The organism is Terrimonas ginsenosidimutans, from assembly GCF_022012415.1.
Lineage (GTDB): Bacteria > Bacteroidota > Bacteroidia > Chitinophagales > Chitinophagaceae > Terrimonas_A > Terrimonas_A ginsenosidimutans.
In genome coordinates this window covers 1-57,671 of record NZ_JAKLTR010000010.1, presented here as the reverse complement: position 1 = coordinate 57,671, position 57,671 = coordinate 1, and the positions used below count along the sequence as shown (strand labels likewise).

Here is a 57,671-nt window from a genome sequence, read left to right as displayed (position 1 = left end):
TTAAAGGTTGAATCCATATCCTGCACCAACTGGTAAAGCCATCTCTTCGCAATACACTGTATTTTTTTCAATACGGCTGATGTGCTGTTTCCCCGCTATATATTGCCGGTGTATCCTCACAAAATCTTCTGGTGGTAACATGGCCATGGTTTCCGCCATTGTTGAGCGGGACAGAAGTTTTTTTTGTCCCTGTAGTACGAACTGCACATAGTTACCAGCGCTTTGAATATAAATGATCTCGTTCAATTGCACTTTTACCTGTTCATACCCTGTTTTGATAAAAAGAAAGGCGTCTCTTTTTGCAGCGGAGCGAAGTTCGAGCCAGTCTTTCGCCTTCAGGCAGGCTTTCAAAAACCGCTCGGTGGAAAAGGGCTTCAACAGGTAGTCGAGTGCATCAAGTTCAAAACTTTGAACGGCATGTTCACTATGCGCTGTAGTGAATATGGTTGGTGGTGCGGGATTTAACTGTTTCAGAAAATCGATCCCTGAAATGTCCGGCATCCGGATGTCAAGAAATAGAAGGTCAACTTTATTGTCATTTAACCAGCTCATTGCTGCATCCGGATCTGTAAAGCACTGTTCCAATTGAATGAACGGAATGGAACGGCAATGCTGCCGGATCACTTCCAGTGCAATGGGTTCATCATCTATTGCGATCGCTTTTATCATTGCAACAAATCTATAAAGCCTTTTCGAGTTGTGTGTATAATTTTTCACGGGAGCTGGGTCGTTCAGCTTCAGGACTGATGATCTTTCCCGCACGGTCAAACAGAACATAGGTAGGATAGCCGGATGCAGACCCACCCGCTTTTTTGATCTCTTCCCAGATCGGCTGGATCTCTTCCCTGCTCATCCGGTAGTGCTCTCCTTCAATATTGAAATAGGCGATATATTCTTTCCATGAGTTTTCCTTTAGTGGGTCATCCATATCAAGATAAATGAATACCACATCTTTTCCCGCAAACTTTTTCTTCAGATCTTTTACATATCCCATTTCAACGCGGCAGGGGCCACACCACGTTCCCCATACATCCAGATAAATCAATTTACCGGTATATGGTTTTACAAGATCACTCAAATTGCTGACGCTTCCGGGCTTGATATAGCGGATCTTGTCGTTACTGTTGTTTTGTGCGAGCTTCCTGGAGATCTTTGACATCTCATCGCGTGCACCTGGAAGATAGGGGCTATTCGGATAATAGAACTGCATCGTATCAAGAAGGTAATATCCGGCCGAGAAACTTGCATCGTTTGCGGCGTCCATGATCTTATTATAGAGGATCTTGTCTCTGATTTGAGCAGGGGAGTAAATGCGCGCATACAGCCAGTCCACAATATATCGTTCTCCATATTTTTTCACCAGGCTGTCTGCTACTCTGAATGGAACATGCAGGAATTTCTCAAACTCTTCAGGCAGCGTTGCTTTGTTTTGTTTTGCTTTTCTTGCCATACTATTGACAGCATATTGAGATTGCCTGCTCATAGACATGTTTGCATAAAAGCCGCTGATCAGCGTGAGACTGTCTGGTTTTTCCTGCCACTCCATGGCGAGTTTAAGAAGTGTGTCCTCATCCGGATTTTTCGCCCATCTGAGCGTATTGTTGGTAAAATCATTTAAGTAGCATTGATAGGCATATTTTGTTTCGCTGATCAACAATGCTTTCAGATCTTCAGGAATGGAACTTTTGGTAATTGTCTTTTCAACTTCACTGATCTCTTTATTAATAGGTGTAATGATCTTTTCATTCCATTCTTTAAGAGTTATTTTTCCGTAAGGATGATCTTCGATATTGCCTTCGGCAAAAAATGGTCTTTCAGTGAGAATGCTTTTTTGTATTAACTGGTTTTCTATCGCGGCTGTTGATTTGAAATTGATATGTGCAGTACTGTCGACCTTAATATCTGCATGCAGGTTGCGGCCGGGACTTAACAGGATGCGTTTTTGCCATTCGTCTGTTTTGAGCAAAGCAAAGGTCGGATGCGATACCGGCACCGTTTCTTTGAATGATCCTGTACCCGATGCGGAAAGTATCATTGATGGAAGCCGGTAATGACCATCAGCCGTCAGCAGGATCAGCTGAACAGGCAATTGTCTTGTTGTTTGAATTGACCCTGTGATCACACACTGGGCTCCGGAGACTTTGAACAGCAAATTGATAAGCAGGGCGAGGCAGGACTTTTTCATGTCTATAAGAGTTTGTTGGTAAAAGGATAAGCTAATGGTTAATGGCAACGGAGGCATCAGGTAAGTTGAATAAACAGCCTGATCTGGAAGGCGGCATCATCTTCATGTACCTGCAGTGTGTATTTTTCCGGATAGATCAGCTGCAATCGTTGTTTTACATTTTCCAATCCAACACCTGAATGTTCTTCCTCTCCCGGGCCGGCAGTTTTTGGATGACGGCTGTTTACAACATCAAGGTAGATGCCTTTCGTATCACAGTGGAATTTGATAATTATATAAGACGGTTTTGTCAGCCTGATCCCATGTTTGAACGCATTTTCAATAAATGGGATCAGCAGCATTGGCGCAACAGAGTAGTCGCATTGCGATTCACTGATCGACGTTTCTATTCTTACCCCGGGTGTATTCACGATCCTCAGACTTTGCAAGGCAATATAGTTTTGCACATATTCTATCTCTCTTGTCAATGGAATACTGTCGCGGTGATTTTCATGCAGCATAAATCTCATCATATCTCCAAGCCGCTGGATCCCGTTTGAAGTTCTTTCTGCATTTTCCTGTAGTGCTGTTCCATACAGCGTGTTAAGCGTATTGAACAGAAAGTGTGGATTGATCTGTGAACGAAGGAAGGCAAGATCAGCAGTCGTTTGTCCCAGTTTCTGCTGTAATTGTAGCAACGTGGTGATCTTTTCCCTTTGTTGCAGATAGAACAGCCAGGAGATCGATGTTGCGATCAGCGTCATAAACACGAACGTGGCCAGGAATATGGATGGAGGAGCGAATTGGCCGGAGCCAAGCATCAGGCAGAACCATGCAATCAAAGTCAGTATAAATGGCGCGATCGAAAGCTCCATCACCTTTTTTAAAGATGAAAGACCCTTTTTGTGATGCCGGGGGAAGATGACATACAGGTTGATGAAGCATACCACGATCACCGGCAGAACGAAGAATACGTAAAATATTGCCGGCCCATCTGCTTTAAAAATTCCGAATACACCGGCGAATATCGCTACTAATATATACAGGAAGGCGGTGAACGTGATCCGGTTACAAACCATGATCCGAAACTCATTGTTTTCCTTCCCGCTTTCCAGCCAATTGATCAACGACTCTCTGAACCCGAGATAAGCGATATAGACAAGACTAACAGTGGAGCTTGCATAGATGCCGGATTTACGGGCATCAAATCTCGCTTGCAACTCGGTCACGTTTGTTGGTATGAGATAGTGATATTGCACGTAATAGTGAAGCGAGAAGGAGATCATCAGCAATATCCAACTGCCGAAGAATGAGCCTGCGAAGATCCAGCCACGTCGCCGGTCTTTAATGTAGCGCGGGATCAGGAATCCGTTGATGACCAACAGCAGGAGAAAGGGCAAGGTATAAAGCAGCAGGAATGGGACCGTATAACTCGATTTGATGATATGCCCCTGTCCATTCATGATCGTTCTTACATATTCCCTGTCAGGTGACATTAAATTATCGATCACCAAAAGAAGAAAAGTAAAAATCGCGAAAAACATTTCCTGCTGTCTCCACCTTATTTTCATGGCTGTAATTCTTTCTGCAAGAATAATCCAACCGTTTTTATCCTCAGAAAACATGTGATGAACAGGTAAGAAGCTGTGACGGATACCTGCCTGCTGGCATACCATAAGAGGTAACGCACAATCAGATCCCGGGCTGCCATAATTGGGTACACTGCACTCAAAACGGCTTATTCCCGTTCCCTCCGCATCCGGGTCAGGTTTCCGGTATGGTGAACGCTGCCAGCACGCCACCCTGGTCTGCAGCTTTCTTTTTTCTTCCGCAAGGACGTTGGCAGACAGTGTTCCTGTTCTTAATTCATTTCCTATATTTGGCAATAGCCTGACGTCTGCCTGCCGCAAAACACACACTATGAGATCTTTTATCGCCATTACCTTCCTGTTCGCTTCATTGAACGCCTTTTCGCAGGCCGATTCATCCGGGAGCTTTGTTTGTAACAACGCTTCCGTGCTGGACACAAGTAATATCGCCAACAAACTGTTTGATGCAGATTTCTATAAAAACCAATATTTCCTGTTTGGCGAAAATCATGGAGTCGCAGCACCGCTGGCGGTAGATCTTGCACTGTTCAAAAATCTGTATCAGCAAGCCGGCGTGCGATTTTATGTTGCAGAGATGGACGCTACTAAAGCATGGTTGATTAATAAATACCTGCAAACGGGTGATACGAGCTCACTCTCCAAGGTGTTTCGTAGCTGGAAGGCCGATACGGCGCAATGGGCAAGCCAGGAGAACTACCGGAAGTTTCAGGGCTTGCAAAAGTTCTATCGTGAACTACCCGCTGGTCAGAAATTCCAGGTGATCGGACTGGATGTTTTCCAGGATTACTCTCTCGTTCATGAACATGCAGTATATCTTACCGAAGGTCTTAAAGACGTGTCGCTTCGGAAGTCGGTCGATTCTTTATTGAAGATCACGCAAGGGGCTACAAACGATGACCGGGCCGGGTTGAATGAATACGCAAGAAGATTATTACCCCGGTTGATCGCCCAGGAATCCAAAGCAAAAGCAGAGATGAAGGATCGCTACCCGGCTTTTAAGCATTTCGTGACAAGCCTGGGTTTCATCGGAGCCGGGATGACAAGGGATAGCATCTTTTACCGGAACCTCGAGAGTCTTCTTGCGATCAATAATTGGGAAGATAAAAAAATGTATGGCTTTATCGGGTATTTTCATACGCTTCAAACGGGGTATAATAACATAGAGCCATTTGCATCCTTACTGGTTAAGCATAAAAAAGCAACCGGTAAGGTTGCTTCTATGCAAATGATGGTGTTTGAATCAAAAATGATGATGCCAATTGTCGCGCCGATCAAAACAATGATGCCAAAGCCGGTGATCGAGAAATTCATCAGCGAAACACCTGGGTTTCCGACAGATCAGCGTTACGTCCCTTATACTCTTTCCAATGACAACTCCATGATGCTGATCAAAGGAATTCAGGAGTTGAAAGCCTGCTCAAAGCCCAATGCGATCACACTATTCAGGCTGACTGGCGAAAACAGTCCGTTTAACCGGTCAGACGATCTTGCAATTATCAGCGGCTTTCAATCCCTGAAGCCAACAAATCAGGCCGTTGTTACATCAAAAATTTTCCAGTACGTTATCCTTTTCAGAGGGAGCGGACCGGCGACCCCGCTTTAAAGCAGGGTTATAAAATAGATCACCAGAGATATATTAACGATAAGGCTGGCTAACATCATAGCCATGATCCAGCGCATAGGAGACTGAGCCAGTACAAGGGCGTCCGCCATAAAAGCGAAAAGGATCCCGGCGCCAAATGCAAAAGGAGAAGCGCCGGCCATACCTGCCACGCAGATCATGATCGCGGCAAAAGTTACCTGTAAAAAAATTGCAGTAGCGGTGATCCCGATCCTGTTCTCTTCCCAAACAGGAGATTTTGCTTTGATCCAGGTATTGAGCCCGCTGAATACAGAAACTCTGTCAGCATGAAGAGAATGATTGTGGTTCAGTGCAGGAGCAGTATTATGTTTCATGATTGATAAGTTTTATGACACAAAGCTATACCCTTGACCAGCGGAGGGAAATGAGGAACGTTATCCGGTGACATGATCTTGATCATGTGTTCAAAAAAGTTATGAAATTCAAGAACTTAATAGGTTACCAACAGGAGAGTTGAGCCTGCTGTTGAGGATTAGACTGTAAGAATAATGAACAGCTGAATGTTGTGAATCTGCCACCTGCCACATCCCGTCCTATACACTTCTTCTCTCAATTCATTCAGATACAATTGTACCTACGAAAAAATTCCTACGATTTTCGGGTTGTTGTTGATCAAATTATTTAACCAAACAACCTTATAATGAAAAAAACATCCGTAGCTCTGTTTGTCTCACTGTTAGCGCTGACCTTCCTTGCATGCAAAAAAGACGGTTCAACTGATCCGGATCAGCCTGGTCCAAATCCGTCAGGAGAGGTTACGTCTGTTGGTACTCCCGACTCAGATCCGATCGTCAGGAAGATCGTTGGTAGTGCAGGAGGATCGGTTACAAGCTTTGACGGGCGTATGAAACTGGTGATTCCGCAGGGCGCACTCAGTAGCGACAAAGAGATCAGCATCAAAACGATCAGCAATCAAAACCCGCTTGGGTTGCAGCAAGCCTATCGCATAGAACCGCATGGCGTTCAGTTTGCAAAACCCGTAAGCATTCAGGTCAGCTATGATGATGATGATCTAAAAAGGACCATACCCGAAGCGCTTGGTATTGCTTACCAGGATTCAAAAGGTGTGTGGCAGGCGCGGGGAGGTACGGAACTCGATAAGGTAAATCACCGCATCACTACCATAACAGATCACTTCAGTGACTGGAGCCTGTTTGAAAGTGTTTATCTGATGGTGGAGCAACCCGTCATACCGGTAAGTGCTGCTACTAAGCTGGAAGTATTTTCAACAGAAGACCTTCTCATCCCTCTTGATTCCGGAAAAGATATTGCCATAGGGAAAAAGCAAACGATGGCTGCAAAGTATGTAAAAGAATGGACCCTTGCCGGTGCCGGTAACCTTACTTCCAATGGGTCTAATGCCATGTACAAGGCACCTGCGGCTATTCCGGCCAGAAACCCCGTTGCAGTAAGTGTCCGGCTTGACCTGAAACAGCGTGGTGTATTTCTTCTAGTCAAAAACATCACCATTCAGCCTGACGATGGCGAGATAGAAGTTAGGGTAAATGGTGGAGAATGGTTCAGGCAAGCAACTTCAGCCGCTACAAAACTGGCCGCAAATTATTATAGCATTGCCGACAGTGATGGGGATGATGTTGGCCGGTTTGTACTCTTGACCTGGCAGGGTGGAGTTGGCACGCATGCATATAAATCTCCTTTTTCGACTGCAGGAACGCATGCACAATATCATATTACGGGAGTCGACAACTACACGTGTATTCTGGCCCAGCCCGATGGACCTGTCGCCAGTGGAGGAGGTGTGACAATTACCAGTATGGGCGAAACTGATGGCTTTGTTAAGGGAAGTTTCAGTATCAATCCGGCGGGATGTGGCCCCAATCTGTTGGGCAGAGCGGTTGTCGAAGGGAAATTCAGGGTGCGGAAAAATTTCTGACCATCCTGCTAAAAGAGATCCGGGTCCTTCCTGGTGCTTCGTACTAACGAATGTGCCAGGAAGGATTTTTTGTTATTTTCATGCCTGACTTTGCTGAACTCTGACATGACTACAGAAAAAATATCCGTCCAGCGTCTCAAAGCCATTATCGGCGGTTCCATCGGAAACCTTGTTGAGTGGTACGATTGGTATGCCTATTCCGCATTCGCACTTTATTTTTCATCCTCCTTTTTTCCAAAAGGAGATGCAACGGCGCAACTGCTGAATACAGCCGGAGTCTTTGCTCTTGGGTTTCTAATGCGCCCGATTGGAGGTTGGATATTTGGTCATGTTGCAGACAGGCTTGGCAGAAAGAAAGCAATGACATGGTCAGTATTACTGATGTCATTCGGTTCACTGCTGATCGCGTTAACACCAACCTATGCTACGATCGGGCTGGCTGCGCCTGTTATTTTACTGATGGCAAGATTACTGCAGGGGCTGAGTGTTGGAGGAGAATATGGTGTGTCTGCTACTTATCTGAGTGAAATGGCTACGCGTAGCAGGAGAGGCTTCTATTCGAGCTTCCAGTATGTGACATTGATCGGAGGGCAGTTGATCGCGTTGGGCATACAGTTGATATTGCAAAAACTCCTGCTGACCGAACAGCAATTACACGACTGGGGCTGGCGGATCCCGTTTGTGATCGGAGCGATCCTTTCCGTGATCGCGCTATACCTGCGCAGTAACCTGCATGAAACTCCATCATTCGAATCAAATGCCAATAAGAAGCTGCAAAAGAAGGGAACGATCAGCGAATTGATGAAACATCCGAAAGCCGTACTGACAGTGGCCGGATTGACGCTGGGAGGGACACTTGCATTTTACACCTACACGACTTATATGCAGAAGTTTCTCGTGAACACCGTTCACCTGTCAAAAGAACAATCGACGCTGCTTTCTTTTGTTACGCTTTTATTATTCGCCGCGCTGCAACCCGTCTTTGGTTCTTTATCAGATAGGATCGGAAGAAAACCTTTGTTGATCGGTTTCGGAGTACTCGGCGTCCTGTTCACCGTTCCGTTATTAACCACACTGAGTAATACACAATCGATGATTACAGCTTTCTTTTTACTGATGGCTGCACTCATTATCGTAAGCGGGTATACCAGCATCAACGCAGTTGTTAAAGCAGAGCTCTTCCCTGCAGAGGTAAGGGCTTTAGGAGTGGGATTACCTTATGCATTGACTGTTGCCATCTTTGGCGGAACTGCGGAATATATAGCACTCTGGCTAAAGGAGATCGGCCATGAAAGCTGGTTTTATTGGTATGTGACGGTTTGTGTCGCGATCTCCCTGACTATTTATCTTTTTATGAGAGACACGAAGAAGACTTCAAAATTGAACCTCGAGGAGAGGCAGGATTGATGAGTTCCGTGTTTTAAGATTGGCCATAACTGATACAGTCCGGCGTGGTAGCAATGCAATGAACGCAGCGGTAAAACACATGGAACTGTTTTCGCTGCGCCCATTGCTGTTCTTTGCGCTCTTCGTTGCTACTACGCAGATCTGTTCTATTTCTTCTTCAACACCAGCATTTCTACCTCTCGCTCTGCCGTTTCCAAATACAGGCCTGACTTTGCGAGTTCATCTTTGAAACTGTCTTTCTTCTCCGGTTGAAATTGTATAAACAGATCAAAGCGTCCAGCGATCCCGGTTTCATTCACCACCTTCCCGTTATATAATCCAAAGCTTTCTATGTAGTCCGCCAGTGCGTCCAGCTTCACGCCATTTCCTTCAAAATGTGCCCCGCCTCCGCCGTAAAGATCATTGTTTTCCTTTGAAGGCTTCAGAAAGCTGATCGCATCTTTCTTTGCTTTTAATACGAGAACTTTTCTCTTTCTCTTTTCCAGGGAAACTTCAACATCTATGAAATTTCTTTTCAGTTCTTCCTGGATGAAAGCCATCAGTTTTTTTTGATCAGGTTCTTCTATCCAGGCATCGAGGCAGTATTTTTCTTCATCTGCATATTTTCTTTTTACAGTGTCATACTCATTGATCACCGATGAATAGTTCTTATTATAAGCAAGCCTGAACAAACCCTCAATCGGCATATTCACGATAGTAAAGCGTCTGTTTTTATAGGAGCCGTCCATATAGTTTTTGGACATTGTGCCGGTTCCTTCCACTGCTGGCAGCAAAGAGAACTGGCGGGGCCTGGTGGAGTCTGCTGTGAAATAAGTATTGATGTCAAATCCGATCTTATCTTTTTTATATGGCAGGTTTACATTCACTCCTTTTAATGCAACTTTTAAAACATCCAGCGTGATGTTGGAGGCGTTTGTGATTGCATAGACCTTCCCTTCAGGGCCTATCAGCACGGTGTGGGGGATCGTGTGGTGCGGAAAATATTTGCGGAAATCGCCCGCCGTGTCACTGGCAAGGGTCAGCGTTGTCGGCCTTGCTTTCATGAACTTGCGTAACCTTTCTTCAGGCTCGTCTGAGATGGCAATCACTTCGATTTTATCGCCCAGCGCTTTTTTGTAATCCTCCAGTTCTTTCATGGCTGTGATACACGGGCTGCACCAGGTTGCCCAGAAATCGATCACCAGCAGCTTCCCCTTATAGGAACTTGTTTTGCTGATAGTGCCATCCAGTGTGCGCGGTAGCGCGATATCCGGCATTTGATCCTGCGGGACCAGTTCCTGTGTGTTACCGGCCAGGCTGCAGATCAGCAAAAGGGAGAGAAATTGTTTTTTCATGGTTTTACTTTTTTAGAACACAAACATACCGGCCCGGGCCCGGGAAAACAGTTAAGCGGTTCGAATCATTGTTAATGTTTGTTAACCGGGTTTCCGGTTTATAGTCAAAGCGGATATTTTTGTTGGTATGAACAATCGCCTCCGGCAGCTTTTTCTTTTGGCAGTAGTATCGGCTGCAGGCTTGCTTTGCCTGCAGGTGTACTGGATCTATAAAGAATGGATCCGGTCAGGAGATCTTCTGCAGCGGGAGGTAGATTATTCTTTCCAGCAAGCCGTAGACAAGGAATGGGAACGGCGAAAAGATACGTTAACATCTTACCTCAGCGATTTTTTACATGACACCAACTTCGTAAAATTCGGCACACGGTTCAATGAAAGAGAAAAGGTCTGGATGACCACTCTGTATGATCCGGCGAACCCCAAAGATTATTTTACCTGGTCAAATAAACTATACCCTGTGTCGGAGCATTTGTCCAATGAAGAACGTGAGGGAGTGATCAATCGCTTTATACAGGAAAACCTAAGAAAGAGCATTGCGACGGATGTTATCTTTTTTTATACGCAGCGTTTTGGGAAGATCTGGACGAAAAAACATGATGACCTTGCACTGGATACTTCTCTGCTGAACAGACTATTCCAGGAAGAACTCGGGCAGAATAAAATCGACGCAGGGTTTTCTATTGTCTATATAGACACGATCCGTAACGAACTGTATGACAGGAAAGGAAAATCGTTGCACAGTAAACCGGTTCTTGTCCATTTAAAGCAAATCAATGATCCGGAGAGAAGGTACGTTTCTCAGGCGAACGTTTACGATCCCGGCATTGTTATTCTAAAACGCCTGTGGCTCATAGGAGCGGGGTCTCTGGCATTGCTGGGGCTGACCTTCTGGTGTCTGTATCGTATGTTCAAAACAATCATCCGGCAGAAACAACTGGATGAGTTAAAAGATGATTTTATCAGCAATATGACGCATGAACTCAAAACACCGATCGCGACCGTTGGCGCGGCAATCGATGGGTTGCAGTTCTATGACGCGTTGAATGATAAAGAACGAACCAAACGTTACCTGGAGATATCCCGGAAGGAGTTGAACCGCCTCGACGGAATGGTTTCGAAAGCATTGGAGTTATCCATCGAGCAGAATATTTCCGGAGTTCTTATGAAAGAGAAGTTCTTACTCAGGCCATTTGTTGAACAGTTACTTTCTTCATTTGACGTGCAATCAGGTTTCAGTTGGCAGCTCTCGATCGATGAAGATCTGAAGGTCTATGCTGATAAAGAAAAGCTTTCTTCTTTGTTCCAGAACCTGATAGAGAATGCCATCAAATATGGTGGAAAAAATACGCTGATGCATTTTGAAGCTGAAAGAGAAGGAGACCTGCTCAGGATCGTAATTCGTGATAACGGCCCGGGAATAGACAAAGCTTATCTTCCTTATATATTCAATAAGTTCTATCGTGTGCCCGGAGCAGGTGAGGTGAAAGGGTTTGGCCTGGGATTGTACAGGGTCGCCGGCATTGTCAAAGCACATAACGGAACGGTGATGGTTGAAAGCAAAGAAGGACTTAGTTTCGTGATCAGTTTACCGATATCATAATTTGGCCAACAGCATTTCCATATTATTAGTGGAGGACGAGCAGTCGCTCGGTTCTATCATTGCAGAAAACCTCGGGGCCGCCGGATTTCAGGTTACCCATGTCATGAGCGGGGAGCAGGCGCTTGAACTATTGAAAAAGAACGAATTTACTCTTCTTATTTTTGATGTGATGATGCCGGGGATCGATGGGTTTGAACTTGCCCGGACCGTCCGGCAAAGTGATCAAACTGTGCCGATCATTTTTCTCACCAGCAAAACAATGCCGCAGGATGTCGTGGAAGGGTTCGAAAGCGGAGGTAACGACTATCTCAGGAAGCCATTTGCCATGCAGGAGCTGGTGATCCGCATCAAGGTGCTGGTAAGTGAGGGGCGCTTACTGAAAAAAGATACAACGCCCGCGAAAGTTTCCATTGGTCAGTATCAATTTGACTCGGTTAAGCAGCAACTCATCTTCAATCTTCGCGTTCAGACATTAACTGCCAGGGAAGCCGAATTACTTTGGCTACTGTACAAGAATCATCAACAACTTAGCAGTAAGAAAACGATCCTGGAGGCCATCTGGGGTGATGATAATTTTTTCAATTCACGCACGCTGGATGTATTCATCACGAAGCTCCGTAAACTTCTCCAGGAAGACCCGGGGGTACAGATCATTAATGTACGCGGAATGGGATACAAACTGGTTTGGTAAGACATTCGCAGGACATGGAGGAAGAAGATTCAAAAGCATCTCATTATCTGAGAGGGGTTTCCGGCATGTCGCGCCATGGTTCAACGTTTTTTTACCTCTGTCCGGTTATCATTTTGCCCAGTTCATACACTAAGGTCTTTGCTCCATAGATGTCATTCGTACTTTACGGAAATTTCCGCTGTATGAGATTGCATTCCGTTCTGGCCATAATATATTGCTACTTCAGTGTTTCCGTTTCTGCTCAGCAAAATTGGAGCAGTATTCAACAGCCTGTCCCGGTAAAAGATTATGCCGGAAAAAAATTTAAGTTCTCCCTGACTGCCAGAACGGATGGTTCTTCCGACGTGGTTACCCTGGTAGGTGCACAGGTCACCAGGAAAAATGGCGAATGGGGATATTTCAACAGCGGTGTAGAAATGCCGGTAACCGATAGCAGTTGGACAAGCCGCTCTATTGAAGGAGTGATCGATGCCGATGCGGAAACCCTGAACCTGGTAATTGTTTGTATGGGAAACGGGGCGGGTTATTATGACAATGCGAAACTACAGATTGAAGAAACTCCCGGGTTGTGGAAACAAATCCTGTTAACCAATGCAGGTTTTGAAGAATCTCCTTCACCGGGCAAACTTCCCGCCGGATGGATTGTTGGTCGCGCTTCTTCACAATTCACCTTCCACACGGTCAGTGGGAATGCACCGGAAGGGAAATCTATATTAAGTATAACGGGAATAGGAAATGTTGATCTTGCTGGTGTCACCTTTATGCGTAAATCTGCCTATGCAAAGCAGCATTACGTCAAAAAGGAGTTTTATGTGCCTATGCGGGATGGGGTAAAATTGTTTACAGCCGTCTATATTCCTAAGGCAGCTTCTTCTGATCAGAAGTTTCCTTTTATGCTACACCGGACACCCTACGGCATCGGACCTTACGGAACTGATATGTATCCCTTTAATATGGCGCCCGGAAATGCAATGATGGAAGAAGGATACATTTTTGTGCACCAGGATGTTCGTGGCAGATTCAAGAGTGAAGGTATCTGGCAGAACATGACGCCCCATATCCCGGTCAAAAGTTCTCAAAACGATGTGGATGAAAGCACAGATACCTGGGATACGATCGACTGGCTATTGAAAAATATCCAGCATAATAACGGAAAAGCGGGACAGTGGGGCATTTCCTATCCCGGATTTTACGCAGCTGCCGGATCAATTGATGCTCATCCTGCACTGAAAGCGGTCTCTCCCCAGGCTCCTGTTGCCGACTTTTTCTTTGATGATTTTCATCATAATGGAGCCTTCGTTCAGGCTTATTTCCCGTTCTTTCCCCTGGTTGGGTCAACAAGAAAAGAACCGACAGATCATCCCTGGTTCCAGGACCTGCAAAGAAATACAGATGACAGTTATGACTTTTTCAAAAGGATGGGAACTGTCAAACAAGCTGCGGACAGTTTACTCAAAGAAAATATTCTTTGGAAGCAGATGACCTCGCATCCTGACTATGATACATTCTGGAAAAAAAGGAGGATCACTGATCATTATAAAAACCTGAAGCCGGCTTATCTGATCGTTGGCGGATGGTATGACGCGGAAGACCTGTATGGAACGCTGGCTACCTACAAAGGGATAGAGCAAAACAATAAGGGAATTTTCAATTCGATCGTCATGGGACCGTTTGGTCATGGAGATTGGGCGAAAGACGAACAGCATACTATGCAGCATCAGATCTATTATGGAGATAGCATATCTGGATTTTATCAACGGAATATCGAAGCGAAATTCTTTCATCACTATTTAAAAACAGGTGAGCAAAAAGCCGTTGATCTTCCCGAAGCTTACATGTTTGATACGGGAGTAAAAGAATGGAAAACTTTTTCATCCTGGCCTGCTGTTCAGGTGACGAAGAAGAAGTTGCATTTAGGTAAAGACGGATTGATATCGCTGAATCCTTCTACTGCAAACGGATTTTCGGAATACATAAGTGATCCGGCGAAACCGGTTCCGTATACAATGGATGTGCCTGGTTCATTTGGGATAACGCCACGCAATTACATGAACGAAGATCAGCGATTTGCAGCCAGCCGTCCTGATGTGATCGTATTTGAAACACCTGTTCTGGAAAATGATCTCACACTGGGTGGTGAAATAACCGTAAACCTGCAGGCAAGTACGACGGGAACGGATGCTGATTGGGTAGTTAAACTCATCGATGTTTATCCGCCGGGTGAACAGAATACGCCGTATACGCCCAGGAATGTTTCCCTCGGTGGCTATCAGCAATTGGTGCGGGGTGATGTAATGCGTAGCCGCTGGCGTAACTCGTTTGAAAGACCGGAGCCTGTGATCGCGGGTAAGCCAACAAAGGTTACATTCAAACTGCAGGATGTCTTACATACATTTAAAAAAGGACATCGCGTGATGGTGCAGGTACAAAGCACCTGGTTCCCGCTGATAGATATTAACCCGCAGAAATTTGTTCCAAATATTTACAAAGCGGAAAAGAAAGATTTTATCAAAGCGGTACAGCGGGTTCATTATGGATCTCAGGGAAGTTTTATAGAGGTGGACGTGTTGCAATAATATTCAAAGGCACCGGTGCGTGTCTCGAGTACCAGTGCCTTTGAAATGTTATTCGTCAGACATGTCTAAGAATGTGCACTACACAGTCATCCCGATCTCGATCCCTTTTATTTTCCTGTAAAGATCCGTTGCATAGTTATCCGTCATTCCAGACACATAATCCAACACACCCATTACCTTTTCGTAATTGGTTCCCTCATTATAACGGAACTGTTCCGGTATCAGCTTTACCGCCTTGTCCTGTGATTTCGTTATCGCCTCCGGGGAAGCGAGCACCGGTGGGATAAAATGCGATAACAATTCAGACATTACGTTATAACCGGCATTTTCTATCTCCACCACGGAACGGTGATTATAGATGAACCGGATAGAGAACTCGACAATATCTTTCAGTGCCTTGCATTCGTCTCCGATCATATCCATAATGGAACGGTCATGTTCGCCGGTAAGGATCTTTTCAAAGTTCTCTTTGTAGAGCTCAGTTGACCTCATCGTTAATGCATGGATCGATTTGGCTCTGAGAAAACCGATCTTTTCGTTCTTATCACCAATCTTTGTCAGCTGATCTTTTGTTCTGTTGATATCGCCCTTTCCCACGCATGCGATCAGATTTACAAGGAGGTCAATACACGCAGTATGCTCGATGATCGACAATCGATGGGCATCTTCCAGATCGATGATCGTATAACAGATGTCGTCAGCGGCTTCTACCAGCCATACAAAAGGATGACGTTTATAAATGACCGGTGATTGACTCTCACGGATCATACATGTATTTCGTGCGATTTCTTCGAAGGCTGCTGTTTCAGAACGGAAGAACCCAAACTTCTTACGGTGAAGAACTCCTTTTTTCTTTGCAGAGGATTCACATGGATATTTTGCAATGGCTGCAAGTGTTGAAGTGGTCAGGTTGAAACTGCCGCCACTTTTACCGGTCTGCTGCTGAGTCAGGATCCTGATCGCATTTGCGTTTCCTTCAAAATTCAGAAAATCATCCCATTCCCCCGGTTCAAATTGAGCGCTCAGGAAAGTACTGTTTTTTACAAAATAAGACGCGATCGCATCTTCCCCGGAATGACCAAATGCCGGATTGCCAATATCATGACAAAGCGCTGCCGCCGCCACAACATTGTACAGATTGTATTTATAAAACTCAATGCTTTCGGGTGTGAGCGAAGGCTTGTATGCTTCTGCGATAAATTCTCCGGCCAGTGTGCCGAGGGAGCGGCCAACAGAGGCCACCTCCAGCGAATGTGTCAGCCGGTTGTGAACGAATACACTGCCCGGCAGCGGAAATACCTGTGTTTTGTTTTGCAGCCTTCTGAATGACGACGAAAAGATGATCCGGTCAAAATCACGTTGAAATACAGTGCGGTGATCCTGGTTGGGAGCGTTGTAGCCAAGGCGGCTGGCTGAGTAAATTTTATTGAGATCCATTTGTATTAATACGAATAGCTGCAAAGGTAGCAGATTTCAGTAGGAGAACCTCTTTGCTGCACGCGGAAGCCCGGGCGTAGGGGCAGGAGACGGGATGGTCCATCATGATCCTTACTCCCCCTTCTCCCTCCTGAGCACGATCTCCTTCGAGATCCCCAGTTTCTTTATCCTCGAATTCAGTGTACTTACGTTCACATCAAGGATTTCAGCAGCCCCGCCGCGACCGGCAATTTTCCAGTTGCAGCTCTCCAGCACTGAAATGATATGACTCCGCTCATTCTCTGTCATCGTTTTTATTTTCGTTTGGGCGGCCGACACAGATGTTTTTGCTTTTTGCGCCACCTGCCAGTGCAGGCTTTCGATCTGAGATCCCTCTGCCAGTAAAACGGCTCGCTCGATCAGGTTTTGCAACTCACGTACATTCCCCGGCCAGTTATGTTGGACCAGCGCATCCTCTACCCTTGGAGCGAACCTGCTGATCAGTTTTCCCTGGGCAGCAGCATGAAGCTTCAGAAAATGATGCGCCAGCGGGAGAATGTCTTCCTTCCTTTCGCGTAAAGGCGGCAACTCAAGCGGAAAAACATTCAGCCTGTAATAAAGATCAACACGGAAATTATTGGACGCTACTTCTTCCTCCAGATTACGATTTGTTGCCGCAACCACACGCACATTTACTTTCCTTGTTTCCCCGCCAACACTTTCAATCTCCTTTTCCTGTAATACGCGCAGAAACTTTGCCTGTACATCCATCGGCAACTCTCCGATCTCATCTAAAAAGATAGTGCCTTCATTTGCCTGTTCAAACTTGCCGATCCGTTTGGATGTAGCGCCGGTGAAAGCGCCTTTTTCATGTCCGAATAATTCCGACTCGATCAGGTTAGCCGGTAATGCGGCACAATTCACAACGACCAGCGGCTTGTGTTTACGCGCGGAATTTTCGTGGATAGCTTTTGCAACAAGCTCCTTGCCTGTACCATTTTCACCAAGTATCAACACAGAAGTATTCGATTGACTAACGATCCTGATATTCTTTAATAGTTCCTTTATTCCTGCACTGTCTCCAATGATCGTGGTGATCTCTTCCTGTTTTGGGATCTGCTTTAACACCATATCAGGCTCCGCAGAATCCATTCTTTTCTTTTCCTGTCTTTGCTGGTACAGATACCAGGCAACATCCAGCATTACCAGCACATCTTTTTTTCGGAAAGGTTTTACCAGGAAGCCGTAAGGCTGCGTTGCTTTGGCGGCATCCAGCACCTCTTTATTGGAATTGGCGGAGATGTATACAAAGGGAATATTCCGGTTTTCGAGTGTTTTGGCAAGATCAATGCCTGTCAGATCACCCTGAAGAAAAATATCAAGTAGAACCAGGTCCGGCCGTTCTTTTTCGACAATTGATATTGCGATCGGCACTGACCTGGCAATAGAGCAAACTTCATAGCCTGCGCTTTTCAGAATAAGCTTGAGGTTGTTAGCCTCAATGAACTGATCTTCTACGATAAGTAATCTGGTGCTCATAGCAATGTGTGTGATTCTTTGAGTTGATAGCGACGATTTGCCGGGCCTTCCGGCGAATCAAATCTGAAGGTAAGCGTGATTTTTGTACCATCCGCATTTTCAAATTCAATTTTTCCGTTGAGATCCTCACTTAGCCCTTTAATAAGCTCTACTCCAAGAGAGTTTAATTTTCTTTCCTTTATATCATTCGGAATGCCAATTCCATTATCTGAAACCACCAATTCAACTTCCTCCTGATTTAACCGCAGGCTGATCCGGATCTTTCCCTTCCGGCTGCCTGGAAAAGCATATTTAATGGAATTGGTAACAGCTTCATTCAGGATCAGCGCAACAGGAATGGCCTTCGATGGTTCAAGCTCAACCGGATCGATATTGAGTTCGAAAACAATTCCCTGTGAAAGGTCAAAACTATCTTTAAGATAACAGATGAACTCGGGCAGATACTGGTGCATCGCAATACTCTGCAAATTATCAGTCTGATAAAGTTTCTGATGTATGAGCGACATTGCATAAACACGGTGCTGACTGTTCTCGATCGCTTTCAGCGCATCGTTCTGAAGAAATGTAGCCTGAGATTCAAGCAGGCAGATGATAGTATGCAGATTGTTTTTTACGCGGTGATGTACTTCTTTCAGCAACCACTCTTTTTCCTTCAGTACATGATGCAGCTGATCATTTTTAGATACGATCAGCGTATTTGCCTTTCGCTTTTGTCTGTATTGCCGGTAAGCTAACGCTCCAAGCATCAGGAAGATGAATGCGGCACCAAGCGTAATATTACGGATGAATTTTTCCTGTTGCAGGTTGGCCTGGCGGAGTTTTTCATTCTGCTCGAATGCTCTTATCTGTGCATCTTTTGCTTCAATGTCCAATTCCTTTTTTTTGGTTTCGAACGACACCTGCAAATTCAGCACCTGTTTTGTTTTATTAACATCAAAGATGGAATCTTTCAATTGAACAAATCGCTGGTAGCTATGAAGAGCAGTAGCATAATCCCCATTTGCCGAATCCACTTTGTATTGCAAGCGCCACAGATTTCTGATCAGCCCTTGTGTGTAGAATTGATTTGCCGAAAAGGAAGCAGTGTTCAGCGCTTTGGGAATATAATTCGACGCCGCTTTGAACCGGCCGCGCGATACATAAAAATCAGCTATCTTATGATAGGCTTCCGCCCCGGTGATATATACGGGTAGTACGATGACTTCGCGGCTTTTCAACTTCTGTGCCTCATCATCCAGCTTCATCATTTCGAGATAATAACGTTCTGCCTTCAGATCGTCTCTCATCGCCGCGTAACAGTCTCCTTTCGCTGCGGCTATCGATTCCCTGTCGGCCGGGCTTACCGGCGGATATTTTTTTTCGAACCCGTTTATGAAGTTTATTCCTTCAGCTGGCTTTTTCAGATGAACATATTGCTCGGCGATTTTTCTGGCAACATAGAATCGCCAGAGTTTGGTGCCTTCGGTCTTTTGAAGATGCATGAGGCTTTTTTGATGATCTCCATTCTCGCTGTAAATGGTGCCAAGGATGACATTGACAACAACATCTTCTTTGCCACCCATCTCACGGAAGTTCTTTTCTGCATCGAGTGTGTACTCGAGTGATTCATCAAAATTTCCCTGTGCGTAGGCGATCCAGGCGAGCGACCGTGTATCATTGAATGTCTTTTTGATCTTTGCAAACTTGCGGAGCTGCAATGATTCAAGATGTATCTTTTTTGCTGTATCAAAGGCTGCGTGATAAATATAGACGCCTCCCATATTGCCTAAGGTTTCAATCACCTTGACCGTATCTTTTAATGCTCTGTATATTTTATTGGCATTGCCGTGAGCTTCTATCTGATCCGCAAGTGTGCTGTCTGTGTCGGGCATGTATAATCCAAGTTCCGACCAGATATTCGCTTCAGCCGCGCTGTCTTTGTTTCGCTGATGGTCAGCAATGATCTGATGAAAAGAGTTTTTTGCTTTAGCAAATTCGCCGGCCGAGAAATAATATTTTCCCATTGCGATCAGGCTTTCATGTTTCCATCTATCAGATCTGACGGAATTGGCCAGGGTCAATGCACGTGTAAAGTATTTATAAGCCGAGTCAAGATCATGCTTTTCCAATGCAGGGCGGAAAAGGAAATTTTCTCCGATGACAATATGCAGGCGGGACTGTTGATCTGTTGAAAGATTCGAAAGGAGCCCTCTGGCTTTATCGAACATTTTATTACGCACATATATGCGGCATAAATTGTATGTGCCTTCATTATAACCCTTGTCAAATTTCAACCGCCGGGCGAGTTGCCTCGCGTTTTCTGCGTAGAAGATGATACTGTCATTAGCTCGTGCGGTACGCCAGTAATAATCGGCTAACTCTACCAGCAGGTATACTTTGTTGGTATCATCTTTCGATTCTCCCAGCTCTTTCATTAACACCGCAAATCGTGTCTCTGCATTTTGTTCCGGTCGCTTCTTTTGCGCTTGCGCTGATAAGACGTACAGGAGTAAGAACAGCGACAGGCATATTTTCTTTTTCATGTGCGTAGCATTTTTCTCACACAACACAAATGATCCAGGAAAAACAGGTGATTGAACTTTTGAACACGGGGTGATGGTTGCAGTTCCTGTTATTGACTGTGCTGTTTTGTTTGATAAGTTGGCGTGGCTAAATGTACGACCCGTTTGACCATATTCTCTAAAGAAATATGATTTCATGTGCTGCTCACGAAATAGCAACAGGTTTTTCGCGGATCCATTAAATATCGTTACCTCCATAAGCGATGTTCTTGTGTAATTGTATGAAAAATAGATGATTATAACGTGGCATGCTACTTGGCTGGGCTTGACTACCAAAAGACAAGGCATGAAGAATTACGGATCAGTGCAAGACGCCATCAGCGACCTGGAGAACAGGGGATACACAGAAAGCTTTGAAGAAGATGAGCATTGTCTTTATTGCCAGGATCTCCGTTTGAGACTCGCTCCGGAAGAATTTAAAGTGGATGAAGTATACCATTTTGGTACAAAGGCGGGAGAAGAAGCTGGCTGCCTGTTGTATGCCATCTCATCTTCTGAAGGCTTGAAGGGAGTCCTGCTTGCTGAACCGGGGAGGGAGCAAGGGTGAACAGAGAATGTTTATAAGAAACTAAGACGATCATTTATCAATAAAACCAAAAACAATGACACAATCGACAGGAGATGTAAAGCCGGAGGATGATCCGCGGATCTACAGGAATATCAGAACATTTTTGAAAGCGCTTAATTCTGCAGGAGGAACGCCCATCGAAGAGCTGAGCCCGGAGGATGCACGGGAGGTGCTGGCCGGGGCGCAGCGTTCCGTGGAAGTGAATCTTTCCGGTGTTGAAGAATCTGAGCGCACTATCACGCAAGATGGACAAACGGTCAACATTCACATCGTTAAGCCCGTTGATGCAAAACCGTCAAGCCCGGTTTTTATATTTATTCATGGAGGAGGATGGGTGCTTGGCGACTATCCTACACATCGCCGGCTTGTAAGAGACCTGGTGTTTGCAAGCGGGGCTGTCGCTGTATTTCCTGATTATACGCCTTCTCCTGAAGCGCAATATCCTGTTGCGATCAACCAGATCTATGCTGCAACGAAATGGGTAGCCGAGCATGGCGAAGAGATAGGCGTCAATCCGAAAAAGCTGGCGGTGGTAGGTAATAGTGTTGGCGGGAACATGACCGCTGCCGTGGGACTTATGGCGAAGGATAAAGGCGGCCCTGAGATCAAATTACTCGTAATGCTCTGGCCGGTTACCAATGCAGATTTTGAAACAGGTTCTTACCATCAGTTTGGAGAAGGAAGATTCCTTTCAAAAAAAATGATGATCTGGTTTTGGGATAACTATCTCCCTGATCTCAGTAAAAGAAAAGAGATCTATGCCTCGCCGCTGGAGGCATCGCTTGAGCAATTGAAAGGGCTTCCTCCCGTAATTATTCAAACAGCAGAGAATGATGTATTGCGGGATGAAGGTGAAGCCTTCGCTCACAAACTGGATGAAGCAGGGGTGGCTGTATCACTGACCCGCCACGGAGGGATGATCCACGATTATGGCCTACTCAACCCGATCACGATGATGCCTGCCATCAGAGTGGCGATCTTCCAGGCGGCAGCTTCTATTAAAAGAGTCATGCAGGATTAAGTACAGGAATAACCCAACACTCAACATCGAAAAAAATATATATGAAAATAGTTGTGATAGGCGGCACAGGCCTTATTGGGGCCCGGCTTGTAAAATTATTGCGTAGCCAGGGTCATGATGTTATTGCAGCTTCCCCGATCTCAGGCGTGAATACGATCACAGGGGAAGGACTTGCAAAAAGCTTTGAAGGCGCTTATTCAGTCGTAGATGTTTCCAACTCACCGTCGCTTGAACCGGATGCTGCGGTCCATTTCTTTGAAACCTCCGGTAAAAATCTTGTAGATGCCGGAAAGAAAGCCGGAATAAAACATCACGTAGTATTATCGATCGTGGGAACAGACAGGTTGCAGGAGAGCGGCTATTTCCGGGGAAAGCTTGCGCAGGAAAATATGCTGAAAGCGTCCGGTATTCCATACACGATTCTGCGCTCAACCCAGTTTCATGAATTTGCCGGCACGATCGCAAACGGATCTTCCATTGGAAAATATGTACATCTACCCCACACTTCCGTGCAAACTATTGCCGCAGATGATGTGGCGGCAATGCTGGCAGAGATCGCTGTAGCAGGGCCCCTTGATGAAACCATTGAAATCGCCGGTCCTGAAAAAATGGGAATGGATGAGTTTATCCGGAAATATCTGAAAGGGATAAATGATGAGCGCCAGGTGATCACCGACGAGCGGGCCACATACCTCGGGATCAGCGTTGATGATCGTTCTTTGGTGCCGGGTGAACATCCGACACTTGGAAAGATACTTTTCGAAGACTGGCTGAAAACGCAATGAGCTCCCAATGAATGATCACCAGGATCAGTGAGCAAAAATCAACTTAAACTTTTAAACTCAAACCGATGTCAAAAATTAAACAATTCACTCTTGGCGCCATGTTCGCGTCTTTATCGCTTTTTTCAATCGACAGTGTAAATGCCCAAAAGATCAGCAAAGGTGTCAGGAATATATTGCTTGTGCATGGCGCATTTGCTGATGGATCTAGCTATGCAAAACTCATTCCGATCCTTCAGGGGAAAGGATACAATGTGATCGCTGTTCAGAATCCTCTTACATCTCTTGAAGCAGATGTGGCAGCAACCAAACGGGCCATCGCTTTGGCTGACGGCCCCGTGTTGCTTGTAGGGCACTCTTATGGCGGAGTGGTGGTGACTGAATCTGGTAATGATCCCAAAGTGGCCGGATTATTATATATCGCCGCAGTGATCCCTGATGAAGGACAATCGCTTGTTGATGCAGCTGGCAAATATCCTGCAGCTCCGGGTAATATTGAAATGAGAAAAGATGCTTCCGGTTTTATTTCACTGACTGAAACCGGTATACACAAATTCTTTGCGCAGGATCTTCCGGCTGCAGAACGGAAAGTTGTGTATGCTACTCAAATTCCCTGGTATGAGGGCGCTACCACAACAAAAGTTACCAAAGCAGCGTGGAAATCAAAACCCTCCTGGTGCATTGTTGCCATCAATGATCATATGGTAAATCTCGAACTCGCAAGAGCACAGGTAAAAAGATTGAACGCCACGGCTCTTGAACTACAATCCAGCCACGTACCAATGGTGTCACAACCAGGGAAAGTGGCTGCGTTCATCGTGAGTGCGGCAGAGAAACTGTAAGAGAAACGATGACGATGGAAGGCCTGCTGTATTCAATTGCACAACTACGTACTGTTTCGGCTAAACCTTGAAATAATCGGATGGAAGAGCGGCCATCAGTTATCGTCTCTCTCCTCCCGCGGGGCAGCTCCGCTGATCTCACTCGTTGCGTTCGGTTTAAGGGGTCTACGCAAGGTGTGCCTGAAAGGAATGATCAGCGGCTATCCCGCGAGAGTGGCAAACTACCCACGGGCTAAGGGTAGAACCGGATCATTAATGTGCATAATGATCCACAAAGACGCCGGGTGCGGCGCTTCATAACCGGGATCCTTGCTTGGTGTTAGTTCCCGGTGCAGCTATGATGGCGCCAGCCTGGTGTTCTTTTGATTGTGTGAGTTTAAGGAGAATGTATCATTGATGAATATAACAATAGCACTTATGGTAGATCATCGTCACACACGCCGCCGGTTCATCGCTCAGGCTGCGATGGGGATTGCTGCGTCACAACTGGGAGCTTTATCCGGCCCGTTGTTTGCCCGATCTGACAATGGATCTCAAAAAATATCATTGATGGATTCTCCGATAAAAAAACTTGAGCCGCTGAAATTCATAAACGCAGGTGTTCTGAACATTGCTTATTATGAAACAGGACCGGCCGATGGGCCTGTTACATTGCTCCTGCATGGATTTCCTTATGATATTCATAGTTACGTTGATGTTGCCCCGATTCTCGCAGAAAAAGGCATGCGGGTAATAGTTCCGTATCTGCGCGGCTTCGGGCCAACACGATTCCTGGATAAGCAAACGATGCGGTCCGGTGAGCAGGCCGCGGTAGGCATGGATCTGATGGCACTGATGGTCGCATTGAAAATCGACAAGGCAGTTCTGGCCGGATATGATTGGGGCGGACGCGCTGCATGTGTGGCGGCGGCATTGTTTCCACAACATTGTACAGGACTCGTATGTGTAAACAGTTACCTGATCCAGGATATCGCCAACGCGCAAAAACCTGTTCATCCGGATCATGAAGTGCCGCTTTGGTATCAATATTATTTTCACCAGGAACGGGGACGTCAGGGCCTGGAGAAATATCGCTCAGAGATTGCAAATACTTTATGGAAGCAGTGGTCGCCAAACTGGAATTTTGACCAAACAACATTTGAACGTGCGGCTACAGCATTTCAGAATCCGGATTATGTAGACGTCGTGATCCATTCCTATCGGCACCGCTTCGGTTTGGTAAAAGGAGATAAGCAATATGAGGCAATACAGCAAAAGCTGGCAACGTTGCCAAAGATCACCGTACCCAGCATAACGCTTGACGGAGATGGAGATGGAGTAGTGGCTGCTACAAATGGGGAGTCAACAGCTAAGTTCTTTACGGCTTCAAGACAGCATATGATCATTCCGCGGGTGGGACACAATCTTCCGCAGGAAGCACCCGAAGCATTTGCGAACGCAGTGGCAGAACTGGCGAACCGGTAGTCCTGGATCGTCCCAGTTCTGAAAACAGATAGACATTCTTAAAAAGACAATTCTTCTCGTATGATTCGCATAGCAGGTTGAAGCAAAAGAGCGCCTTTCCAGGCGCTCTTCATTTTACTGTTGGTGTTCTTCAGGAAGATTTCAGAATTTACAGGCAATGCTGGCAACAAAGTTTAATTTCTTTTGGGATTTGCAGAACAGCAGTTGCTATCGTATTGTTCGCTCAGCAGGTTGTTGCCTTCAGTGTCACTCTGAAGCTCAGAAATGAGTACAATGACACTTTCAATGCGGTTGTTGAGCTCGTTGAATACTGGTATGCCTAAAACTACGGAGTAGCACTATTTTTCCATCCACCTCCCAGTGCCCGATATAAATGCACTGCTGCAGAATAGATGTCTTTCTTCTTTCTCACCATTTCTAACTCTGCATCCAACCTGTTCTTCTGCGCGGTGATCACTTCAAGATAACTCGCATATCCCGATTGATATAACTCGTGAGATGTAGTGACAGCTTCCTGCAATTGCTTTACCTCCTTCTTTTTCAAATTGTAAGTAAGCTGATGATTTTTTACGGCTGACATATTCGTCGTCACTTCACTGTAAGCATCCAGCAATATTTGCTGGTACCTGAATACAGTTTCGCGGTTCTCCGCATTGGCAATTGTATAATCAGCCCGCAATTTTTTTTGCTGAAGTAAAGGAGTTGAGAGTCCGCCCAGTAATCCGAATGCACTTGAACCGCCTCTGAACAGAAGCGCCGGAGTAAAGGCATTAAATGCCAGGTACGGACTTATTACCAAAGACGGTAAGAAAGATTTCCGCGCGGCTTTTACATTTTCGCTGGCGGCCAGGAGCTCAAGTTCAATCTGACGGATATCCGGGCGGTTGGATAACAGCGCTACCGGCACGCCTGTAAATAATGGAATATTATCGGGTACCTCAAACAGGCTCGTATCCCGTTTAATGTATTGCGGATAATGACCAGCCAGCGCATTCATCTCATTTTCCGTTTCAACCCTGTCCTGTTGCAGAGTGTAAGCGATACTTCTTGTATTGAGCAACTGCGCTGCGAATTGCTGAACGGCGAGTTCATTGGCACGGCCACCTTCCTTCTGCGCTTTTACGATATCAAGGGCCTGTTCCTGGAGACGGATATTTTTCTGAACGATGCCGAGCTCTGTATCGAGTGAGAGGAGCTGATAGTACTTCTCTGTTAATTCCGCGATCAGATTTGTGACGATGAATTGTCTTGCTTCGCGTGTTGCCAACGCTTCAGCAAGTGCCGCTTTTCGGAGGCTCTTGAGTTTTCCCCAGATATCGATCTCCCAATCGCTTCGCAGGCCGACAAACATATCAGTGGTCGGGCTTACCGGGATCTTTTGGTCTTTGCTGATATTGGGTGAAAGATTTGTATCAAAATTGCCCACGCCATTCAATGTGTAGTCGCCATACTTATCAGCGCTGCCGGAGATCACCGCGGATACGTTTGGCCCGAGTGCTCCTTTTCTTGCCATTAATCTTGCTTCTGCTTTAATGATCCGTTGCAGGGCAATCTGAAGATCGGTGTTATTTCTCATGGCAGAATCTATGAATGCCTGCAGGTTCCTGTCTTTAAAAAACTGATCGAACGAAAGCTGTAAGGTGTCAGCTTGTGTTAATGTGTCCGCCCCGGGATATTGAGCAGGTAATGGCTTTACGGCTGGCATGGTTTGCGGAGCCATTGTCTTGCAGGATGTGGCGGCTATAGTTGTCACCAGTAAGCCGATCGCGATAGCTGTCGGGTGCATCCGGAAAAAAGATATATGCTTATTGTTCATTTTTGTCTTGATTTGGTGAATGAGCGATGTCATCATTTTGCACGGTAACAGTTGCCAGCTCTTTATTTTTGTTTCCGCGCTTTTTGCCTGCGAACAGAACATACAGACCGGGTACGATGAAGATGCCAAACAATGTTCCCACCAGCATTCCACCGGCGGCTGCAGTGCCGATGGAACGATTGCCCATGGCGCCGGCACCGGTTGCAATGCAGAGTGGGATCAATCCTGCGATGAAGGCAAATGATGTCATTAGTATCGGCCGCAGTCTTGATACAGCTCCGGCTTTAGCCGCCTCAAGCACCGGATATCCCTGTTGTTGTTTCTGCAGCGCCACTTCAACGATCAGGATCGCATTCTTACCCAGCAAGCCGATCAACATGATCAGCGCAACCTGGGCGTAGATGTTGTTTTCCAATCCCGCTATCAGTAGCACGCCGAATGCGCCGGCTATCCCAACCGGTAATGAAAGGATAACCGCGAGAGGAAGCCCAAAACTTTCATACTGCGCAGCGAGCAGGAGGTAGACAAACAATAAGCAGATGATAAAAATATATACGGCCTGGTTACCGGAGATGATCTGTTCACGTGTCATGCCACTCCATTCAAATGTATATCCTCCCGGGAGTGTACTGTCTGCAACTTCCTGTATCGCCGTGATCGCTTCGCCGCTTGTAAATCCTGGCGCTGCATCTCCATTGATCATCGCTGCTGTATACATGTTGTAGCGGGTGATCTGTTCCGGGCCGAACACTTTTTCCATGCGGATAAAATTGGAGAAAGGAACCATTTCGCCGGAACTGTTTTTGACATACAGCTTCAATACGTCTTCAGGAGTTGCCCTGTATTCCGGCAAAGCCTGCAGCATGACCTTATACATTTGTCCGAAACGGATGAAGTTTGTAGCGTAGTAACTTCCAAGCAGTGTCTGTAAAGTACTCATTGCATTGTCGATCGTTACACCTTGCTTTGCCGCCATTTCCTGATCAATGTGGATCATATATTGAGGAAAGTTCGGGTCAAAGCTGCTGAATGCGCCCTCGATCACCGGGTGTTTATTCAGCGCTGAAAGGAATGCCTCTGATACTTTCGCTGTTTCATTCAGGTCGTCACCGCGTTTCTTATTGAGCAGGCGAAGCTCGAATCCCCCGGCATTGCCAAACCCCGGAACCGTAGGAGGGAGGAAGAACTCGACATTCGCATCTGAAATATGCCGTGTTTTCTTTTTTAAACTATCGATGATGGAATTGAGTGATCCCGACCTTTCATCCCAGCTTTTCAGGTTGATCATTGCCATGCCATAAGAGGCGCCTGAGATATCGCTTAAAAGACTGTATCCGGCGAGAGTGCTCGTGTTCTCAATGTCTTCTTCCTGCAAAAGCACCCGCTGCACTTCGTCCAGTACTGCTTCAGTTCTTTCAACAGTAGATCCCGGCGGGGTTGTTACGTTCACGTAGACCATGCTTTGGTCTTCTGCTGGAATAAATCCAGTGGGGAGCAGGCTTGAGGTGCCCCAGGTTAAAACAAGAAATAACCCGAGCATCAACAGCGTTACGATCTTTCTGCTGGCCAGCCATTGCACGGCACTCCCGTACCTGTTCTCCGTTTTATCATACACGCGGTTGAAGGAGCCATAGAAGCGCTGGAGCCAGTTCTTTTTCTTCTTTGGATCCTGCGGCTTATGCTTCATCAATAATGCACAAAGTGCCGGCGTTAATGTTAATGCATTGATCCCTGAGATCACGATCGCCATTGCCAGTGTTAAGGAGAATTGCCGGTAGAACACGCCGACCGGGCCGGACAGAAATGCAACAGGGACGAACACTGCGGACATTACCAGCGTGATTGCCACAATAGCGCTGCCGATCTCTTTCATTGCTGCAATCGTTGCTTCAAGGGGCGGCAGATGATCCTGGGTCATTTTTACGTGTACCGCTTCTACCACAACGATCGCATTGTCCACCACGATACCGATTGCCAGTACGAGTGCAAAAAGGGTGAGCATGTTGATAGAAAAGCCAAGCCATTGCATAAAGGCGAGTGTCCCGATCAATGCCACCGGTACGGCAAGTGCAGGGATCAGGGTTGACCGGAAATCCTGCAGGAAGATGAATACTACAATAAATACGAGAATGAAAGCTTCGATCAGCGTCCGCAATACTTCATGAATACTTGCATCCAGAAAGCGTGATACATCATAGGCATAGTTATACACCATGCCGGGAGGAAAACTGGTTTCTTTCAGCTCTTCCATTTTATTCTTGATCGTCTGTATTACTTCCTGTGCATTGGAGCCCGGTCGTTGTTTGATCATGATCGATGCGGAAGGCTTTCCATCTGTTTTAGAGACCATGTCATAACTGACGGTCCCAAATTCAACATCAGCAATATCCTTTAATCGGAGAACGGATCCGTCATTGTCTGAGCGAAGAACAAGTTCCCTGTACTGTTGCGGCGTATTGAATTTGCCCGTGTATTTCAATACATATTGTTTCGCCTGCTGGTCTTTACCTGAATTCTCTCCTGTAACGCCGGGAGCTGCTTCGATATTCTGTGCGCGCAAGGCGGCGATGATCTCTTCTGTGGAAATATTATAGGAAAGTAAGCGATCAGGCTTTAGCCAGACGCGCATGGAATAATCGCGGGCTCCCATGATATCAACAAAACCCACACCATCGATCCGTTTAAGTTCCTGAAGTACATTGATGTCAGTAAAGTTGTAAATAAATTCCTCGTCGGCTGCTGTGTCCGTGCTCATGATGTTGAGGTAGAGCAGCATACTGTTCACTTCCTTCTCTGTTGTTACACCAGCCTTGATCACCTCTTCCGGCAGTTCATCCAATACAGTTGTAACCCTGTTCTGCACATTCACAGCGGCCTGATCCGGATCAGTTCCTACTTCAAAGAACACCTGAACCAGGGTTACCCCATTGTTGCTGCTGACGGAATTCATATACGTCATTCCCGGAACGCCGTTGATGGCTCTTTCAAGAGGCGTAGCAACAGCTTTGGCGCACACATCAGCATTGGCGCCGTTGTAATTGGCTGTCACAACAACTGATGGCGGAACGATATCAGGAAATTGAGTGATCGGAAGGGTGAACAGTGCCAAAGCACCCAGTAAAACGATCAGTATAGATATGACCAGTGATAACACCGGACGGCGTATAAATCTTTCGAGCATGTGAGTGGATGATTTTGTATTCTGTGTATAGGGTGTAGGCAGGAGGTATCATCCTGCCCGGGAAACCCGAACGTTGCTATTTTAAAACCTGTTATCGTCAGGGTTATTTACTTTGGAGGAATACCCAGTAATGTATTAAATGAGAGCAGGCGCGGCTTCACTGTATTCCCTTCGCGGACGTTTTGGACACCTTCATAAACAATGCGGTCTCCATTCTTCAGGCCGGATTTGACCACTATCAGATCTTCAAGCCTGGTATCAGCTTCAATACTGCGCATGTTCACCTTATTGTCTTTGTTCAGAACGAATACATAGTTCTTGTCCTGTATTTCAAATACAGATCGTTGTGGTATCAGTATCGCGCCGGAAACGGATGACTTTAATACGATCTTGCCACTTGCTCCGTGTTTAAGGATATTATCAGGATTTGGAAAACCCGCACGGAAAGCGATTGATCCTGTCTCTTTATCAATCTCGCCTTCCATCGTTTCTATCTTTCCTGAATGCGGATAATCAGATCCGTCAGATAATTCAAGCCTGATCTCCTGGCCGGCATTTTCTTTCATGCCGCCGCTTCTGACAAACTGCAGGTATTCATTTTCAGAAACATTGAAATAAACATGAACAGAATGAACGTCGGATAGAGTAGTGAGTAGTGTTCCTTCAGTGATCAGGCTGCCGACCTTTAGCGGGATTCGATCAATGATCCCGCTGAAGGGAGCGCGAACCATAGTTTGCGAAAGACCGATCTTTGCCTTTTCTTCCCGGGCCACGGCTTCCTGCACCTTTGCCTCTGCGGCGGATAGTTTTGCTTTCGCAAGATCCAGTTCGGATCTGGTAACGATATTTTTATTGACGAGGCCTTCCACTCTTGTCATTTCTACCTGTGCCATCTTTACTTCTGCGCGTGCGCTTGCCAGCACAGCTGAAGCCTCTGAAAGCTGAACTTTGTATTCGGCGTCATTGAGCGCGAACAGCACTTGTCCTTTTTTGACAAACGTTCCCTCATCAACCAGGATCCTGTCAAGGTAGCCAGGCACTTTTGCCCGCAGTTCTGTATTCTGAAATGCATTGATATTGGCAACATAAGACCGTTGCAGCAATGTATCCCGGGCGTCGATCTGTAATACGGGTAATTCAATTTCTTCTGAAGCGTCAGGTTTGTTCGCTTTTGCGGAACAGCCTGCGATGATAAAGCTGCTTATGACAGCCAGGTATAATAGAAATCTCATCTGTAGTATGTTTTAATTACAAGGCTTGGTTGAATAGCATGAAAACTCTGTCTCCGCCAGCCGAAGCTTGGAGAAAGGGTTGCCCCATCCCATAAAGCTGACCAGGGAAACAGGGAGGTTATCTAGGCAAGCAGCAAAATCCCCTTAGGGTGTAGATAAAACAGCTCAGAACAAAGTAAGCCTGAATAGAAAGACATAATAAAAAGGAGGAGGGAAGTCGTCACCGCTGGATTGCAATGACTCTCTGTATACAACGAAGGATTTAGATGTATTGGCGTTGGTTTCACGTACAGATAGCTGGGTGAATTGCCCCGGCGCCCGGAATTTTGTACGGCAGCGTTTGAGCTTTCCTGATTTCAGATCAGTAAAGAAGACATCTGTTTCGAATCTTCCGCCTGCCATCGAATCATGATTGACGGCATCATGATGCAGAAAATTGTTGGGCGCATGTTTCTTCCACGGCGAGAACGACGGTGCCGCTTCGGCAGCGAGCCCAAGCAGTAATACTGACAGTAATTGTATGAGCCTTTTGATGTACATATCCCAGGCAGCAAAATTAGAGAACTATAAGCGTAAATGCTTTATAACGCAAGATTAGAATTGATTAGAAAAATTCTAATGGGAAGGATGCAACCTGTCTGCCGGATTTTGCAACGCGTAGTGATATATAATATTCCTGCAGATAGTTAAACGGGGTTCGGGCACAAGATTTTTCGCGGTCCTGACTCTAATTTAATTCTCTGGATGATGTATCAGGTGGATGTATAGACAGGAACCCGTTTGGATTTATCCGGGCTGAAACGTATATACGACCCTCAGCTCATTATCATCCTCCCTCAGAATGCCTTTATAGAAATCATACCATCCGTCTGTTGGGCCACCCTGCCCCTGGTTCGTATGCACCATGAATTGCCCATCTTTATAGCAATAAGCGTCAACTACAACTGAATGACCAAAATCTTTGAGATTGCCGAAGTGCAGGAACACAGGTTGCTTCTTATTTAATTCGTTATAAATGATCTTCTCTAATTTTCCGAGTGTATTCGGAACAAGTTTGTGCCATGCAATGAACCGTTCCACTTTCATGTTATAATGTTGCTCCAGTAAATTCGCCGGGGCAAGTTTATTCATATACCGGTCTGTTCCGAAATCTTTCTGAACGGCAAGGGCTGCATAGTAGTTATATTTTGCAAGCTGTTCAATACTTTCAGTACTTGTTGTTGAATCAATTGTTTCAGTAAATGCCGCGAAATCAAATTGCGTACTGTCCATGTTTTCATTGATCTTATAACCCTGTCTCGACGTATATTCAACTTGCCCATAGGGTTTTAGTTTATGGAAGTACACGATCTGTGCAAGTGCGGTACTCCAGCAACCAGTGCGCAGGGAATCCGGGGTAAATTTTTCGAAGCCACCCATTTGTTTCCAGTGTGTGCTGGTCAACCGATCTGCATCGCTCATGCATTTTGTTTTATCGGGAAAGAACGGGAATGAAGTACAGGCAAGTACATAGGCGATCGCCAGAACAGAAACCAATGTAATTGATATCTTGAGAGATCTTTTCATGGAGAAGGTTTAGGTGGTTATATAGTTCGTAGTCTGGTAATTTCATTTGATAGTGTGATTGAAAACTTCTTTGAGAACCTATGATGCGGAAGGTCGCGGACTCCGGGTCTGACCTGGCTTTTGGTAAACGTCGGGCCAAGCCCTAATGTAATGATTTTTTATAAAAGGCAATTCTTTAAGTATCTTTCTGTCGCCTTCCCATGACTCATTTGTCCAGGCATAGGCCACCAACCAGCGGCATGGATCTATTAAGCTATTTTCCTTTATCTTCGCTCCGGCTTTAGGGGTATTCTGAAAAGAATTGAGAGAGTCCCTTTGAACCTGATCCGGTTTATACCGGCGTAGGGAAAAGCGTTGCATACTCGTCGAGTATTGTCTGCACTTTTAATTCAAAGAATTGTTCCCCTGGCCATTCAAAAAATTACCGAATGGAAAAAATTCTTTGGCAACACATTCAAACTGTAAAAAAGACTTCTCCGCTTGTTCATAATATCACGAATTATGTGGTGATGAACAATACGGCGAATGCCCTCCTTGCCGCAGGAGCATCGCCGATCATGTCCCACGCGCAGGAAGAGGTAGGGGACATGGTTGGTATTTGCCAGGCGCTGGTGATCAATATCGGAACGCTTGATCCCTACTGGGTCAGATCGATGATCCTCGCTGTCAATAAAGCGAATGAACTTTCAAAACCCTGGGTGCTGGATCCGGTAGGTGCGGGCGCCACTGATTATCGAAACAGGACATTATCTGATCTGCTGGCGCTCCGGCCAACAGTTATACGGGGTAATGCCTCGGAGATCATGGCGCTGGCTAAAGCCAATGTATCTCATACAAAAGGCGTTGACAGCACCGCCGAGAGCAACGAAGCGATTGATGCTGCTATTTCCCTCAATAAAGAATATGGTTCCGTGGTTTGTGTTTCTGGTGCGATCGATATTGTGGTGGATAATGATCAGACACTTTATCTGCGCAATGGGAGTCCGTTGATGACAAAAGTGACGGGACTGGGTTGTTCAGCCACTTCGATCATCGGTGCTTTTATCGGCGTGGTCAGTAACAAAAGCGAGGCTGTTGCCGCGGCTATGTCACTACTTGCGATCAGCGGAGAACTGGGATCAAAGCAATCTTCCGGTCCGGGAACTTTACAGGTAGAGCTGCTTGACAAGTTGCATAACATTACTGAAACAGAATTTATGAACACGATCCGTATTTCAAGAAACTGATCATGCATTCGTTGTTTCCATTTGATTTGTATCTGGTCCTGTCTTCCGATGGATGTGCAGGGAGAGATTTCCTGCAGGTCGCCGAGCAGGCGATCAGGGGTGGCGTTGATGTGATACAGATCCGTGAGAAGGATCTGCCGTTCAATGAATACGTTTACCGTTCGCTTAAATTAAAATCGGTCACGGACCGGTATAATGTACCACTGATCATTAATGATGATGTTGAGGTAATGCTGGCAACAAATGCGTATGGGATCCACGTCGGTAATAGCGATGCATCGCCAATAGACATCCGCAAGGATCATGAAGATGCATTTGTGATCGGGTATTCGATCGAGCATCTTGATCAGGTTCAAAGCGGTAAAGCACTGGTATCAGACTATATAGCGGCAAGTCCTGTCTTCAATACAGGAACAAAAACCAATACAATTATCGAATGGGGCCTGGATGGAGTGGCTGCTATCCGTCGTCTCTCTGACAAGCCGCTTGTAGCGATTGGAAGTATGAACAGGTCAAATGCTGGTGACGTGATACGCGCAGGCGCCGACTGCATCTCGGTGGTGTCTGCTATTTGCGCATCCGATGATCCCTGGGAGGCGGCGTTAACAATCAAAAAAGAAATCACTCATGCAAAAAAAATATAGATACCCTTCGGCACTTACGATTGCCGGATTTGATGGAAGCGGTGGCGCAGGGATTCAGGCGGATATCAAAACGTTTTCTTCGTTGGGTTCGTTTGCTACATCGGTGCTGACCGCCCTGCCCGTTCAAAATACGCAAGGGGTCCGGAGTATTTATCCAATTCCTGTGGAAGCAGTTCGTGAACAGATCGAAGCGATCATGGATGATATCTTTCCCGGAGCGATCAAGATCGGAATGGTACATACGGCTGAACTTGTAGAGTGCATTGTGTCCACGTTAAAACGATACCCCGTGACACCGGTTGTGTTTGATCCGGTGATGGTCGCAACAAGCGGACACAAACTGATCGAGGAAAAGACCATCGCTGCGATTGTTGAATTATTGTTTCCATTAGCCGACGTGATCACTCCGAATATGGATGAAGCGTCTATCCTGGCCGAAATGCCGGTAAAGGATCTGGATGATATGTATGTTGCAGGGGAAAAGATCCTGAAACTGGGATGCAGGTCTGTTTTGCTGAAAGGAGGCCACCTTCAATCGCGCGTTATCACATCGCTCTATTTCCAGGAAACTGGAGTTAAGCCACTGGAGTTTTCATATACCAAGTTCGATACAAACAACACGCATGGTTCTGGTTGTACGCTTTCTTCCGCCATTGCCGCATATTTGTCGCAAGGGAGTTCCCTCGAAGATGCGGTTGCGTCAGCGCAGGAATATACTCATCAGGCGATCATGCATGGAGCAGAGGTGCAAACCGGGAAAGGTAACGGTCCGTTAAACCACTTTTTTAACCCAAAGCAATTGATCAAACATGAAATGGTCTGAACAGGCATGGGCTGCTATTGGCCCGATCTATCAATCAATAAAGGGAATGGCTTTTATTAATGAACTGAAAGAGGGGACATTGGCAGTTGAAAAGTTTAGGTTTTATATGCAGCAGGATGCCTGTTATCTCGAGCATTTTGCCCGCGCTCTTGCTCTCATTGGTGCCCGCGCAACACAGGTTGGCGATGCACTATCATTTATCCGTTTTGCTGAGAATGCGATCGTGGTTGAAAATGCCTTACATGAATCATATTTCATCGATTTCAACGTCACAGCAGCGCAGCTGCCCGAACCGGCCTGCCATCATTATATTCATTTCCTGAAGAGTACAGCTGCATTGGATGCTGTTGAAGTTGGCATGGCTGCAGTGCTTCCGTGTTTCTGGATCTACAAGCAGATCGGCGATCATATTTATAGCACGCAGCAGAAGGAAAATAATCCGTATAAAAAATGGATCGATACATATGCGGGAGAAGAATTTGGTGAAGCGGTGCGCCTTGCAATAGCGATCTGTGATGAAGCGGCAGAGGCAACAACAGAAAATGGACGGACAATGATGACAGAAGCTTTTATCGCAGCAAGCCGGTTGGAATTTGATTTTTGGGATGGAGCCTATAAGGAAAGAAGGTGGTAGAGGAGTGTGGAGACGCAGATAGAGTACGGATGAGGGATCGACGAAAGTAATGATCAGTCGGGAAAGAATCCGTGCTTACGCAAAAATTCATTGTATTCATCTTCGAACAATTTATTTTGATGATGTTGCTTTTGCCTGAGTATGTAGTTGTACACGCGTTGCAGAGCTGATTCGCTCACTGAATAGGCTGAATAGCCTGTCTGCCATGAAAACCGTTTGGACGTCAGGTTATTTCTATTGATATGTTCTGAACAGCTTCCTTTCACTTGCTTTACAACGTTCATCAATGCATGCTTCGGGTTCAGTAGGAAGAGCATATGCACATGATCTGGCATGCCGTTAATGATCTTTGCAGGAGATTCTAAAGCGGCTAACTGATTTTGCATAACGCTATAAACCTCCATCTCAATTTCAGGTTTGATAGCCAATGCCCGTTCTTTTGTTGCCCATATTGCATGGACCCATATTCTCGAAAAGGAGTGAGACATATTTTTTATTTAAGACGAAATTAGTTTGCGCATTGTTTTGGGCAATGGGTTTTCCCTCGCAAAAAACTGTGAAAAAAACAATAAATCTGGTGAAAAAAACATGGAAATTAATTTGGTCAGAGCATTTAAGAGACGTAGGGGATAGAGGCTAGTTGTCCGCCCACGATTTCAATCGTGGGCTACGCACGGCATTCGGAAATTCATTTAGTTCGTGTATTGCATCATTTTTTTCGATCATCAGTGTATCGCCCCAGCCCACGATTTTAATCGTGGGAAAATGAATGTTCAGGTATCCTTCGCAAACTCTTTTAATGATCGAGCGCTCTTGTTCAATTCCTCGCTTGTATTTTCATTCATATTGTCCGCCCACGATTGAAATCGTGGACTACGCACGGCATTCGGAAAAATTCCTTTAGTTCGTGTATTGCACCATTTTTTTCGATCATCAGCGTATCGCCCCAGCCCACGATTTCAATCGTGGGAAAACGAATGTTCAGGTATCTTTCGCAAACTCATTTAATGATCGAGCAGTCTTGTCAATTCCTCACTTGTATTTTCATTCCCATTGTCCGCCCACGATTGAAATCGTGGGCTACGCACCGCACTCGGAAAATTCCTTTAGTTCGTGTATTAGATCATTTTTTTCGATCATCGGTGTATCGCCATCTACAACCTCTTCCCAGCACAGGCTTCATCCACTCCCTTCCGGTCAAAATAATTATATCCAATTAGTTCGCCTAATCGTTTCCCTTCATCGTTACACATGTCTATTCTTCTCATTAATGACAAACCCCTATTACGATTAGATCTTTACGGGCAACGTTTCTTATTTACTATCTCTACCTTCAGTTCGGTATACTTTTTTACTCTCACCAAAACACCTTCACATGAAAAAACTAATCGCTCCTGTGGGCTTTGGCCTGCTGCTCACACTTGCCTTCTTCAGCTGTAAAAAATCCGCCAACGATTCGGCTGATACATCGTATCAACAACTATCAGATGATGAACGTGCGCTTATTGTAGCCGCCGGTTTCAACGGCAATTGGGCTGAACGCACTTCTGATGGCAACTATCTCGTAGAAGGAGATATCCTTCTCTCGAGAGCTCAGTTGAATGAGCTCAAAGGCGTTGTATCGCATGAGATCATTTATGCAAATGAAGAACACTATCGCACCACGAATGTGGTTAGTACTCCCGCGTCCGGACAACGGACTATCACTGTTCGCCTTGGCTCCGGTTTTCCTGCGCATTATTCAACCGGTCTCGATCAGGCACTGGCCAGATACAATAACCTTAACCTGAAGATCCGCTTTCAACGCGTGAGCTCTGGTGGGAATATTGTGATCACTGGCGCAAACCTGGGAACATCTGGCGGGGGATGTATCCTCGGACAAGCCGCCGGTTTCCCTACTTCAAGCGGTAATCCGTCTTCAGGTTTCGTGCTAAGCACGAGCAGCTGCGCAACCAGCTATCTGAATACGGCCAATAAGGCAGATGAAGTGATCGCTCATGAGATCGGGCATTGTATCGGTTTCCGTCATACAGATTACATGAACAGATCAAGCTGCGGCCAGAACGTGAACGAAGGTTCCGCTGGTGTTGGCGCCGTGCATATTCCAAACACACCTACAACCGTTACAGGTTCCTACAATTCATGGATGATGGCTTGTACGAATGGAAGCCCTTCATTCAGCGCTGCAGACAACACTGCACTGAATTATGTGTACTAATTGAATGATCTTTTGCCGGACGTGATCCGCGATAGTATCACGTCCGGCTTTTTACGCTTTGCTTATGCGATGTCGCTTCTTCAGTTTCCTGGTCATTTTATTGATCACAAAAATTTCTCTTGCTCAACAAGGCAGGAGTAATGACCTGTTTGAATATTACCGGTCAGATGTACTGACCTCTAATCGCCTGTCCTCCTTTTCCGTGATCGAATACCGGGGCTCTCTGCCGCCGGAAATAAAGATCATTCGCTCATTAAGCAGTAGTACAGCCATTATCTCCACCGCACAAACGAATTTGATACCATCTTCACAACTTATCCGAAATGAACCAGCTAGCGATAAATGGAAACTTTCTTCCCATGCATTGTTGAACGATAAGGGCAATAATATAAAACTGATCGTGTCCGGAAATGAGCTTGGTCCGCTTATTTCTTTCGTCACGCAGATCGCCGGAAGTAATTCTATCATCAAAATTGACAGCATTTCAAGAGCTGTTCTTTTTAAGGGTGCTGCTAAAGATCTTAACCTGATCCTCCAAAGCCCACTCATTACATTCTTGGATATACAGCCCAAGCCAACTACCGAGATCGGTATTATTGGTTACGACCAGGGATTTCATGGGATCAATGAATTGAGCAACTTAATACCATATGCAAACGGAAAGGGGATCACAGTAGGTGTAAAGGAGCAGACAATGGAGGCGGAAGATCTCGATCTGTATAAGCGTGTCTTGCCTTCATCTCTTGCCTCGTCCTCGGTCAGTAATCACGCCACGGTGATCTCTTCTATTATCGGAGGGGCTGGCAACAGTTATTATGATGGATTAGGAATAGCCAATGATTGCCGTTTTTTTCCCACCTCGTTTTCCGATCTTTTTGCAGATGAGATCTCGGTCTTGAAGAACGCGAAGGTTACTGTTCAGAATCATTCTTATGGCACGCTTATTCAAACATTCTATGGCGTTGAAGCGATAAGTTATGATGCGCAAAGTTTCAATAATATTATCCTCCATGTATTCTCTGCGGGCAACCAGGGTAAGGCCACACCGGCTGAAGGGAGATATGCAGGAATAGAAGGGTATGGAAACCTGACAGGAAATTTTAAATCGGCAAAAAATGTGATCACCGTTGGTGCGGTTGATAACCAGGGAAGTCTTGTTGCGGAGAGTTCGGCCGGCCCGTTATATGATGGGCGGCTGGCTCCGCAATTGATCGCGCTCGGTCCGAATGGCACTTCAGATGCAGCCGCAATGGTCAGCGGAACGATCGCCGTCCTGCAACAGGTGTATGCGGATAGTAATCAACAAAACATTCCTTCTTCATCATTGATAAGATCCGCGCTGTATTCAACAACGGATGATATTTATAACAGAGGTATTGATCATAAGACGGGCTATGGTTTGCTTAACAGCTACAAGGCCGTCAGGCTGATCCAGCAGAAGAAGTATCATTCCGCTGCTGTTGCTTCCGGCGATAGCTGGTCTGCAACCATCGACGTTCCGGTAAATACGTCTCAGCTGAAAATGACGCTTTGCTGGAATGATCCGCCCGCGGCAGTCAATAATATAAGCGCCCTGATCAACGATCTTGATCTTGAATTAAGGAACAGTCAAACCGGGGAGATATATCGTCCCTGGGTTCTCAGTAGCTTCCCTTTAAAAGATTCCCTGGAGAAACTTGCTTCGCGCGGACGGGATTCTTTAAACACGTCCGAACAGATCAGTATTCAATTACCAGCGGCCGGTAGTTACGAGATCAGTGTATCGGTACGCGCAGGCAACGCCGGAGCCGTTCCATTCTCGGTTGCGTGGTTTGTTGATACACTTCACTCATTCCGTTTCACCAGCCCTCAGCAGGCATCCGATATCAATCCTGAAAATAATCCATCTCTTTCCATTCGCTGGGCCACTCAAATAGCCGATGCTGGCGAGACCGGGGATCTTTTCATAAGCTATGATAAAGGCAGTGTATGGACTTCAATTGCCACGGCCGTGCCTCTTTCCTCGCGAATAGTCAACTGGATTATTCCGGATACAACTTCAATGGCCAGATTGAAAATGAGGACAGCCTTCGGCGAATTCTCATCCGGTGATTTTGTTATCATTAAACTTCTCAGACCGCAACCGGATTTTGTTTGTACAGATTCATTCAGGTTGTCATGGAAGAGGCACGTCTATGCTCAATCGTATGTGATCTATTCCCTTACTGACAGCTCTCATCTTAAGCCAGTAATGAATACGGTTGATACATTTGTAACTATCGATCGGAAGACTTTTCCGTCGCTTGTCTATGCAGTTCAACCCATTCTTTCCAATCACCTTCCTGCGGCGAGAAGCATTGCCATGAATATTGAACTGCAGGGTGTGCAATGTTTTTTAAGGGCACTCAATTATATATTGGAAGATGAGAACAGACTTCGTTTGAAACTTGAACTCAGCACAACATCCGGCGTAGACAGCATCCGCTTCGAAAGAGTGAGTGTAAATGGTCAATTGCTGCAGGTGCTTGGAGATTTAAAAGTTAATGCAGGTCAATTGGACTACACTCATCTGATGGACGACCCGGTCTCCGGCACGATATACATCAGGGCGAGGATTCAGCTGCGGAATGGTGTATACATCAAAACAGATATAATAGAGGTACTAAGCTCAGGAGCCTCAAACATACTTTTTTACCCGAACCCTGTCCGGCAGTCTTCAAAACTTTTGTATGTGGTAAAACAAGGAATATCTCCCGACTGCAGGTTGCAGGTACTTGATCTGTTAGGAAGAACGATCCGACAGTATGCGTCACTGCCGATTTCAATTGACATGACTGGTGTATTGCCTGGTACATACATCCTGAGAGTGTCAGACCGGACCGGAAAAATAATAGAAACTACCAAACAGATCGTTCAGTGATCGCCACTATGCCATTACCGAGATCATATTCAATGCGACATTGCCGATCTCTGTATTGCCGGTGATCTTTACCTCTTTCAATGCTTCGGCAGCCGTAATTCCTTTTGTGAATAATTTCCAGGCAACGGCCGGAGGAAAACTAACGTGTGCAATGGCCTCCAGGCCCGGAGAAGTATCGGTTAACTCCCAGCGCCCTGCCTTTCTGCTGAGGAACCAAAGGCCACCAATAGAGGAAGATACTTCTATCTCGATGCAGGTCCCATCTGTTGAATCGATATTTCTGTAAGTATGCGGCAAGCCCATTAACATTGTTTGTATAAATGGGTAGAAGAGTTCCCTGGTCATCAACGCATCCGTTTTAGATACGGCTTCCCGGATCTGCATCTGGTGATGAAACTTCTCCGTGTATTCACGTGCAATATGAAACCAGTTTTTAGAAACATCTTCTCCCGCCCATGATACGGAAAAAACGGCATCGGCGTCAGGATCCAGCGCTGCCATTTGCTTACTGTATTCTTTGCCTGACGACTCCAGCAACTCTATCAACAGCGGTGTACTCATCCTCCTTGTTGCTTTTACCCAGGAACCGTTTAGTTCATTCAGGTAGTTGATGAGATCCTGGTAGGAGTTGATGGCCGGAGGCGCTTCGCCAAAGAATCCATCGCGGTACATGCTGATCACCCGGAAGTTTCCGTCAAGAAGATGCAATGCTATGTCTTTAACGGTCCATTGCTTTGCAAGCGTTCGCTTTTTCCAGTCGTCTTCCGTAAGCGATTTTAAAACTTGTATGAAAAATGAGTCCAGCTTTGGGAATAACTCAACCGTTGTACGCATTGTTTCGACCATGGATCAGGTTTTTATGAAGATAGATATTATGAAGCAAATGAAGGAAATGGCTGATCAGTTCTCCCGCCAATGTTTCATCCTTGAACATTAAACAAAAGCCCGGCACAATTCCTCCATCAGTTCGGCGGCTTTTCTATGCTTCACCAATGGTGCGATCTGTCCTCCCCAGAAAAAGATCATATCAGCCCGATGTTGCTCTGTAGCCGCCTGTCTTAACGGTGCCATAAACGTTGTTTGTAATGGAAATGGAAGATGTGGCGCTTCTTTCGCCAAAAGCTCTTTAACCAATCGGCCACTCAAACCGCGGCCAAGCCTTCCTGTAAAAGATCTTGTTAAGGCTGTTTGTTTCGCTGCATCAGAGAATAACATCTGGCGGTGCAGGGGAGAGGCATTCGATTCCTCGCAGGCAAGAAAGGCAGTGCCGACCTGTACTGCATCAGCACCCAGGAGGAATGCTGCCTTTGCACCGCGGCTGTCTGCAATTCCACCCGCTGAAATTACCGGCGCCTTTATTTTCTCCCGCATCAGTTGTAGCAGAACAAACGTGCCTGTCAATGATTGTTCGGACGCTTCCAGAAATGATGGCCGGTGACCACCTGCTTCAAAACCCGTTGCAATGATCATGTCTGTGCCTGTTGCTTCAAGCGTGATTGCTTCATCGAGTGTTGTGGCCGTACCAACTGTTTTGATGCCACGCTTTCTGCATTCCTGCAATACGTCCTCCGGTAAAGTGCCGAACATATAGCTGAATACTTTAGGCTTTATGTCCAGGATCACCTGTAGTTGATTTTCGAATCTTGATTGGAAAGGAGCGGGCTTCGGCGGAACAGGAATTCCCAGTTCATCAAAGTAGGGTTGAAAGATCTTTTTCGTTTTCTCGTACTGGTCATCACTTACGGAGCCGTCTTTTGTGTCTGTATCTGACACCCAAAGATTAATATTATAAGGCTTGTTTGTTGCCGCTTTGATCTGCTTATCGGTTTCATAGATCTCCTGCGGGCTTAATGTATAGGCTCCATAGGCACCGAGTCCACCTGCATTTGATACCGTGGATAACAATTTTACAGAAGAAAAGCCTCCTCCAAATGGCCCTTGCAGAATGGGGTAATCAATGCCGATCGATTCCGTTACGCGCGTTTTTTGCCAGTTCATGCTATGGTATTAAGGTTAAACTGACTCCTAAGTTACGATTTTACTTCAGCGGGTGATATCTGCCAGGGCCTGAAATATATTCATCGGATTTTCCGCAATCCTGTTGCACAGATATAGATACCATTCCTTGCCATAAACGAAATACAGTTTCGTTTTATAGCCACGATCTTTCAGGTCAATCAGGCGATCTGTTTGTATACCATACAAACTTTCAAATTCATACCGATCATGTGCAGGCTTATACCGGTCGATCAGTGCTGAAGCTTCTTGCTGTATATAGGCATCATGCGTTGCGATAGCACATTTTCGACCGGCGGCAAGGAGTTCTTCTACATACGAAAGATATTTTTCATTCAGTTCCGCCCCACGGGGCATAGAGATACCCGGCGCCGTTTCAAAAGCTCCTTTCACGATCCGGACGCGTCCTTTATTATTTTTTATAGACGCCAGGTCGTCTTTCGTCCTGTATAAATAGGCTTGCAGGGTAATAGCAAGATGCTCGTATTTTTCACTTGCTGTTCTGTAAGCATTTAATACACGATCAGTTTTTGCGGCATCTTCCGCTGAAATGATCACTTCAATCTGATCTCCTGCGGCTTCACAGATCCGGTCAAGATTTCCGATGCAAAGATCATGGGAGAGTTCAAGGCCGATATGTGAAAGATCAAGTGATACAGTTGAATCAAGTTTTTGCGAATGGATCGCATTGCAGATGCGGACAAATTCGTCTGTTGCTTCCGTTGCTTCCTGAACAGATTGCACATTCTCTCCCATGAACTCGATCGAGCATTTCAGCTCTTGTGCATTCCAGTTTTTTACTTTCAATATTGTCTCTTCGATCGTTTCTCCTCCAATATAGCGGTCGGCTGCTTTTCTCAGTAGTTGAAACAATTGAGGATTGTCCATCAGAAATTGTTTCGCTTCTGGATTCATTGCAGCTTTTCTTAGCGCGGCAGCGCCTGCTTTTAGTAGCGAATCAGTCTTGATTTCCTCCTGTAAATGATTCATGGTGTAGTGTTATTGTAAAGATAAACAGGGGATGGCTCCTGTGTCTTTTTCTTGTCATGAATTGAGAAAAGCGTTGTATCGGGCAACGATATGTGTAAGTCTGCAATGATTAACACACACCTGCAAAGTATTCTGGAAGCATTACTGTCTGGTGTCTTCCGCAAGAAAGATTGCGTTACTATTGAGATCAAAGAATCCAAACTCAGTTGTATTCCAGGGAGTGTCGACCCTTAACTTATCGGCCGTTATGCAGCCGCGCTCCTGGAACTCTTCGAAAATGGGTTGAATGTTCTTCACGAGTATCCGGACTACTGATCCTCCCAGCAAAGGGTCATCCGCCGTGTCTGCATGCCATTGCAGGTGAAGGATCAGGTTTTCCCTGTATAGCACTGCGTACATATTGTCAGCGAAGTAAACACTCATACCCATCTTTTCCTGGTACCACTGGACATCGCGAATGATATCCTGACTCGGAAATACCGGAACGGTATGAAGAAAAGTTGTTTCCATAATGTGTTTTATTGGGTTGAATATTTTAAGTTACGGATAATGTGGATGATCCGGGCTGCCTTGTATCCGGAATTATGTCCTGCATACGTTTCCCTCCCGGTTATCTGACAAGATGCGGGTAAACGGTACCAGATGCCGGGGGGAGGTTGTGACGAAAAAAGCTCCGAATTTCTTCGAAGCCTTCCTGGACGGTTCAAAAACTGAACATGTTTTTATAGGTATATTGGGTTAGTCATCATCAGAATTTCAATCCCAACCCCACACTGATCAGCCAGGGATTGATCTTCGTATCAGAATACACGGTAGCGCCTTCCGCTACAGATGGTATCGTTGTAACGCTATTCTCCGTTTTCAGCCAAAGTCTTTTGGCATCCAGGTTCAGTAGCAATTTCTTGTTGATATCAAAGTCGATACCAGCCTGTGCGGCAAAGCTGAACTTGTCCTTATACGTGATCTTTGCAATGGCCGGACCTTTCTTCTCTCCATAAAAGATCGTATAATTTATACCTGCACCAGCGTATGGCAAAATACATTTCGTCAATGGCTGATGATAAAGAAAGGTAAGGGTAGGAGGCAATAGCCATACTTTGCCGAGGTCAACATTCCCGAGTGCCGTATTTGTGGCTGTTACTTTATGCTTTGTTGTACCGAGTATCAGGTTCGCAGAGAATCTATTTAATAGGAAATAGGTAAAGTCGAGTTCCGGTATCAACGTTTTCGATATATCAGCGCTTCCGCCGATCTTCGTTATTGTTGCACTTGCATCCGGGACAACATAGGTAGCTCTTAATCTGGCCCGCCATTCACCTTTTTCCTGACTGAACGCTGCTGCACTGATCGCGATCAACGCAGCGGAGATAATGATCCTTTTCATAAACTGTTGTTTGAGAGCCGAAGGTATTGGCGCGTCTGAGAAGGAAATATGAGAATAGTCAGCAAAGATCCTGATGTTGCTTAGAAGGTGATTATGGAACGAAAAGCAGGGTTGAAGTTTATTCCAATGCGAACGAGAGGTATTTGCTTATATCGATTCCAAAATTAAAAGTCTTCCTGGCTAAGTGAAAATCTCTTATATCTTGTGGGTGCAGCTTTGATCGAATGAGTGATCAAGTTTTCTATATTTTTGGTTGATTAACTCGGGTTATTGAATTTTGATAGACGCAGGCAGGCATATTAGAAATGTTGACTGTCTGTTTTTTAATAAATGAAATGGGTACAGTCAATAGAAGATTTTTTGGTACTAAAGGTGATCAGGTACTTTCAGTCCTTTTTCTGATAGCTATATTTTTAGGGATATGGACTATAGGTATTTACCGGGAAACTATTGTCGAAAATAAATATTTAATAGGTTTTATTTTGGGAGGAGGGACACTTGGCGTATTAGGTCTTTCAGTTATTGGCAAAAATAGTCTGCCGAAAAGCCTGATTTTCCTGGTTCGGGTAGTGATCGGTTCTGTGTTTTTATCTGCCGCAATACTTTCTCTTAACAAGCAATTTGGTGACCAGGAAACTAAGGAATTGAAATGTGAAATAGTGGGGAAAGGAAGTTTGGCAGCAGGTAAATCCGGTTGTCAACAGCCTTATGTCATGATCAGGTTTGAAGAAACTGAAAAGCAGTTGGTCTTTTATTGTCATGAAGAAGAGTTGGTGACGCGGGCGCGCAGCGTCGTGCTTAAGTATTCTCGGGGTCTTTTTGGGTTTTATGTTTTTAAGGCAACAGAATTGGCAGAGTGATTTCTTTTAAGACAGCTCATATGTTTACCATGAACCAAATAGCCCTTTGTTGTCAGTATGGGTTATATGATTTTAGGAATAAAGGATTAAAACTTATGACAGTCCCATCTTTGAATTGATACAAATTGGTAGCAATATCTCATATGATTTACTTCTGATCATTACTGGATCATCACCTTCACATAACTACTCCTGCTCGTATTACTCCCATCTCCAAGCTGCCCATTGGAATTATCTCCAACAGCCCAAAAGCTCCCATCGCTTTTAACGATCAGGCTGTGATTGATCGCAGCAGCAATATCAGCAACACCATCCATGATCTTCACCGGGGCTGCCTTGTCTGTATTTGTTCCATCACCGAGCTGTCCCAAATTATTCCTGCCCGTTGCCCAAAGCGTTTTATCCTGTTTCAGGATCACCGTATGGGCTGTACCGGCTCTTACTTTCTCCACTCCGTCGAATATTTTAAATGGAGTTGGATATGCCCACAAGGTTACCAAACCTTCCTTTCCCAATTGACCATGTGAATTCCATCCGCATACCCAAAGTGAATGATCCTGCTTAATGATCATTGCGTGACTTGGACCAGCAGATGCAGCGAGTACGCCATCCATTATTTTTACCAGGGAACTTTTATCTGTTGTAGTTCCATCTCCTAACTGTCCATTAACGTTTTGTCCCGTTCCCCACAAACTATTATCGTTCTTGATCACTAAAGTGAAGTTTCCATTGGCACCGATTGATTTTGCGCCCTCAGTTATTTTGACCGGTGTATTCCTGTCCACCCTCGTTCCATCACCTAACTGTCCCGACCCATTCAAACCAGTCGTCCAAACAGATCCGTCTTTCTTAAGAATAACGATATGAGATCTGCCGGTTTCGATCATGGTTACATCATCCATGATCTTCACAGGAGTGTTTCTGTTAATATTTGTACCATCGCCAAGATCGCCATATTGATTGCGGCCTGTCGTCCATAATGTATTATCTCTTTTCAGGATCGCCGTCATCTGGCTTCCTGCCGCCACCATTAAAACATTCGACGTGATCTCTGCAGGAACGTTGATGGTGGTTGTGGTACCCAGTCCTAATTGGCCCGCCGTATTTTCTCCGGAGCCAAACAGTTTGCCATCTGCTTTGATCATAAAATTGTGTGTAAATCCTGAGGCTATACGTGGTTGCGGAGTGTTTGTATCGGGGCCATCGCCGTCGCTCTTATCCTTGGAACATGCAGTGAAGACAAAGAGAGCGAAGACGAGGATAGTTGCTTGTAATAAACGGTGGGTAACGTGATGTTTTCTCATACACGAATGTAAATTTTAGTTGCCGTTTTTTATAGCAATGAGGTTGAATAAAATCCTTTACAGCAGCGGATTTCATCAAATTACCTCATTTGGGGGATGATATGTTCCCGCTGATCAGGATTTAATTTCAATATCGTTTAGTTAGTAACGTAGAAGTAGCGCGGCGGACGCGGCGATACGCGGAGAGCGCGGCGAAAATACAAGATGTTCTATGGCTGTTTTCGCTGCGTCCGCTGCGTATCGCCGCGTCCGCCGCGTTGCTTCTACGCCAGCAAACCTTAAGTTGACGTAGTAGTGAGGCACGCACCGGAACGCCACACACTAGGTATATATACCCACCATATTTAGCATCACTCCCTATTGAAATCCGCCGGGCTCTTGCGCAATTTTGTATCATTATTCACCACTCATTTACACCATATGCGCAACAATTTATTCTTACTGTCTTTCACCATCTTACTTACAGCATTCTCATGGAAGGCAAATGCTCAGAAAGATTACAAACCTGCTCTTCTGCTGATGCTCCAGTATTCCGATAATGATTTCAAAAACATTCGCGGTGCAAAGATCTCTGAAGAACCTGAACTCGAAGCTGCAAACTATCAGCCTACAGAAAAATTAGGTATCGGCACAGAAATGATCATCAAGGCGAATACATCAGACATGGCCTTTTATTCCTGCACCGTTTCAATACTCGAAGCGCATAAGCTAATCGCAGATGCACTCGAACTCGCCAATGATCAGGCAAAGAAAGGAACCTTTACAGGCGAAGATCTCTCGGACGGAAAAGGCAAAACGGTGACTGTTCTTAAGAACAAGGAAGGGCATGAAATAATGAAACTGATCTCCCAATATGTAAAAGATGATACTGACGAGAATGATTTTTTTGCGATCGTGATCTATGGCAAAAGTGTCAGGGCGAAAATGTCGGAATGACCCATTTGTGAATAACCGCTTTGGTTAGTATAGATAAATATCTTAGCGAACGTAGACGATAGCTGCGTTTGTTAAGATATTTTCACTCGTATACAGATCATCGCTTCCGACCCGGCACCTTCACTTTTATTAAATAAAGAAGAAACATCTTTCATGCATCTTCTGTTTTTTTAGTGCTCACCTTTATCTATATTTGGGTATATGCGCTTACATCCTTTCTTATAGCAACGCTTACTCCATCTTCAATCCCGGTTTACCAGGAATAGCTGCACGGCTATTCGTCCGGGGTCTATTACAACTTTACTTTTTTCTAAGAACATGATTGCTCTTCCCGTTGACAAACGTGTAGCGGCGGTCAAATATCCATTATAAAGAAAGAGGAGGGAGGTGAACTATGCCACTGAAAAAATCCACGTCGCTTATTGCCGATATACTTAAATGCGGGGATCGGATCATGATCTATACAGACAGTCTGACCTTTAAAGAATTTATCCGCGATCCCAAAACAGTGGATGCGGTAGTTAGAAATTTCCAGATCATTGGTGAAGCGGTGGGAAAGCTACCGCGTGATTTCAAACAGAAGCATCCGGGCATCCCCTGGAAAAGTATCCGGGCATTCCGGAACCGGATCGTGCATAACTATTCCGGGGTGGAGCAATCTGTCTGGGAAGGCAGGGACGGCTTTTTGAAAGAGATGATGCTTGTGTTGAGAGGATTGGGGAAGTGAAATTCAAAGTGATGCGAAATACATGGCCGGCGGGTTGACGCAGGATCGGCGTAGGAGTATCGCAAAGAGCGCAAAGTGGACGCAAAGGCCGCTAAGTTCTTCTTTGCGTTCCTTGCGACTACTTTGCGCTCTTTGCGATCCCCCTACGCCAGGATAACTTGATTACTGTTTGATGAATTGACTTTGTTTCACCCCCGTCTCACTGATCACCTGCACAAAGTAAATTCCGGCAGTTAATGAACCCACAGCCACCAGAACAGTATTACCTCCCTTATTCAGTTTAACTGCATTCGTCACCAATTTCTTTCCTGACTGATCAAAGATGTGATAAGATCCACTCTGTTGCCTGTCTGAAAAAACAGACATTGTTATTTCTTCTTTAGCAGGATTGGGATAGATCGTAAATGAAGTTGCAGATCTGTCGGCACTTACTGATACAACTCTTGAATAAGTAAATCGTTCGTCAATATCCACCTGTTTCAACCGGTAATATGAAGTGCCGTTCAACGGTGTCGCATCAGTAAATGTGTAATGGTTAGATAAAGATGAATTCCCGGCTGCTGCTACTTGTCCTATCGGGTGAAATGTCGTTCCATTATCACTTCGTTCAACAACAAAATGAGCGCTGTTTTCTTCGGATGCGGTATTCCATTGGCAAACGACGGCGGAGCCGGTAGAAGTGCTATTAACTCTGTTTGATGTAAACGAAACCAATTGTACGGGTAAAGCTGAGCCGGTCGCAAATGCCGCAAGCGCGTATCTTGGATTTTGAGATACTGCAGTAAATGATCCGACCGTATAGATCATGCTGCCAGTGACCAAAGTTTGAGTGACAGTTCCGGTAAAGGCAGGATCCCAGGAAGTTGCAAGCCCGGTGGAAGCGTCAATACTTGCGAACCCCGCTCTCGATTGGCCACCAATCGTGTTAAATGAACCGCTCGCATAGATGGTGCTGCCATGTCGGAACAGACTAGTAATACCAGCGTTTGCATTAGGGTTCCATGCAGTGGCAAGTCCGGTAGTTGCATCCAGTGCAGCAATTCTGCTTCTTGTCTGTCCGCCAATCGTTGAGAAGCCTCCTCCTGCGTAGATGGTGTTGCCATCAGCAATTATGGCGAGCACTCCAGTATTTGAGTTCACGTTCCATGCAGCGAGTGATCCTGTGGTGGCGTCCACCGCCGCGATCCCGATTCTTGTCTGTCCGCCCATCATTCCAAAGTTTCCGCCTGCATACACGATGTTGCCTTCCACCGCTATTGTTCTGACTGTACTATTCGCGTTCGCATTAAATGCAGTAGGAAGTCCTGTAGTTGCATCCAGCGCCACGATCCTGTTTCTGGTTTGCCCACCGATGTTTGTAAAATCCCCTCCTGCATAAATTGTGTTACCACTAAGCGTCATCGTACTAAAGCTACTGTTTGAATTCGGATTCCATGTAGTGGCGAGGGCTGTCGTTGCGTCCAGTGCCGCAATTCTGTTTCTCGGTTGTCCGCCCATTTGCGTGAAGCTTCCTGCCACATACAGTGTATTGCCGTCAGCAACCATCGTTGTTATTACCCCGCCGGAAGGAGGATTCCAGGGAGTGAGCGCGTTTGTAACTATATCAAAAGCCGCCGCGTAGTTCCTTGATTCACCTCCGATGGAAGTGAAAGTTCCGCCAACATAAACGGTGGTTCCGTCTGTGGCAATCGTAGCGGCGGGATTGGATATACTCGGATTCCAACTGGTGGCCAGCCCGGTGACGGCATCCACCGCTGCAAGTCTGCTCCTTTCCTGTCCTCCGATAGTGCTGAAGCTCCCACTCAGGTAGATGATACCGCCGCTTACTTTCAAAGAAGTAACACTGCCGGTTGAATTAGGGTTCCAGGATGTAGCTAAACCGGTAGTAAGATCGAGTGCAGCAATGGTGTTTCTTGACTGGCCTCCGATCGTTGTAAATGTTCCGGCAGCATATAAGGTATTCCCGTCTATTTCCAACGCGGTCACATTATTATTGGAAGCAAAATCAAGAGATGTAGGCAGACCTGTTGTAGCATCAAGTGCGGCCACCCCGCGCCTGGCTTGCCCCCCAACAGTGGTGAAACTTCCTGCTATATACACCGTGGTGCCACTTATCCCGATCGAGGACACAGTGTTGTTTGCATTAGGGTTCCATGACGTGGTCAGTCCTGTAGATGCATCCAGCGCTGCGATCCTGTTTCTTGGCTGACCTGCGATCGTTGTAAAGAGACCGCCAACATACACCGTGTTTCCGTCCACGATGATCATATTAACAGAGTTGTTTGTCGAGGGGTTCCAGCTTGTCGCCAGACCCGAAGTCGCATCCAGCGCCGCAATCCTGTTCCTCGTCAGACCTCCTATATTAGTAAAAGTACCACCAGCATACACAGTATTGCCATCAACAAAGATCGTGTTAACAGCATTATTTGCCCCTGGATTCCACGGATGCAGACTACCGTCGGCATTGATCCGTGCAATACGGTTTCTGGCCTGTGTGCCCACGCGGGTAAAGGTGCCACCGATATACCAGCCTCCACTACCATCCGGTACAGCTATGTTCACCTGGCTGTTCGCCCTGGCAAATGCCGGGTCCTGCACACCGGCGCTATTGATCGCTGCTCCGTACGGCACGTTCGGACCTATATAATCAAAGTTTCCCCCAATGAAGACCTTGTCGCCATTTGACACAACAGCTGATACGGGGCCATTCGGTACATAAAAATCACTTACGAGCGTCTGGGAAAAAATATAAAGCGTAGAAAATAAAGAAAGCACCAGTAATGCAAAGGCTTTACGCATAGGAAAAATTTGGAACCAGGTCGGTGGTTAAAAGAAGTTGGTTTAAACAGAATCGGCAAACAAAATAGTGAAAAAAACGTATTTATTGGATTTATAATGGGTATAAGTTTTTATTTGAAAGAATTACGTCACTTCATCCAGCAGAAATACCTTTCAGCACAAAGGTCTCTGTCCTGTATATATGAAAAAGGCAGTGAAAAACATGAAGACGCAGCCAGCATTATATCTTCATCAGAAACAAACCCTCTCGGCCACAATCGGAATCATCACATCCATTCACTGAAAAAGGTGTTCCTCAAAGAACACCTTTCAATATCATAAACGACCTATTCGCGTTCATTCGCGGCCCTTCGCGCTTCATTCGCGTGTCGCGGCCATTCGTGCTTCATTCGCGTTTCCTTAAGTAGTGGTCCGCCAGCGCCCTCGTAATCACTCCCGGCATCGCCTCATCTGTATTTGTCATAATAATGATCGATAAACCATCATCAACATAGCGGTCATATTGTGAACGGAAACCAACATTCGCGCCTCCGTGCATGATCAGCTTATGCCCTTTATGTTCATCCACCATCCATCCAAAAGCATAGAAGCTTTTGCTTTCTGCTTTTTCGGAGATCTTGATAACTGGGGTCCATAATAATTCCCAACTCTTCTTTGACAGAATGATCTTTTTCTCCTCCAGCACTTTGTTCCAAAGGATCATATCGCTGCTGGTGGAAAGAAAACCTCCGCTTGGACGCACGGCATACATCGCATCGGCATTGATGAGTGTATCTCCTTTATGCATGTACCCGCTGGCGCGATGAGGGATGATAGGGTAGAAGTCGGTCATAACGCTGTTCTTCATCCCCGCAGGGATAAAAAGCTTCTCTTTGATATAATCCTGCCAGGGTTTCTTACTCACCTGCGTAATGATCTCCGCCAGCATGTAATATGCAAGATTGCAGTATTGATATTTTTCACCGGTCTTGAAATCAAGCGGTAGTTTATAAGCAGATTTGATGATCACCAGGTCAGGCTGAATGATGTTGTTATTATAGGCAGGTCCTTCCCGTTTCAATCCTGAAGTGTGAGACATCAGGTGTTTCACCTGTATCGGCCGCCATGTTTCCGGCGCATCCGGAAAGAATTTATGAACAGGATCTTCAATACTGAGTTGACCATCTTCCTGCAGTTTGAGAATGGCGGTGGTAAAGAACTGTTTGCTGACAGAGCCAAGCCGGATCACAGTTTCTGAATTGACCGGTACATTGTGTTCTACATTGGCAAGACCGTAGCCTTTGTTGACAACAGCCTTACCGTTTTTTATAACGGCAAGCGAAAGACCGGTGATGCGTTGGTCTTTCATGAATTTTTGAACGATGATATCGGTGCTGTCGGTTTGAGCAAAACCAGCGATACTGATCAGCAGGAACAGGAAGAGGAACTTATTCTTCATATAAATGGTTTGGAGAAAGAAAAGAAATGAGCTTTTAGTATTGGTATTACATAATACACACGGGGCCATTCATTTTCCCTAATATACGTGATTAATTTCCGATCACTGTTTGTCTTGCTGAAATTTGTGAACGGTAATGCGCAAACCATTGTATAGCCAGATCCTCCATTTAAGTTTAATGTCGTTTAGTAAACGGCCCGGGTGCGTGGAGACACGGACCAGGAGATAAATTTAGACCGGAGTTTAGAGATGAAGTGCGTAGCGGCTTATAATTTCTTTTCGTAACCGATGCCCGGCCCTACTTTTTCAAATCCATATTTTTTCCTGAATTCCTGTTGTTGTTCCTCCGAAAGTTTAGCAAGTTTCCCTTCGCTGACAGCCTGGAACCATTCTTCCATTTTGCCAGCTGGTTGAAAGAGCATGAGCAGCCTGCCGGGACCTTCACTTGTTTTTGCAAATGTATGAGGTACTCCGCGCGGGCCGAATGCGCTGTCACCAGCTTTCATAGTGAAAGTCTCTTCTCCGATGCGGATCAGGAATTCTCCTTCGAGCACGTACCACCATTCATCCTGTTCGTAATGGTAATGCAGAGATGGGCCGCCTTTTTTGTCGCGGGTTGATTCAAATACATACAGATCGGCACTGGTATCTTTTGTTGATACTTTTGTAAAGAAAGTGTCTCCTTCCATTAGCGAAATACTTTTGCCGAACCTGTCTTTGCCGGCCCCCACAAGAAAGCCTTTTCCAGCACGACGAAAAGGATTATGATTAGCGAATGCAGCCGGCGCAGCAGCGATAGCCGCACAGCCGGTCAGAAGCCGCTTCAGGAATGAGTTGCGTTTCATAGCAGAGGTTTAAAGGTTATAGTAATACACTTAAGTTACGGATTATTCCACTCCGCACTGGTGAGGATTTCTGTTTTTGTGATGGAAGCAATATATGCCGGTACCGCAAGCAGAGGAGACAAGATTAATTTTTAAGGTGGTGTAATGCTGGGTTTATCAGTGCCTGTGGCGTTCTATATCATTTTGCGATCACCCACCTGTTCAGCATATTCCCTTTCGTTTCAATCTCTGTCTTGTAAAAAGGAATATTGATCCAATACGCTGACCTTTCACGAACTTTTGAGCGATGATATCTGTAAACAAACTGGCCTGTTCGCCTTAGCGAAACGAGGGAGAACCTTACGCCGCCAGTAGCAATGAAAGCGTGTTGAGGCATTTAGATAATTGGGTATCTTTAAAGACAAGTCATGCATGCCACATATTAACCAGGCAACAAATAAGCGATCAACGGAACTATGACCATCAAAACTCAGATCAAAAACTATATCGACAGTCAGGACGATCAGAAACGTGCTGATCTGCTAGCATTGCATAGCCAGGTTCTTCGAATTATTCCCGAAGGCAAACTATGGTTTTTAGACGGTAAAGATGATAAAGGAAAAATCGTTTCCAATCCCAACATCGGCTATGGGCAATACACGATTCATTACAAAGACGGGTCAACAAAAGAATTCTATCAGATAGGGTTAAGCGCCAACACATCCGGTATTTCAGTCTATATCATGGGGCTTGCAGACAAAAAATACTTGTCTGAGCATTTCGGTACGACCATTGGCAAGGCTACAGTAACCGGTTATTGCATTAAATTCAAGTCGCTAAAAGATATAAAGATCGATGTTCTTGAAGAAGCGATACGGTACGGGGTGAATCAGACTGACAGGGTGTAGTATGTATGATCGAATATTTCCTCCTTCCACGATTTCAATTCAAGGTCGTTTAGTTTAGCAGCCCTGGTGCGTGCCTTACTGCACGTCAACTTAAGGTTTGCCTGGCGTAGAAGTAGCGCGGCGGACGCGGCGATACGCAACGTAAACAGCCATAGAACATCCTGTATTTCGCCGTGCTCCCGCGAATCGCCGCATTCGCCGCATTACTTCGGGGCTGCTAACGTGCTGATGTCTTTGGGCAGGCTCTTTAAAGTAAAACTATTGTTTCGCCAAATGATCGGAGATGTAACAGATCGTTTACCTGCTTCTGACGTTAATAACACGTGATCCTCTTTGTTTCGGCGGTCATTAAAAGTATTGATAATATCTAGTTTTAATGTATCCCCCCGGTAGTATTAAACGCAAAAAAGCTCCGAATTTCTTCGAAGCTTTTTGCGGACCGGACGGGACTCGAACCCGCGACCTCCGCCGTGACAGGGCGGCATTCTAACCAACTGAACTACCGATCCGTACCCGTTGTTTTGGGAGTGCGAAGATAAGGGCGCGATTCTTTCCCGCCAAAAAAAGTTCAAAGATTTTTTAAAAAAACCTGGAGACATAGTCCCTTAAACACCAGTTGATTGACAAGAATTAATATGTGATCCGGTCATCACGTTTTTAAGTTAAAACGCACTATCCATCACTGCAGCAAATGAGAAGAGATCGTCCCGGGGCTGTCCGTCGTGTAGAACCTTTAATGCCGGCTTCCAGCCCACGAACGTAGCGCGTCCGGAGATATAGGATGGGAGGGGGCTGGTGCCCGATAAAAAGTCAGGATTGCCGGATCTGATATACAATTTGGGTGATCTGAAATGATTCTGTTCTTTTGTAGCTACCCTGCATATCACTAAAAAAATGTCGATGAAAAAAGCCCGGTTCTTTTTGATGTTCCTCCTGGTTGCACAGCTAAGCTACGGTCAGTATTTTACCCTGACTCCCGATGGATTTGCTTCGGACAGTAAAGCCGACTATGTCGTGATCGATTTTCCCGGCGTTACCAAAAATGATCTTTACAGGAACGTATTGAACGCCATCAATACGCTCTACTCCAATCCACAAGATGGCCTGAGTGTCGTTGCCGGCGAAAGTATAACGCTGAGTGCATACCAACGAAAAGCGATCAAGGCCAGTGCTGGAATAATGACATACGACTATGATGTTGACTATACCCTGTCCTTCCTGTTCAAAGACGGCAAGATCCGGGTAAACAGTCCAACCTTTGAGGCCTCGATGAAAAATTACAACGGCACCTGGGCTAAGCTGAACGTTTCCCGCGCTTACTTTAAGAAGAATGGGGATGTTAAATCAGAAAAGCATGTGGATGGCGTCAATAAATTTTTCAATGGGCTTATAAAAAGTATCCTGGATAAATCGGGCAAGATCGATAACTGGTAGATCAGTTTTTCTTCGTCGAATGTTGCCTTCCTGGCGGGTATTTAGGTTAGGATAGAAGGATATATTATCCATCACCCGGACTTGATCCATAGCTGCCAGATTCCTGAGGCTGCGGCGTATACGTCTGTTCGCAAAAGACGCCGCGAACACCGCTATGGAAAGCATTGTATTTCGCCGGGCTCGCGGCACATGGCGACGGATCATTAACAAAGGTTGGGGGATGGTCTACAAAATGGCTTGGGTTGAAATGTTCGGGATGAGCATCGCTCGCATAAATATCTGCCGGCCCTTCCACCGTATCTAAGCGGAGAAGGGAACCGACGCCAGTCGCTCAAAAGATTTATCGCCCTCAGCGTGTCAGCTTGTCACCATTTTTCACTGCCTAAAACCCCGTCAAACTTTGGACGGCCAAAGGACGACCAAGAGACGAACTAACGACGACTAACAAGCATTTTAAAAACACGCGAAGTTTGACCTTGAATGATTATCATCAGTCAACACATCAGCTGGCTTCGCGTGCCAGAATGTCGTATCTAAGGAGCATATATGGCTTCAAGGCGTGCTCACCTTTTTTGTGCCCGATCAGACAGCGATCGCTTAAAAACTTGGGACCGAAGCAAAAGCAAAAACTTTAAACTTTTAAACCATTAAACATTTCACTAGCGTTTTGATATTAGTCAAACATATTCAATTGATTAGAA

At 45.6% G+C, this 57,671-nt stretch carries 46 protein-coding genes, 1 tRNA gene and 1 riboswitch; of the genes, 22 read left to right on the top strand and 25 right to left on the bottom strand.

What is annotated here, in order from left to right; genetic code table 11:
* Genes LZZ85_RS15785 through LZZ85_RS15775 form a run of 3 tightly spaced genes read right to left on the bottom strand, consistent with a single transcriptional unit; the run spans window position 1 to window position 4,104 of the window.
* Complete coding sequence (locus tag LZZ85_RS15785; RefSeq protein WP_237873886.1) at window positions 1-669, bottom strand: LytR/AlgR family response regulator transcription factor; 669 nt, start codon at window positions 667-669, stop codon at window positions 1-3.
* Window positions 670-679: 10 nt separating this feature from the next.
* Complete coding sequence (locus LZZ85_RS15780) at window positions 680-2,185, bottom strand: TlpA family protein disulfide reductase (RefSeq protein WP_237873884.1); 1,506 nt, start codon at window positions 2,183-2,185, stop codon at window positions 680-682.
* Between the two features lie 56 nt (window positions 2,186-2,241).
* Window positions 2,242-4,104, bottom strand: a complete 1,863-nt coding sequence (locus LZZ85_RS15775) for a sensor histidine kinase (protein WP_237873882.1) — start codon at window positions 4,102-4,104, stop codon at window positions 2,242-2,244.
* On the opposite strand from LZZ85_RS15775, the gene LZZ85_RS15770 reads away from it, so the two are divergent.
* Window positions 4,085-5,377 (top strand): TraB/GumN family protein, encoded by a 1,293-nt coding sequence (locus LZZ85_RS15770; RefSeq protein WP_237873878.1) that lies wholly within the window; start codon window positions 4,085-4,087, stop codon window positions 5,375-5,377. The genes LZZ85_RS15775 and LZZ85_RS15770 overlap by 20 nt on opposite strands.
* Here the strand turns inward: LZZ85_RS15770 and LZZ85_RS15765 are convergent.
* The gene (locus LZZ85_RS15765) at window positions 5,374-5,730 is read right to left on the bottom strand and encodes a hypothetical protein (protein ID WP_237873876.1); all 357 of its coding nucleotides are present in this window, start codon (window positions 5,728-5,730) and stop codon (window positions 5,374-5,376) included. The two genes, LZZ85_RS15770 and LZZ85_RS15765, sit on opposite strands and share 4 nt — an antisense overlap.
* 326 nt (window positions 5,731-6,056) lie before the next feature.
* On the opposite strand from LZZ85_RS15765, the gene LZZ85_RS15760 reads away from it, so the two are divergent.
* On the top strand, window positions 6,057-7,310 hold the full coding sequence (locus LZZ85_RS15760; protein WP_237873874.1) for a hypothetical protein: 1,254 nt from the start codon (window positions 6,057-6,059) through the stop codon (window positions 7,308-7,310).
* A 105-nt stretch (window positions 7,311-7,415) separates the two neighbouring features.
* Entirely contained in the window at window positions 7,416-8,717 is a 1,302-nt protein-coding gene (locus LZZ85_RS15755) for an MFS transporter (protein WP_237873872.1), read from the top strand.
* A gap of 146 nt (window positions 8,718-8,863) precedes the next feature.
* On the opposite strand, the gene LZZ85_RS15750 is transcribed toward LZZ85_RS15755, so the two are convergent.
* Complete coding sequence (locus LZZ85_RS15750) at window positions 8,864-10,051, bottom strand: redoxin domain-containing protein (RefSeq protein ID WP_237873870.1); 1,188 nt, start codon at window positions 10,049-10,051, stop codon at window positions 8,864-8,866.
* A 127-nt stretch (window positions 10,052-10,178) separates the two neighbouring features.
* On the opposite strand from LZZ85_RS15750, the gene LZZ85_RS15745 reads away from it, so the two are divergent.
* From LZZ85_RS15745 to LZZ85_RS15735, 3 genes are all read left to right on the top strand, one after another.
* Window positions 10,179-11,651 carry a sensor histidine kinase gene (locus LZZ85_RS15745; protein WP_237873867.1) on the top strand — a complete coding sequence of 491 codons (1,473 nt, stop codon included), beginning with the start codon at window positions 10,179-10,181 and terminating at the stop codon, window positions 11,649-11,651.
* A gap of 1 nt (window position 11,652) precedes the next feature.
* Window positions 11,653-12,342 carry a response regulator transcription factor gene (locus tag LZZ85_RS15740; protein ID WP_237873866.1) on the top strand — a complete coding sequence of 230 codons (690 nt, stop codon included), beginning with the start codon at window positions 11,653-11,655 and terminating at the stop codon, window positions 12,340-12,342.
* Between the two features lie 182 nt (window positions 12,343-12,524).
* Window positions 12,525-14,918, top strand: a complete 2,394-nt coding sequence (locus tag LZZ85_RS15735) for a CocE/NonD family hydrolase (RefSeq protein ID WP_237873864.1) — start codon at window positions 12,525-12,527, stop codon at window positions 14,916-14,918.
* A 78-nt stretch (window positions 14,919-14,996) separates the two neighbouring features.
* On the opposite strand, the gene dgt is transcribed toward LZZ85_RS15735, so the two are convergent.
* The 3 genes from dgt to LZZ85_RS15720 form a co-directional block, all read right to left on the bottom strand.
* Window positions 14,997-16,355 carry a dGTP triphosphohydrolase gene (gene dgt, locus LZZ85_RS15730; RefSeq protein ID WP_237873862.1) on the bottom strand — a complete coding sequence of 453 codons (1,359 nt, stop codon included), beginning with the start codon at window positions 16,353-16,355 and terminating at the stop codon, window positions 14,997-14,999.
* A gap of 111 nt (window positions 16,356-16,466) precedes the next feature.
* On the bottom strand, window positions 16,467-17,873 hold the full coding sequence (locus LZZ85_RS15725; protein WP_237873859.1) for a sigma-54-dependent transcriptional regulator: 1,407 nt from the start codon (window positions 17,871-17,873) through the stop codon (window positions 16,467-16,469).
* Window positions 17,870-20,395, bottom strand: coding sequence for a tetratricopeptide repeat-containing sensor histidine kinase (locus tag LZZ85_RS15720; RefSeq protein WP_237873857.1), 2,526 nt, complete (start codon window positions 20,393-20,395; stop codon window positions 17,870-17,872). The genes LZZ85_RS15725 and LZZ85_RS15720 overlap by 4 nt, the downstream gene beginning before the upstream one ends.
* A 325-nt stretch (window positions 20,396-20,720) precedes the next feature.
* On the opposite strand from LZZ85_RS15720, the gene LZZ85_RS15715 reads away from it, so the two are divergent.
* The 5 genes from LZZ85_RS15715 (at window position 20,721) to LZZ85_RS15695 (ending at window position 25,111) form a co-directional block, all read left to right on the top strand.
* Entirely contained in the window at window positions 20,721-20,981 is a 261-nt protein-coding gene (locus LZZ85_RS15715) for a phosphoribosylpyrophosphate synthetase (protein WP_237873851.1), read from the top strand.
* A 55-nt stretch (window positions 20,982-21,036) separates the two neighbouring features.
* Window positions 21,037-22,023 carry an alpha/beta hydrolase gene (locus LZZ85_RS15710; RefSeq protein ID WP_237873850.1) on the top strand — a complete coding sequence of 329 codons (987 nt, stop codon included), beginning with the start codon at window positions 21,037-21,039 and terminating at the stop codon, window positions 22,021-22,023.
* 41 nt (window positions 22,024-22,064) lie between these two features.
* Entirely contained in the window at window positions 22,065-22,808 is a 744-nt protein-coding gene (locus tag LZZ85_RS15705) for an SDR family oxidoreductase (RefSeq protein ID WP_237873849.1), read from the top strand.
* 65 nt (window positions 22,809-22,873) lie between these two features.
* The gene (locus LZZ85_RS15700; protein WP_237873847.1) at window positions 22,874-23,647 is read left to right on the top strand and encodes an alpha/beta hydrolase; all 774 of its coding nucleotides are present in this window, start codon (window positions 22,874-22,876) and stop codon (window positions 23,645-23,647) included.
* Between the two features lie 396 nt (window positions 23,648-24,043).
* Complete coding sequence (locus LZZ85_RS15695; RefSeq protein WP_237873845.1) at window positions 24,044-25,111, top strand: alpha/beta fold hydrolase; 1,068 nt, start codon at window positions 24,044-24,046, stop codon at window positions 25,109-25,111.
* Window positions 25,112-25,436: 325 nt separating this feature from the next.
* On the opposite strand, the gene LZZ85_RS15690 is transcribed toward LZZ85_RS15695, so the two are convergent.
* From LZZ85_RS15690 to LZZ85_RS15670, 5 genes are all read right to left on the bottom strand, one after another.
* Window positions 25,437-26,927, bottom strand: coding sequence for a TolC family protein (locus LZZ85_RS15690; protein WP_237873844.1), 1,491 nt, complete (start codon window positions 26,925-26,927; stop codon window positions 25,437-25,439).
* Window positions 26,917-30,108 carry an efflux RND transporter permease subunit gene (locus LZZ85_RS15685; RefSeq protein WP_237873843.1) on the bottom strand — a complete coding sequence of 1,064 codons (3,192 nt, stop codon included), beginning with the start codon at window positions 30,106-30,108 and terminating at the stop codon, window positions 26,917-26,919. The genes LZZ85_RS15690 and LZZ85_RS15685 overlap by 11 nt, the downstream gene beginning before the upstream one ends.
* A 107-nt stretch (window positions 30,109-30,215) precedes the next feature.
* Complete coding sequence (locus LZZ85_RS15680; RefSeq protein ID WP_237873842.1) at window positions 30,216-31,340, bottom strand: efflux RND transporter periplasmic adaptor subunit; 1,125 nt, start codon at window positions 31,338-31,340, stop codon at window positions 30,216-30,218.
* A gap of 165 nt (window positions 31,341-31,505) precedes the next feature.
* Complete coding sequence (locus LZZ85_RS15675) at window positions 31,506-31,880, bottom strand: hypothetical protein (protein ID WP_237873837.1); 375 nt, start codon at window positions 31,878-31,880, stop codon at window positions 31,506-31,508.
* Between the two features lie 246 nt (window positions 31,881-32,126).
* On the bottom strand, window positions 32,127-32,906 hold the full coding sequence (locus tag LZZ85_RS15670) for a C10 family peptidase (RefSeq protein WP_237873835.1): 780 nt from the start codon (window positions 32,904-32,906) through the stop codon (window positions 32,127-32,129).
* Between the two features lie 272 nt (window positions 32,907-33,178).
* A riboswitch (TPP riboswitch) is annotated at window positions 33,179-33,271 on the top strand.
* 63 nt (window positions 33,272-33,334) lie between these two features.
* On the opposite strand from LZZ85_RS15670, the gene thiM reads away from it, so the two are divergent.
* The 4 genes from thiM to tenA are packed head-to-tail and all read left to right on the top strand — an operon-like array spanning window position 33,335 to window position 36,233.
* Window positions 33,335-34,132, top strand: coding sequence for a hydroxyethylthiazole kinase (gene thiM / locus LZZ85_RS15665; RefSeq protein ID WP_237873833.1), 798 nt, complete (start codon window positions 33,335-33,337; stop codon window positions 34,130-34,132).
* A gap of 2 nt (window positions 34,133-34,134) precedes the next feature.
* Entirely contained in the window at window positions 34,135-34,776 is a 642-nt protein-coding gene (gene thiE, locus LZZ85_RS15660; RefSeq protein WP_237873831.1) for a thiamine phosphate synthase, read from the top strand.
* Complete coding sequence (gene thiD / locus LZZ85_RS15655) at window positions 34,760-35,599, top strand: bifunctional hydroxymethylpyrimidine kinase/phosphomethylpyrimidine kinase (protein ID WP_237873826.1); 840 nt, start codon at window positions 34,760-34,762, stop codon at window positions 35,597-35,599. The genes thiE and thiD overlap by 17 nt, the downstream gene beginning before the upstream one ends.
* Window positions 35,586-36,233 (top strand): thiaminase II, encoded by a 648-nt coding sequence (tenA, locus tag LZZ85_RS15650; protein ID WP_237873824.1) that lies wholly within the window; start codon window positions 35,586-35,588, stop codon window positions 36,231-36,233. Before thiD ends, tenA begins: the two co-directional genes overlap by 14 nt.
* 53 nt (window positions 36,234-36,286) lie before the next feature.
* Here the strand turns inward: tenA and tnpA are convergent, their stop codons facing one another.
* Window positions 36,287-36,721 carry an IS200/IS605 family transposase gene (tnpA, locus tag LZZ85_RS15645; RefSeq protein WP_237873822.1) on the bottom strand — a complete coding sequence of 145 codons (435 nt, stop codon included), beginning with the start codon at window positions 36,719-36,721 and terminating at the stop codon, window positions 36,287-36,289.
* 887 nt (window positions 36,722-37,608) lie between these two features.
* Here tnpA and LZZ85_RS15640 point away from each other — a divergent pair.
* Both LZZ85_RS15640 and LZZ85_RS15635 read left to right on the top strand, forming a co-directional pair.
* Window positions 37,609-38,451, top strand: a complete 843-nt coding sequence (locus LZZ85_RS15640; protein WP_237873821.1) for a M57 family metalloprotease — start codon at window positions 37,609-37,611, stop codon at window positions 38,449-38,451.
* Window positions 38,452-38,515: 64 nt separating this feature from the next.
* A complete protein-coding gene (locus LZZ85_RS15635; RefSeq protein WP_237873818.1) occupies window positions 38,516-41,350 on the top strand; it encodes a S8 family peptidase in 2,835 nt (944 codons plus the stop codon).
* Between the two features lie 6 nt (window positions 41,351-41,356).
* Here LZZ85_RS15635 and LZZ85_RS15630 read toward each other — a convergent pair whose 3' ends face one another.
* The 5 genes from LZZ85_RS15630 to LZZ85_RS15610 form a co-directional block, all read right to left on the bottom strand.
* A complete protein-coding gene (locus tag LZZ85_RS15630) occupies window positions 41,357-42,196 on the bottom strand; it encodes a maleylpyruvate isomerase N-terminal domain-containing protein (protein WP_237873817.1) in 840 nt (279 codons plus the stop codon).
* An 87-nt stretch (window positions 42,197-42,283) separates the two neighbouring features.
* Window positions 42,284-43,348 (bottom strand): NAD(P)H-dependent flavin oxidoreductase, encoded by a 1,065-nt coding sequence (locus tag LZZ85_RS15625; protein ID WP_237873816.1) that lies wholly within the window; start codon window positions 43,346-43,348, stop codon window positions 42,284-42,286.
* Between the two features lie 45 nt (window positions 43,349-43,393).
* Window positions 43,394-44,356 carry a proline dehydrogenase family protein gene (locus tag LZZ85_RS15620; RefSeq protein ID WP_237873815.1) on the bottom strand — a complete coding sequence of 321 codons (963 nt, stop codon included), beginning with the start codon at window positions 44,354-44,356 and terminating at the stop codon, window positions 43,394-43,396.
* A 141-nt stretch (window positions 44,357-44,497) separates the two neighbouring features.
* Entirely contained in the window at window positions 44,498-44,866 is a 369-nt protein-coding gene (locus tag LZZ85_RS15615) for a VOC family protein (protein ID WP_237873812.1), read from the bottom strand.
* A 238-nt stretch (window positions 44,867-45,104) separates the two neighbouring features.
* Window positions 45,105-45,740: an OmpW/AlkL family protein gene (locus LZZ85_RS15610; RefSeq protein WP_237873810.1), complete on the bottom strand. Its 636-nt coding sequence runs from the start codon at window positions 45,738-45,740 to the stop codon at window positions 45,105-45,107.
* A 335-nt stretch (window positions 45,741-46,075) separates the two neighbouring features.
* Here LZZ85_RS15610 and LZZ85_RS15605 point away from each other — a divergent pair, with 335 nt between their 5' ends.
* Window positions 46,076-46,600 carry a hypothetical protein gene (locus tag LZZ85_RS15605; RefSeq protein ID WP_237873809.1) on the top strand — a complete coding sequence of 175 codons (525 nt, stop codon included), beginning with the start codon at window positions 46,076-46,078 and terminating at the stop codon, window positions 46,598-46,600.
* Between the two features lie 161 nt (window positions 46,601-46,761).
* Here the strand turns inward: LZZ85_RS15605 and LZZ85_RS15600 are convergent, their stop codons facing one another.
* Window positions 46,762-47,904, bottom strand: coding sequence for an RCC1 domain-containing protein (locus LZZ85_RS15600; protein WP_237873802.1), 1,143 nt, complete (start codon window positions 47,902-47,904; stop codon window positions 46,762-46,764).
* Window positions 47,905-48,324: 420 nt separating this feature from the next.
* Between LZZ85_RS15600 and LZZ85_RS15595 the strand changes: the two genes are divergently transcribed.
* Both LZZ85_RS15595 and LZZ85_RS15590 read left to right on the top strand, forming a co-directional pair.
* Window positions 48,325-48,840, top strand: coding sequence for a hypothetical protein (locus LZZ85_RS15595; protein WP_237873800.1), 516 nt, complete (start codon window positions 48,325-48,327; stop codon window positions 48,838-48,840).
* A 394-nt stretch (window positions 48,841-49,234) separates the two neighbouring features.
* Window positions 49,235-49,567 (top strand): HepT-like ribonuclease domain-containing protein, encoded by a 333-nt coding sequence (locus tag LZZ85_RS15590; RefSeq protein ID WP_237873798.1) that lies wholly within the window; start codon window positions 49,235-49,237, stop codon window positions 49,565-49,567.
* A 162-nt stretch (window positions 49,568-49,729) separates the two neighbouring features.
* Here the strand turns inward: LZZ85_RS15590 and LZZ85_RS15585 are convergent, their stop codons facing one another.
* The 4 genes from LZZ85_RS15585 to LZZ85_RS15570 all read right to left on the bottom strand — a co-directional run bounded on the left by LZZ85_RS15585 (window position 49,730) and on the right by LZZ85_RS15570 (window position 55,025).
* Window positions 49,730-52,366 (bottom strand): T9SS type A sorting domain-containing protein, encoded by a 2,637-nt coding sequence (locus LZZ85_RS15585; protein ID WP_237873793.1) that lies wholly within the window; start codon window positions 52,364-52,366, stop codon window positions 49,730-49,732.
* Window positions 52,367-52,751: 385 nt separating this feature from the next.
* Window positions 52,752-53,804, bottom strand: a complete 1,053-nt coding sequence (locus tag LZZ85_RS15580) for a serine hydrolase domain-containing protein (RefSeq protein ID WP_237873790.1) — start codon at window positions 53,802-53,804, stop codon at window positions 52,752-52,754.
* A 266-nt stretch (window positions 53,805-54,070) separates the two neighbouring features.
* A complete protein-coding gene (locus LZZ85_RS15575; RefSeq protein WP_237873789.1) occupies window positions 54,071-54,649 on the bottom strand; it encodes a cupin domain-containing protein in 579 nt (192 codons plus the stop codon).
* Window positions 54,650-54,827: 178 nt separating this feature from the next.
* Window positions 54,828-55,025, bottom strand: coding sequence for a hypothetical protein (locus LZZ85_RS15570; RefSeq protein WP_237873786.1), 198 nt, complete (start codon window positions 55,023-55,025; stop codon window positions 54,828-54,830).
* Window positions 55,026-55,104: 79 nt separating this feature from the next.
* Between LZZ85_RS15570 and LZZ85_RS15565 the strand changes: the two genes are divergently transcribed.
* Window positions 55,105-55,536 (top strand): DUF1801 domain-containing protein, encoded by a 432-nt coding sequence (locus LZZ85_RS15565; protein WP_237873785.1) that lies wholly within the window; start codon window positions 55,105-55,107, stop codon window positions 55,534-55,536.
* A gap of 435 nt (window positions 55,537-55,971) precedes the next feature.
* Here LZZ85_RS15565 and LZZ85_RS15560 read toward each other — a convergent pair.
* Window positions 55,972-56,045, bottom strand: a tRNA-Asp gene (locus LZZ85_RS15560).
* Window positions 56,046-56,436: 391 nt separating this feature from the next.
* Between LZZ85_RS15560 and LZZ85_RS15555 the strand changes: the two genes are divergently transcribed.
* Entirely contained in the window at window positions 56,437-56,970 is a 534-nt protein-coding gene (locus LZZ85_RS15555; protein WP_237873783.1) for a DUF4468 domain-containing protein, read from the top strand.
* Window positions 56,971-57,671 lie beyond the last annotated feature (701 nt).

Excerpts from the sequence above, each read along its gene's own strand:
- LZZ85_RS15705 (WP_237873849.1), top strand. The coding sequence starts at position 22,065 with ATGAAAATAGTTGTGATAGGCGGCACAGGCCTTATTGGGGCCCGGCTT.
- LZZ85_RS15680 (WP_237873842.1), bottom strand. The coding sequence starts at position 31,340 with ATGAGATTTCTATTATACCTGGCTGTCATAAGCAGCTTTATCATCGCA.
- LZZ85_RS15750 (WP_237873870.1), bottom strand. The coding sequence starts at position 10,051 with ATGAAAAAACAATTTCTCTCCCTTTTGCTGATCTGCAGCCTGGCCGGT.
- LZZ85_RS15720 (WP_237873857.1), bottom strand. The coding sequence starts at position 20,395 with ATGAAAAAGAAAATATGCCTGTCGCTGTTCTTACTCCTGTACGTCTTA.
- LZZ85_RS15725 (WP_237873859.1), bottom strand. The coding sequence starts at position 17,873 with ATGAGCACCAGATTACTTATCGTAGAAGATCAGTTCATTGAGGCTAAC.
- LZZ85_RS15620 (WP_237873815.1), bottom strand. The coding sequence starts at position 44,356 with ATGAATCATTTACAGGAGGAAATCAAGACTGATTCGCTACTAAAAGCA.
- LZZ85_RS15595 (WP_237873800.1), top strand. The coding sequence starts at position 48,325 with ATGCGCAACAATTTATTCTTACTGTCTTTCACCATCTTACTTACAGCA.
- LZZ85_RS15615 (WP_237873812.1), bottom strand. The coding sequence starts at position 44,866 with ATGGAAACAACTTTTCTTCATACCGTTCCGGTATTTCCGAGTCAGGAT.
- LZZ85_RS15625 (WP_237873816.1), bottom strand. The coding sequence starts at position 43,348 with ATGAACTGGCAAAAAACGCGCGTAACGGAATCGATCGGCATTGATTAC.
- LZZ85_RS15575 (WP_237873789.1), bottom strand. The coding sequence starts at position 54,649 with ATGAAACGCAACTCATTCCTGAAGCGGCTTCTGACCGGCTGTGCGGCT.
- LZZ85_RS15610 (WP_237873810.1), bottom strand. The coding sequence starts at position 45,740 with ATGAAAAGGATCATTATCTCCGCTGCGTTGATCGCGATCAGTGCAGCA.
- LZZ85_RS15755 (WP_237873872.1), top strand. The coding sequence starts at position 7,416 with ATGACTACAGAAAAAATATCCGTCCAGCGTCTCAAAGCCATTATCGGC.
- LZZ85_RS15765 (WP_237873876.1), bottom strand. The coding sequence starts at position 5,730 with ATGAAACATAATACTGCTCCTGCACTGAACCACAATCATTCTCTTCAT.
- LZZ85_RS15780 (WP_237873884.1), bottom strand. The coding sequence starts at position 2,185 with ATGAAAAAGTCCTGCCTCGCCCTGCTTATCAATTTGCTGTTCAAAGTC.
- LZZ85_RS15555 (WP_237873783.1), top strand. The coding sequence starts at position 56,437 with ATGAAAAAAGCCCGGTTCTTTTTGATGTTCCTCCTGGTTGCACAGCTA.
- LZZ85_RS15695 (WP_237873845.1), top strand. The coding sequence starts at position 24,044 with ATGAATATAACAATAGCACTTATGGTAGATCATCGTCACACACGCCGC.
- LZZ85_RS15630 (WP_237873817.1), bottom strand. The coding sequence starts at position 42,196 with ATGGTCGAAACAATGCGTACAACGGTTGAGTTATTCCCAAAGCTGGAC.
- thiE (WP_237873831.1), top strand. The coding sequence starts at position 34,135 with ATGCATTCGTTGTTTCCATTTGATTTGTATCTGGTCCTGTCTTCCGAT.
- tnpA (WP_237873822.1), bottom strand. The coding sequence starts at position 36,721 with ATGTCTCACTCCTTTTCGAGAATATGGGTCCATGCAATATGGGCAACA.
- tenA (WP_237873824.1), top strand. The coding sequence starts at position 35,586 with ATGAAATGGTCTGAACAGGCATGGGCTGCTATTGGCCCGATCTATCAA.
- LZZ85_RS15690 (WP_237873844.1), bottom strand. The coding sequence starts at position 26,927 with ATGAACAATAAGCATATATCTTTTTTCCGGATGCACCCGACAGCTATC.
- LZZ85_RS15670 (WP_237873835.1), bottom strand. The coding sequence starts at position 32,906 with ATGAAAAGATCTCTCAAGATATCAATTACATTGGTTTCTGTTCTGGCG.
- LZZ85_RS15675 (WP_237873837.1), bottom strand. The coding sequence starts at position 31,880 with ATGTACATCAAAAGGCTCATACAATTACTGTCAGTATTACTGCTTGGG.
- LZZ85_RS15605 (WP_237873809.1), top strand. The coding sequence starts at position 46,076 with ATGGGTACAGTCAATAGAAGATTTTTTGGTACTAAAGGTGATCAGGTA.
- LZZ85_RS15640 (WP_237873821.1), top strand. The coding sequence starts at position 37,609 with ATGAAAAAACTAATCGCTCCTGTGGGCTTTGGCCTGCTGCTCACACTT.
- LZZ85_RS15710 (WP_237873850.1), top strand. The coding sequence starts at position 21,037 with ATGACACAATCGACAGGAGATGTAAAGCCGGAGGATGATCCGCGGATC.
- LZZ85_RS15590 (WP_237873798.1), top strand. The coding sequence starts at position 49,235 with ATGCCACTGAAAAAATCCACGTCGCTTATTGCCGATATACTTAAATGC.
- thiD (WP_237873826.1), top strand. The coding sequence starts at position 34,760 with ATGCAAAAAAAATATAGATACCCTTCGGCACTTACGATTGCCGGATTT.
- LZZ85_RS15745 (WP_237873867.1), top strand. The coding sequence starts at position 10,179 with ATGAACAATCGCCTCCGGCAGCTTTTTCTTTTGGCAGTAGTATCGGCT.
- LZZ85_RS15635 (WP_237873818.1), top strand. The coding sequence starts at position 38,516 with ATGCGATGTCGCTTCTTCAGTTTCCTGGTCATTTTATTGATCACAAAA.
- thiM (WP_237873833.1), top strand. The coding sequence starts at position 33,335 with ATGGAAAAAATTCTTTGGCAACACATTCAAACTGTAAAAAAGACTTCT.
- LZZ85_RS15685 (WP_237873843.1), bottom strand. The coding sequence starts at position 30,108 with ATGCTCGAAAGATTTATACGCCGTCCGGTGTTATCACTGGTCATATCT.
- LZZ85_RS15565 (WP_237873785.1), top strand. The coding sequence starts at position 55,105 with ATGACCATCAAAACTCAGATCAAAAACTATATCGACAGTCAGGACGAT.
- LZZ85_RS15570 (WP_237873786.1), bottom strand. The coding sequence starts at position 55,025 with ATGCCTCAACACGCTTTCATTGCTACTGGCGGCGTAAGGTTCTCCCTC.
- dgt (WP_237873862.1), bottom strand. The coding sequence starts at position 16,355 with ATGGATCTCAATAAAATTTACTCAGCCAGCCGCCTTGGCTACAACGCT.
- LZZ85_RS15785 (WP_237873886.1), bottom strand. The coding sequence starts at position 669 with ATGATAAAAGCGATCGCAATAGATGATGAACCCATTGCACTGGAAGTG.
- LZZ85_RS15580 (WP_237873790.1), bottom strand. The coding sequence starts at position 53,804 with ATGAAGAATAAGTTCCTCTTCCTGTTCCTGCTGATCAGTATCGCTGGT.
- LZZ85_RS15735 (WP_237873864.1), top strand. The coding sequence starts at position 12,525 with ATGAGATTGCATTCCGTTCTGGCCATAATATATTGCTACTTCAGTGTT.
- LZZ85_RS15715 (WP_237873851.1), top strand. The coding sequence starts at position 20,721 with ATGAAGAATTACGGATCAGTGCAAGACGCCATCAGCGACCTGGAGAAC.
- LZZ85_RS15760 (WP_237873874.1), top strand. The coding sequence starts at position 6,057 with ATGAAAAAAACATCCGTAGCTCTGTTTGTCTCACTGTTAGCGCTGACC.
- LZZ85_RS15600 (WP_237873802.1), bottom strand. The coding sequence starts at position 47,904 with ATGAGAAAACATCACGTTACCCACCGTTTATTACAAGCAACTATCCTC.
- LZZ85_RS15770 (WP_237873878.1), top strand. The coding sequence starts at position 4,085 with ATGAGATCTTTTATCGCCATTACCTTCCTGTTCGCTTCATTGAACGCC.
- LZZ85_RS15775 (WP_237873882.1), bottom strand. The coding sequence starts at position 4,104 with ATGGCGATAAAAGATCTCATAGTGTGTGTTTTGCGGCAGGCAGACGTC.
- LZZ85_RS15700 (WP_237873847.1), top strand. The coding sequence starts at position 22,874 with ATGTCAAAAATTAAACAATTCACTCTTGGCGCCATGTTCGCGTCTTTA.
- LZZ85_RS15585 (WP_237873793.1), bottom strand. The coding sequence starts at position 52,366 with ATGCGTAAAGCCTTTGCATTACTGGTGCTTTCTTTATTTTCTACGCTT.